The sequence below is a fragment of the Micromonospora sp. WMMD712 genome, from assembly GCF_029581295.1.
In the GTDB taxonomy this organism is placed as follows: domain Bacteria; phylum Actinomycetota; class Actinomycetes; order Mycobacteriales; family Micromonosporaceae; genus Micromonospora; species Micromonospora carbonacea.
In genome coordinates this window covers 7,505,540-7,563,210 of the sequence record NZ_CP120743.1, presented here as the reverse complement: position 1 = coordinate 7,563,210, position 57,671 = coordinate 7,505,540, and the positions used below count along the sequence as shown (strand labels likewise).

The 57,671-nt window shown below is 72.8% G+C and carries 51 protein-coding genes (2 of these 51 running past the window's edge); 30 read left to right on the top strand and 21 right to left on the bottom strand.

Going from position 1 to position 57,671, the window contains the following annotated elements; all coding sequences use genetic code 11:
* Together O7633_RS32100 and O7633_RS32095 are read right to left on the bottom strand one after the other, a co-directional pair.
* A protein-coding gene (locus tag O7633_RS32100; protein ID WP_282325075.1) for a histidine kinase crosses the window boundary here: on the bottom strand, window positions 1-296 show its 5' end (the start). 901 nt of this gene lie to the left of the window's left edge; the window shows 296 of its 1,197 coding nt (coding positions 1-296); its start codon is at window positions 294-296; its stop codon lies beyond the left edge, outside the window.
* A 157-nt stretch (window positions 297-453) separates the two neighbouring features.
* The gene (locus tag O7633_RS32095) at window positions 454-2,268 is read right to left on the bottom strand and encodes an RICIN domain-containing protein (protein ID WP_282325074.1); all 1,815 of its coding nucleotides are present in this window, start codon (window positions 2,266-2,268) and stop codon (window positions 454-456) included.
* A gap of 761 nt (window positions 2,269-3,029) precedes the next feature.
* Here O7633_RS32095 and O7633_RS32090 point away from each other — a divergent pair.
* The 9 genes from O7633_RS32090 to kduD all read left to right on the top strand — a co-directional run bounded on the left by O7633_RS32090 (window position 3,030) and on the right by kduD (window position 11,284).
* Window positions 3,030-3,167, top strand: a complete 138-nt coding sequence (locus tag O7633_RS32090) for a hypothetical protein (RefSeq protein ID WP_282325073.1) — start codon at window positions 3,030-3,032, stop codon at window positions 3,165-3,167.
* Between the two features lie 45 nt (window positions 3,168-3,212).
* Window positions 3,213-4,283 (top strand): sugar ABC transporter substrate-binding protein, encoded by a 1,071-nt coding sequence (locus tag O7633_RS32085; protein WP_282325072.1) that lies wholly within the window; start codon window positions 3,213-3,215, stop codon window positions 4,281-4,283.
* Window positions 4,280-5,821: a sugar ABC transporter ATP-binding protein gene (locus O7633_RS32080; protein ID WP_282325071.1), complete on the top strand. Its 1,542-nt coding sequence runs from the start codon at window positions 4,280-4,282 to the stop codon at window positions 5,819-5,821. Before O7633_RS32085 ends, O7633_RS32080 begins: the two co-directional genes overlap by 4 nt.
* Window positions 5,814-6,851, top strand: a complete 1,038-nt coding sequence (locus O7633_RS32075; RefSeq protein WP_282325070.1) for an ABC transporter permease — start codon at window positions 5,814-5,816, stop codon at window positions 6,849-6,851. Before O7633_RS32080 ends, O7633_RS32075 begins: the two co-directional genes overlap by 8 nt.
* 88 nt (window positions 6,852-6,939) lie before the next feature.
* Window positions 6,940-8,265: an enolase C-terminal domain-like protein gene (locus O7633_RS32070; RefSeq protein WP_282325069.1), complete on the top strand. Its 1,326-nt coding sequence runs from the start codon at window positions 6,940-6,942 to the stop codon at window positions 8,263-8,265.
* Window positions 8,262-9,167 (top strand): amidohydrolase family protein, encoded by a 906-nt coding sequence (locus O7633_RS32065; protein WP_282325068.1) that lies wholly within the window; start codon window positions 8,262-8,264, stop codon window positions 9,165-9,167. Before O7633_RS32070 ends, O7633_RS32065 begins: the two co-directional genes overlap by 4 nt.
* Window position 9,168: 1 nt before the next feature.
* Window positions 9,169-9,504, top strand: a complete 336-nt coding sequence (locus tag O7633_RS32060; protein ID WP_282325067.1) for an L-rhamnose mutarotase — start codon at window positions 9,169-9,171, stop codon at window positions 9,502-9,504.
* Window positions 9,501-10,526 carry an alcohol dehydrogenase catalytic domain-containing protein gene (locus tag O7633_RS32055; RefSeq protein ID WP_282325066.1) on the top strand — a complete coding sequence of 342 codons (1,026 nt, stop codon included), beginning with the start codon at window positions 9,501-9,503 and terminating at the stop codon, window positions 10,524-10,526. Before O7633_RS32060 ends, O7633_RS32055 begins: the two co-directional genes overlap by 4 nt.
* Window positions 10,523-11,284 (top strand): 2-dehydro-3-deoxy-D-gluconate 5-dehydrogenase KduD, encoded by a 762-nt coding sequence (kduD, locus tag O7633_RS32050; RefSeq protein ID WP_282325065.1) that lies wholly within the window; start codon window positions 10,523-10,525, stop codon window positions 11,282-11,284. Before O7633_RS32055 ends, kduD begins: the two co-directional genes overlap by 4 nt.
* A 62-nt stretch (window positions 11,285-11,346) precedes the next feature.
* Here the strand turns inward: kduD and O7633_RS32045 are convergent, their stop codons facing one another.
* The gene (locus O7633_RS32045) at window positions 11,347-13,428 is read right to left on the bottom strand and encodes a family 43 glycosylhydrolase (protein WP_282325064.1); all 2,082 of its coding nucleotides are present in this window, start codon (window positions 13,426-13,428) and stop codon (window positions 11,347-11,349) included.
* Between the two features lie 465 nt (window positions 13,429-13,893).
* On the opposite strand from O7633_RS32045, the gene O7633_RS32040 reads away from it, so the two are divergent.
* Genes O7633_RS32040 through O7633_RS32015 form a run of 6 tightly spaced genes read left to right on the top strand, consistent with a single transcriptional unit; the run spans window position 13,894 to window position 19,023 of the window.
* Window positions 13,894-15,060: a glycosyltransferase gene (locus O7633_RS32040; protein WP_282325063.1), complete on the top strand. Its 1,167-nt coding sequence runs from the start codon at window positions 13,894-13,896 to the stop codon at window positions 15,058-15,060.
* Window positions 15,057-16,376 carry an aromatic ring-hydroxylating dioxygenase subunit alpha gene (locus O7633_RS32035; RefSeq protein ID WP_282325062.1) on the top strand — a complete coding sequence of 440 codons (1,320 nt, stop codon included), beginning with the start codon at window positions 15,057-15,059 and terminating at the stop codon, window positions 16,374-16,376. The genes O7633_RS32040 and O7633_RS32035 overlap by 4 nt, the downstream gene beginning before the upstream one ends.
* Window positions 16,373-16,885, top strand: coding sequence for an aromatic-ring-hydroxylating dioxygenase subunit beta (locus tag O7633_RS32030; protein WP_282325061.1), 513 nt, complete (start codon window positions 16,373-16,375; stop codon window positions 16,883-16,885). The genes O7633_RS32035 and O7633_RS32030 overlap by 4 nt, the downstream gene beginning before the upstream one ends.
* 7 nt (window positions 16,886-16,892) lie before the next feature.
* Window positions 16,893-18,101 (top strand): MFS transporter, encoded by a 1,209-nt coding sequence (locus O7633_RS32025; RefSeq protein WP_282325060.1) that lies wholly within the window; start codon window positions 16,893-16,895, stop codon window positions 18,099-18,101.
* Between the two features lie 3 nt (window positions 18,102-18,104).
* Window positions 18,105-18,497 (top strand): carboxymuconolactone decarboxylase family protein, encoded by a 393-nt coding sequence (locus O7633_RS32020; protein WP_074475993.1) that lies wholly within the window; start codon window positions 18,105-18,107, stop codon window positions 18,495-18,497.
* Window positions 18,487-19,023, top strand: coding sequence for a hypothetical protein (locus tag O7633_RS32015; RefSeq protein WP_178064285.1), 537 nt, complete (start codon window positions 18,487-18,489; stop codon window positions 19,021-19,023). The genes O7633_RS32020 and O7633_RS32015 overlap by 11 nt, the downstream gene beginning before the upstream one ends.
* Here the strand turns inward: O7633_RS32015 and O7633_RS32010 are convergent.
* From O7633_RS32010 to O7633_RS31990, 5 genes are all read right to left on the bottom strand, one after another.
* Window positions 18,966-19,622: an NAD(P)H-dependent oxidoreductase gene (locus tag O7633_RS32010; protein WP_282325059.1), complete on the bottom strand. Its 657-nt coding sequence runs from the start codon at window positions 19,620-19,622 to the stop codon at window positions 18,966-18,968. The genes O7633_RS32015 and O7633_RS32010 overlap by 58 nt on opposite strands.
* 169 nt (window positions 19,623-19,791) lie before the next feature.
* A complete protein-coding gene (locus tag O7633_RS32005; protein WP_282325058.1) occupies window positions 19,792-20,619 on the bottom strand; it encodes an SDR family oxidoreductase in 828 nt (275 codons plus the stop codon).
* Window positions 20,616-21,458 (bottom strand): amidohydrolase family protein, encoded by an 843-nt coding sequence (locus O7633_RS32000; protein ID WP_074475989.1) that lies wholly within the window; start codon window positions 21,456-21,458, stop codon window positions 20,616-20,618. Before O7633_RS32000 ends, O7633_RS32005 begins: the two co-directional genes overlap by 4 nt.
* Window positions 21,455-22,642 (bottom strand): mandelate racemase/muconate lactonizing enzyme family protein, encoded by a 1,188-nt coding sequence (locus O7633_RS31995; RefSeq protein ID WP_278134020.1) that lies wholly within the window; start codon window positions 22,640-22,642, stop codon window positions 21,455-21,457. The genes O7633_RS32000 and O7633_RS31995 overlap by 4 nt, the downstream gene beginning before the upstream one ends.
* On the bottom strand, window positions 22,642-24,021 hold the full coding sequence (locus O7633_RS31990) for an aspartate aminotransferase family protein (RefSeq protein ID WP_282325057.1): 1,380 nt from the start codon (window positions 24,019-24,021) through the stop codon (window positions 22,642-22,644). The genes O7633_RS31995 and O7633_RS31990 overlap by 1 nt, the downstream gene beginning before the upstream one ends.
* A gap of 237 nt (window positions 24,022-24,258) precedes the next feature.
* Between O7633_RS31990 and O7633_RS31985 the strand changes: the two genes are divergently transcribed.
* The 12 genes from O7633_RS31985 (at window position 24,259) to O7633_RS31930 (ending at window position 39,079) form a co-directional block, all read left to right on the top strand.
* The gene (locus tag O7633_RS31985; RefSeq protein WP_278134018.1) at window positions 24,259-25,074 is read left to right on the top strand and encodes an IclR family transcriptional regulator; all 816 of its coding nucleotides are present in this window, start codon (window positions 24,259-24,261) and stop codon (window positions 25,072-25,074) included.
* Between the two features lie 280 nt (window positions 25,075-25,354).
* Window positions 25,355-27,454, top strand: a complete 2,100-nt coding sequence (locus O7633_RS31980) for a hypothetical protein (RefSeq protein ID WP_282325056.1) — start codon at window positions 25,355-25,357, stop codon at window positions 27,452-27,454.
* Window positions 27,455-27,479: 25 nt separating this feature from the next.
* Window positions 27,480-29,696, top strand: a complete 2,217-nt coding sequence (locus O7633_RS31975; RefSeq protein ID WP_282325055.1) for a hypothetical protein — start codon at window positions 27,480-27,482, stop codon at window positions 29,694-29,696.
* A gap of 32 nt (window positions 29,697-29,728) precedes the next feature.
* Window positions 29,729-30,991, top strand: coding sequence for a Gfo/Idh/MocA family oxidoreductase (locus O7633_RS31970; RefSeq protein ID WP_282325054.1), 1,263 nt, complete (start codon window positions 29,729-29,731; stop codon window positions 30,989-30,991).
* 23 nt (window positions 30,992-31,014) lie between these two features.
* On the top strand, window positions 31,015-32,250 hold the full coding sequence (locus O7633_RS31965) for an extracellular solute-binding protein (protein ID WP_282325053.1): 1,236 nt from the start codon (window positions 31,015-31,017) through the stop codon (window positions 32,248-32,250).
* Window positions 32,251-32,341: 91 nt separating this feature from the next.
* Window positions 32,342-33,244: a sugar ABC transporter permease gene (locus O7633_RS31960; protein WP_077937265.1), complete on the top strand. Its 903-nt coding sequence runs from the start codon at window positions 32,342-32,344 to the stop codon at window positions 33,242-33,244.
* Complete coding sequence (locus O7633_RS31955) at window positions 33,241-34,134, top strand: carbohydrate ABC transporter permease (protein ID WP_282325052.1); 894 nt, start codon at window positions 33,241-33,243, stop codon at window positions 34,132-34,134. Before O7633_RS31960 ends, O7633_RS31955 begins: the two co-directional genes overlap by 4 nt.
* Window positions 34,135-34,139: 5 nt before the next feature.
* Window positions 34,140-35,162, top strand: a complete 1,023-nt coding sequence (locus tag O7633_RS31950; RefSeq protein WP_282325051.1) for an NAD-dependent epimerase/dehydratase family protein — start codon at window positions 34,140-34,142, stop codon at window positions 35,160-35,162.
* A gap of 2 nt (window positions 35,163-35,164) precedes the next feature.
* Window positions 35,165-36,172 carry a hypothetical protein gene (locus tag O7633_RS31945; protein ID WP_282325050.1) on the top strand — a complete coding sequence of 336 codons (1,008 nt, stop codon included), beginning with the start codon at window positions 35,165-35,167 and terminating at the stop codon, window positions 36,170-36,172.
* Complete coding sequence (locus O7633_RS31940; RefSeq protein WP_282325049.1) at window positions 36,156-37,235, top strand: hydroxyacid dehydrogenase; 1,080 nt, start codon at window positions 36,156-36,158, stop codon at window positions 37,233-37,235. Before O7633_RS31945 ends, O7633_RS31940 begins: the two co-directional genes overlap by 17 nt.
* A 63-nt stretch (window positions 37,236-37,298) precedes the next feature.
* A complete protein-coding gene (locus O7633_RS31935) occupies window positions 37,299-38,138 on the top strand; it encodes a fumarylacetoacetate hydrolase family protein (RefSeq protein WP_282325048.1) in 840 nt (279 codons plus the stop codon).
* Window positions 38,135-39,079, top strand: coding sequence for a GNAT family N-acetyltransferase (locus tag O7633_RS31930; RefSeq protein WP_282325047.1), 945 nt, complete (start codon window positions 38,135-38,137; stop codon window positions 39,077-39,079). The genes O7633_RS31935 and O7633_RS31930 overlap by 4 nt, the downstream gene beginning before the upstream one ends.
* Window positions 39,080-39,146: 67 nt before the next feature.
* On the opposite strand, the gene O7633_RS31925 is transcribed toward O7633_RS31930, so the two are convergent.
* Together O7633_RS31925 and O7633_RS31920 are read right to left on the bottom strand one after the other, a co-directional pair.
* Entirely contained in the window at window positions 39,147-40,016 is an 870-nt protein-coding gene (locus O7633_RS31925) for an NAD(P)-dependent oxidoreductase (protein WP_282325046.1), read from the bottom strand.
* A gap of 82 nt (window positions 40,017-40,098) precedes the next feature.
* Window positions 40,099-43,248 (bottom strand): BTAD domain-containing putative transcriptional regulator, encoded by a 3,150-nt coding sequence (locus O7633_RS31920; protein WP_282325045.1) that lies wholly within the window; start codon window positions 43,246-43,248, stop codon window positions 40,099-40,101.
* A gap of 143 nt (window positions 43,249-43,391) precedes the next feature.
* On the opposite strand from O7633_RS31920, the gene O7633_RS31915 reads away from it, so the two are divergent.
* Window positions 43,392-44,348, top strand: a complete 957-nt coding sequence (locus O7633_RS31915) for a hypothetical protein (protein WP_278133994.1) — start codon at window positions 43,392-43,394, stop codon at window positions 44,346-44,348.
* 207 nt (window positions 44,349-44,555) lie between these two features.
* Here the strand turns inward: O7633_RS31915 and O7633_RS31910 are convergent, their stop codons facing one another.
* Entirely contained in the window at window positions 44,556-45,161 is a 606-nt protein-coding gene (locus O7633_RS31910) for a hypothetical protein (RefSeq protein WP_278133992.1), read from the bottom strand.
* Between the two features lie 189 nt (window positions 45,162-45,350).
* Window positions 45,351-46,340, bottom strand: coding sequence for a hypothetical protein (locus tag O7633_RS31905; RefSeq protein WP_282325044.1), 990 nt, complete (start codon window positions 46,338-46,340; stop codon window positions 45,351-45,353).
* A gap of 182 nt (window positions 46,341-46,522) precedes the next feature.
* On the opposite strand from O7633_RS31905, the gene O7633_RS31900 reads away from it, so the two are divergent.
* Window positions 46,523-46,864 carry a PadR family transcriptional regulator gene (locus tag O7633_RS31900; RefSeq protein ID WP_074475975.1) on the top strand — a complete coding sequence of 114 codons (342 nt, stop codon included), beginning with the start codon at window positions 46,523-46,525 and terminating at the stop codon, window positions 46,862-46,864.
* Complete coding sequence (locus O7633_RS31895) at window positions 46,861-47,814, top strand: permease prefix domain 1-containing protein (protein WP_074475974.1); 954 nt, start codon at window positions 46,861-46,863, stop codon at window positions 47,812-47,814. Before O7633_RS31900 ends, O7633_RS31895 begins: the two co-directional genes overlap by 4 nt.
* 75 nt (window positions 47,815-47,889) lie before the next feature.
* Here O7633_RS31895 and O7633_RS31890 read toward each other — a convergent pair whose 3' ends face one another.
* The 9 genes from O7633_RS31890 to O7633_RS31850 form a co-directional block, all read right to left on the bottom strand.
* Complete coding sequence (locus O7633_RS31890; protein WP_282325043.1) at window positions 47,890-48,951, bottom strand: IS110 family transposase; 1,062 nt, start codon at window positions 48,949-48,951, stop codon at window positions 47,890-47,892.
* Between the two features lie 543 nt (window positions 48,952-49,494).
* Complete coding sequence (locus O7633_RS31885; RefSeq protein WP_282325042.1) at window positions 49,495-50,322, bottom strand: IS5 family transposase; 828 nt, start codon at window positions 50,320-50,322, stop codon at window positions 49,495-49,497.
* A 477-nt stretch (window positions 50,323-50,799) separates the two neighbouring features.
* The gene (locus tag O7633_RS31880) at window positions 50,800-52,482 is read right to left on the bottom strand and encodes a recombinase family protein (protein ID WP_282325041.1); all 1,683 of its coding nucleotides are present in this window, start codon (window positions 52,480-52,482) and stop codon (window positions 50,800-50,802) included.
* 21 nt (window positions 52,483-52,503) lie between these two features.
* The gene (locus tag O7633_RS31875) at window positions 52,504-53,253 is read right to left on the bottom strand and encodes a YebC/PmpR family DNA-binding transcriptional regulator (RefSeq protein WP_074475971.1); all 750 of its coding nucleotides are present in this window, start codon (window positions 53,251-53,253) and stop codon (window positions 52,504-52,506) included.
* A 240-nt stretch (window positions 53,254-53,493) separates the two neighbouring features.
* Complete coding sequence (gene pdxT / locus O7633_RS31870; protein ID WP_178064270.1) at window positions 53,494-54,099, bottom strand: pyridoxal 5'-phosphate synthase glutaminase subunit PdxT; 606 nt, start codon at window positions 54,097-54,099, stop codon at window positions 53,494-53,496.
* An 83-nt stretch (window positions 54,100-54,182) separates the two neighbouring features.
* The gene (gene pdxS / locus O7633_RS31865; RefSeq protein ID WP_282325040.1) at window positions 54,183-55,100 is read right to left on the bottom strand and encodes a pyridoxal 5'-phosphate synthase lyase subunit PdxS; all 918 of its coding nucleotides are present in this window, start codon (window positions 55,098-55,100) and stop codon (window positions 54,183-54,185) included.
* Between the two features lie 131 nt (window positions 55,101-55,231).
* Window positions 55,232-55,732, bottom strand: coding sequence for a hypothetical protein (locus O7633_RS31860; RefSeq protein ID WP_074475969.1), 501 nt, complete (start codon window positions 55,730-55,732; stop codon window positions 55,232-55,234).
* A gap of 87 nt (window positions 55,733-55,819) precedes the next feature.
* A complete protein-coding gene (locus tag O7633_RS31855; protein WP_282325039.1) occupies window positions 55,820-56,980 on the bottom strand; it encodes a glycosyltransferase family 4 protein in 1,161 nt (386 codons plus the stop codon).
* Window positions 56,981-56,996: 16 nt separating this feature from the next.
* A protein-coding gene (locus O7633_RS31850) for a phosphatidylinositol mannoside acyltransferase (RefSeq protein WP_282325038.1) crosses the window boundary here: on the bottom strand, window positions 56,997-57,671 show its 3' portion. 276 nt of this gene lie beyond the right edge of the window; the window shows 675 of its 951 coding nt (coding positions 277-951); its start codon lies off the right edge, out of view; it ends in the stop codon at window positions 56,997-56,999.

Here is a 57,671-nt window from a genome sequence, read left to right as displayed (position 1 = left end):
GTCACCACGAGGAAGGCCGGGGGTTGCCCGCCGACGGCGACGGCGCCGGCGGCGAGCAGGGCCGAGACGGCGAGGACGGGCAGCGGCCACCGGCGGCGCACCAGCACCAGCGTGAAGGCGGCTCCGGCGACCAACGCGTCGGGCCAGGCCAACGGGCGGCCCTCGGTCTCCCCTGGCCGCCCGACGAGCGTCATGACGAGCATCAGCGCCGCGACGGCCGCGCCGAGCAGCGCGTCGGGTGCGCGCGGGTGCGTCCGCCACCAGGCCGGCGACTGGTGAGCGCCCGGTTCGTCCATGAAGATCACATTACCGGGCGGCCCGGCCCACCGGCGTCTGCCGAGCGTGGTAGGCCCGCCTACCGCAGCCGTGGTAGCGGACGGCGGGCGCGGGGTGCCCCGGCGGGGCCGGCGCGGCGGATCGGCGTCGGCCCCACCGGGGGCGGGTCTCCGGCCGTCAGGCGCGGGACCACTGCATGCTGGTCGCGGAGCCGCAGGCGCGCTGTTCCAGGGCCGCGCCCGGGGTGGTCGAGCCGCCGACCACGTTGAGGCACTTGGCGCTGTTCAGGTTGACCAGCTGGTAGTAGCCGTCACCGGTCGACCGCCAGGTGAAGGTCTGGTTGGCCCCACCGTGGCAGGTGTACTGGACGATCTGCGCGCCGTCCGCGGTCGAGGCGTTGACCACGTCGACGCACTTTCCGCTGTTGACGCTCTGGAGGGTGACGTTGCCGTTGCCGGCGTCGTTGAACCGCCACTGCTGCCAGGGGTTGCCGTTGCTGGTCCACTGGCCGATGACGGCCAGGTCGTTCAGGTTGGGCGCCTGCACGTCGATGACCTGGCCGCTGTTGCGGTTGGTGACGCGGTAGGACGTGCCGGCGCCGGTGCCGGCGGTGAACTGCCACCAGTTGAGGTTGAACAGGTTGCCGCTGCCGCCGACGAACCGTAGGTACAGGTCCTGGGTGCCGGTCGCGCCGGTCACCGGGCAGGACACCGTCTGCCACGTCTGCCACCCACCCGTGACCGGCACCGTGCACGCGGCGACCCGGGTGCCCGTCGGGCTGCCCAACCGCGCCTCGATCGTGCCTCCACTGCCGGCCGAGGCCACCCGCGCGCTCAACGACGCCGCGCCCGACCCGAACGCCACCCCCTTCACCTTGACGTAGTCACCGTTGTTGAGGAAACCCACGTTCATCCCGCCCTCACTGGCGGGCTCCGTCTCCACCCCCACCGACCAGGCGATCGTCTCCGCCTCCTGCCGCACATACGGATTCAACGTCCCGATCTGCGGCGCACCCGTGGTGGTCATGTTCATGCTCGGGATCGTCCCGTCACTACGGTAGGAGAACTTCTCCACCGCCACCGACCGGGTGTAACCACCCCCACCCGGCAACGCCCCGTTGTGATAGAAGAAATACGACCCCCCGTTGAAGTCGATCACCCCCGGGTGGTTCGTGAAGCTCCCGCCCTGCCGCGGCATCACCGTCCCCCGATACGTCCACGGCCCCGTCGGACCCGGCGCCGTCGAGTAACCGATGAACTCCGAACAACACTCCGCCGCGAACACGTTGTAGTACATGCCGTTACGCTTGTACACCCACGGCCCCTCCTCATACAGGGTCGGCCGCGACGCGTTACCCGTCCGCGTCCCGAACCCCGCCGTGGTCAACGGAATCTTCGTCGGACTCCCCGCATACGACACCATGTCCGCGTTCAACTTCACATACCACAGGTTCGGATTACCCCAGTACAGGTACGCCTGCCCGTCATCGTCGATCATCACGTTCGGATCGATCTCACCGTTACCCACCAACGGCCGACCGATCGCATCCCGGAACGGCCCCGTCGGACTGTCAGCCACCCCGACACCGATCACCATCCCACCACCACGCTGCTTCACCGGCACATACCAGTAGAACTTGTTGTTCCGCGCCACGACGTGCCCCGCCCACGCGTCCGCCTCCGCCCACGAGAACGTCGCCAGACTCATCGGCGAACCATGATCAGTCCAGTTCACCATGTCCGCCGACGAGAACACCCGCCAGTCCTTCATCGTGAAATACGTCGACCCATCCTCGTCGTGGCCGGTATAGAGATAGATCCGACCGTTGTAGACCAACGGCGCAGGATCCGCCGTATAGATCGTCTGCACGATCGGATTGTCGGCCCGCGCCGGGCTCGCCGGGAGCAGCGTGGCGATCAGGAAGAGGCTCACGAGCCAGGCGCCGGCGCGTCTGATCCGGGCCCGGGTCACGGATGGGCTTGCGACTGTCATCGTCATCTCCTGGTGGTGGCGTGCGGGGCTGTCGGCGCGGCCGGCAGCCGACCGGGCGGGTCGCGTTCCCCCTCTCGGCGACGGTGGCGGTCTCGTGGCGGGAGAGCTGGTCGCCCCGCTGGCGCAGGCGTCGGCCGGGGAACCCGTGCGCGCGCAACGGAGACCGGCCCGAGCGGGCCAGGTCGGCGACCCGGAGGACGGTCCCGTCGACGCGGCGGGCGGCGGTGTCCGTCGTCCGCCGCGAGCGTGCCGGCCGGCGTTTCCCCACTGTGAGCGATCACATAGCCGCTCGTCAAGATTTAACGGCGTGGATGCGTGGCGGAAACCTCGCCCACCTACCGGACTTCCACCCACGCCCCGAAATCGGGGCCGACAGGCAGCCCTCCATCGCCGACACCGCGATGTTATCGCTCACACGAGGCCACGGGAGGCGGCCCGCCGCGCCGGAACCTCCACGCGCGCCGCGTCGCGTGAACCCGGGGCGACCGGGGTGAAGATGAAGGCCCTCGATGTTAACGTTCATACGGCCGCCGCGCGCAGCGCGGCCGACACCCCGCCGCCCGACGGGTGCCGCGGGTATTGGTCTGATGCCTGTGGGGCGCAGGCCCGCAACCCGGCCGGGAAAGCGCCCCAGACGCGGGCCCTTGAGAGCGCCGACGCGCATTGACGTTACGCATCGGAAACCTTTAACGTCTGACGTCTTGGCCGTGAGGCACGCCACCACACCGCTGCCGCCCCACTCCGCCGCTGGAGGGAGCATCATGTCCCGCCCCTCGCTCTCCCAACGTTCGCTGCTGGCCGCCCTGGGCCGGCCCACCGGCACCGCGCCGGCCAGCGTCAACGCCGACACCGGCCACGACGGCGGCGGCAACCCGCTCTGGACCGTCACCACCGCCTGATCCCCGCGGCGCGCCGCCCACCACCGGAGAGATGGAGAGGACACGATGAACCGAAGAAACCTGCTGGGTACGGGGCTGACGTTGCTGCTCGGCGCGACGGCGGCCCTCACCGCCGGCTGCGGTGACCAGGCGGGCGACGGGGCCGGCGCGGGCGGCGGCCGGCCGCTCGTCGGGGTCGACTACCCCCGCTCGGACACCGACTTCTGGAACTCGTACATCACCTACGTGCCGAAGTCCGCCGAGGAGCTGGGCGTCGAGCTGAAGACCACCAACTCGCAGAACGACATCGCCAACCTCATCTCCAACGCGCAGACCTTCCTGAGCCAGGGCGTCAAGGGGGTGGTGATGGCCCCGCAGGACACCGCAGCCATCGCGCCGACCCTGGCCCAGTTCGAGAGCCGCAAGATCCCGGTGGTCACCATCGACACCCGGCCGGACACCGGCAGGGTGTTCATGGTGGTGCGCGCGGACAACCGCGCCTACGGCACCAAGGCGTGCCAGTTCCTCGGCGCCAAGCTGGGCGGCAAGGGCAAGGTCGTGATGCTCCAGGGCGGCCTGGACTCGATCAACGGCCGGGACCGCACCGAGGCGTTCAACGAGTGCATGCGCAAGGACTTCCCCGGCATCACCGTGTTCGGCGAGGCCACCGACTGGAAGGCCGACGTGGCGGCGTCGAAGCTACAGACCCGCTTCGCGTCGGACCCGGACGTCAAGGGCATCTACATGCAGTCCTCGTTCGCGCTGTCGGGCACGTTGCAGATCCTCAAGCAGCGCGGCCTCCAGGTGCCGCCGACCGACCCCCGGCACGTCTTCGTCGTCTCCAACGACGGCATCCCCGAGGAGCTGAAGAACATCGGCGACGGCCTGATCGACGCCACCGTCAGCCAGCCGGCCGACCTGTACGCCAGGTACGGGCTGGAGTACGTCAAGGCGGCGATCGAGGGCAGGACGTTCCAGCCGGGCCCCACCCCGCACGGCAGCACCATCATCCAGGTGCGCGACGGCCTGCTGGAGGACCAGCTCCCCGCGCCGCTGGTGACGCTGGACGGCGCGCCGGTCGCGGGGCAGCCCACCGTGAAGTTCGACGACGCGTCGCTGTGGGGCCGCAACGCATGAGTGCCGCCCCGCACCGCCCCGGCGACGGGCCGGCCGGCGACGGCCAGCCCGTCGTCGAGGCCGTGGACATCACCAAGCGCTTCGGGTCCACGCTCGCGCTGTCCGGGGCGGGCATCCTGGTCCGCCGCGGCGAGACGCACGCCCTGGTGGGGCGCAACGGCGCCGGCAAGTCGACGCTGGTGAGCATCCTCACCGGGTTGCAGGCCGCCGACTCCGGCGCGGTGGCCTTCGACGGCCGTCCGGCCCCGCTGCTGGGTGACCGCGACGCCTGGCGGCAGCGGGTGGCGTGCGTCTACCAGAAGTCGACGATCATCCCCACCCTCACCGTGGCGGAGAACCTGTTCCTCAACCGGCACGCGCGGGGCCGCAGCGGGCTGATCCGCTGGTCGGGCCTGCGGCGGGAGGCGGAGCAGCTGCTCGCGGCGTGGTCGGTCGACGTCGACGTGCGCCAGCCGGCGTCGACGCTCACCGTCGAGCAGCGGCAGTTCGTGGAGATCGCCCGGGCGCTCTCCTTCGGGGCCCGGTTCATCATCCTCGACGAGCCGACCGCCCAGCTCGACGCCGCCGGCATCAGCCGGCTGTTCGCCCGGATCCGGGACCTGCGGGCCCACGGGGTGACGTTCCTGTTCATCAGCCACCACCTCCAGGAGATCTACGAGCTCTGCGACCGGGTGACGGTCTTCCGCGACGCCCGGCACGTCGTCACCGCGGACGTGGCCGGGTTGAGCCGGCAGGCGCTGGTGGCCGCGATGACCGGCGAGGACGTGACGATGCCGGAGGCCGAACACCGGCGGCTGGCGTCCGACGCGCCGGTGCTGCTGTCGGTGCGTGACCTGGTCACCTCGTCCGGCGCGCGGCTGTCGCTTGAGGCCCGGGTGGGGGAGGTCGTCGGCATCGCCGGTGGCGGCGGCAGCGGCAAGGTGGAGGTCGCCGAGGCGATCGTCGGTCTGGCCCGCCCGGCGGGCGGGACGGTCGCCGTCGGTGGCCGGGCGCTGCGGCCGGGCAGCGTGCCCGACGCGCTCGACGCGGGCGTGGGGCTGGTGCCGCAGGACCGGCACCGGGAGGGCCTGGTGCCGGCGCTGTCCATCGCGGAGAACGTCACGATGACCGTGCCGCGCCGCGTCGGGCGGTACGGCCTCATCTCGTCGGCCCGGCGCGACGCCCTGGCCCGGGACACGATCGCCGACCTGGCGATCAAGACGGCCGGGCCGCAGGTGCCGGTCTCGGAGCTCTCCGGCGGCAACCAGCAGAAGGTCGTGATGGGCCGGGCGTTGGCCAGCGGCCCCCGGGTGCTGGTCCTCGTCACGCCGACCGCCGGGGTCGACGTGCGGTCCAAGCAGACCCTCCTCGGCGTCGTCGAGCAGGTGCGCGGCCGGGGCAGCACCGTGCTGGTGGTCTCCGACGAGCTCGACGACCTGCGGATCTGCGACCGCGTGCTGGTGATGTTCCAGGGCCGGGTCGTCGGCGAGATGGCCCACGGCTGGAGCGACAACGATCTGGTAGCCGCCATGGAAGGGGTGGACCTCCACCATGTCTGACACGCTGTCCACCGCCACGGCGTCGTCCCCGGTGCCCCCGCCGGCGCGCGCGCCGTCGCGGAGCCTGGTCGTCGCCCGGCTGCGGGACCTGGCGCTGGTGCCGGCGATCATCGCGGTCGCGGTCGTCGGGTCGATCGTCAACCCGGTCTTCCTCAGCTCCGACAACATCATCAACGTGCTGCAGAGCATGTCGGAGATCGCCATCCTGGTCCTCGCCCAGACCATCGTGCTGATCACCGGCAGGATGGACCTGTCGCTGGAGTCCACCTTCGGCCTGGCGCCCGGCATCGCCGCCTGGCTGATCGTCGACCCCGCGCTCACCCGGGGGCTCGGGCTCGGCGTGCTGCCGGACGGCTGGGCGATCCCGGTGGTCCTGCTCGTCGGCGCCCTCGTCGGCGCGTTCAACGGGCTGCTCATCGTCCGGTTCGGCCTCAACGGCTTCATCGTGACGCTGGGCATGCTCATCATCCTGCGCGGGCTGCTCACCGGCATCTCCGGCGGACAGACCTTCTTCGCGCTGCCCGGGTCGATGACGTACCTGGGCTCGGCGAGCTGGTTCGGTGCGCCGGCCTCGATCTGGGTGTCGCTGCTGCTGTTCGCCGCCGGGATCGTGGTCCTCGGGCACACCCGCGCCGGCCGGGCGCTGTACGCGATCGGCGGCAACGAGGACGCGGCGCGCGCGGCGGGCATCCGCACCGACCGGGTGCTGTGGATCGCGCTCGTCGTGGCCAGCGTGCTCGCGGCGCTCGCCGGCCTGCTGATCAGCGGACGGCTCGCGGCGGTGCCGTCGGCCCAGGGCAGCGGCGCGATCTTCCAGGTCTTCGCGGCGGCGGTGATCGGCGGCGTCAGCCTCAACGGCGGCAGGGGAACCGTGTTCGGCGCCTTCACCGGCGTGCTACTTTTATTCATGATCATCAACGTGTTGACCCTGGCGGGGGTGCCCGCGCAGTGGACGAACTTCCTCAACGGCGCCGTCATCCTGGTGGCCCTGGTGGTCTCCCGCATCACCGGGGGCAAGGCGCAGACGTGAGGCGACCCGGCCCGCCGGTCGGGCCCGTCACGAGGCAGACCCCACGAGCCGGGCGGAAACCGGCCGACGTTCTACCCCAGGAGTTGCGGTGACCGAGCGCATCACGTCCGTAGCCACCATCGACGTACGATTCCCCACCTCCCGGCACCGCGACGGGTCGGACGCGATGAACCCGTTCCCGGACTACTCCGCGGCGTACGTGATCCTGCGGACCTCGGCGGGGGCCACGGGCCACGGCCTCGTCTTCACGGTGGGCCGCGGCACCGAGATCCAGGTCGCGGCCGTCCAGTCGCTCGCCCCGATGGTGGTCGGCCAGCCGGTCGACGCGCTGGTCGCCGATCCGGGCGCGCTGGCCCGCCGGCTCGTCGGCGACAGCCAGATCCGCTGGCTGGGCCCGGAGAAGGGCGTCGTGCACATGGCGGCCGGCGGCCTGGTCAACGCGGTGTGGGACCTCGCCGCCCGGCGGGCGGGCAAGCCGCTGTGGAAGCTGCTCGCCGACCTCACCCCGGAGCAGCTCGTCGCCCAGGTCGACTTCCGCTACCTGCGCGACGCCCTCACCGAGGACGAGGCGCTCGCGCTGCTGCGGGCCGCCGCCGCCGGCCGGGCCGAACGGGAGCGCCGGCTGCTCACCGAGGGCTACCCGGCGTACACCACGACCCCGGGCTGGCTGGGCTACGACGACGAGAAGCTGGCCCGGCTCTGCGCCGAGGCGGTGCGCGACGGGTACGGGCTGATCAAGCTCAAGGTCGGCGGGAACCTGGCCGACGACGTGCGCCGGATGGGCATCGCCCGGCAGGCCGTCGGGCCGGACATCCGCATCGCGGTCGACGCCAACCAGATCTGGGGCGTGCCGGACGCGATCCGGTGGATGCGCGAGCTGGCCGCGTTCGACCCGTACTGGATCGAGGAGCCGACCTCGCCGGACGACGTGCTCGGGCACGCCGCCGTGCGCAAGGCCCTCGCGCCGGTGAAGGTGGCCACCGGCGAGCACGTGCACAACGCGGTGATGTTCAAGCAGCTCCTCCAGGCCGACGCCGTCGACGTGGTGCAGATCGACGCGTGCCGGGTCGCCGGGGTCAACGAGAACCTGGCGATCCTGCTGCTCGCCGCGAAGTTCGGGGTGCCGGTCTGCCCGCACGCGGGCGGGGTCGGGCTCTGCGAGCTGGTGCAGCACCTGGCCATGTTCGACTTCGTCGCGGTCAGCGGCAGCGCCGACGACCGGGCCATCGAGTACGTCGACCACCTGCACGAGCACTTCGTGGACCCGGTGCGGGTCACCGGCGGGCGGTACCTGGCACCGACCGCGCCGGGGATGAGCGCGGAGATCGTCGCCGCGTCCGTGACCGACTTCCGCTACCCGGACGGCCCGCAGTGGACGCGACGGCCGGCGACGGCGGAAGCGGCGACGGCATGATCATCGACGCGCACCACCACCTGTGGCGGCCGGAACGCGGCTACGCCTGGCTCGACGCGCCCGAGCTGGCGACCATCCGCCGGCCCTTCACCCCGGCCGACCTGACCGCCGAGCTCGCCGCGGCCGGCGTCGACGGCACCGTGCTGGTGGAGGGCGGCCGCTGCCACCCCGACGAGGCCGCCGAGTTCCTCGGCTACGCCGCCGACACCCCGGCCATCCTCGCGGTGGTGGCCTGGCTCGACGTCGCGTCCGGCGACGTGCCCGCCACCGTCGGGCGCTACCGGGCGCTGCGCGGCGGCGAGTACCTGGCCGGGGTGCGTTCGCAGGTGCAGGGCGAGGCCGACCCCGGCTACCTCGACCGGCCCGACGTGCGGCGCGGGCTCGCCGAGCTCGCCGCCGCCGGGCTCGTGTTCGACCTGGTGATCCGCGCCGACCAGCTGCCGGCGGCGGCCCGGGCCGCCCGGGCGGTGCCGCAGCTGCGGTTCGTCCTCGACCACCTCGGCAAGCCCCGCATCGACTCCGGCGGGGCGGGGCTGCGGCGCTGGCGCGGCCCGCTGGCCGACCTGGCCGCCTGCCCCAACGTCACCGCCAAGCTGTCCGGCCTGGTCACCGAGGCCGGGCCGGACTGGACACCGGAGCACCTGCGCCCGTTCGTCGAGGTGGCGGTCGAGGAGTTCGGGCCGCGGCGGCTGATGTTCGGCTCGGACTGGCCGGTCTGCCTGCTCCGGTCGGACTACGCCGGCGTGGGCCGGGCGTTGGCGGCGGCGCTGCCCCCGCTGTCGGCCGCGGAGCGGCAGGAGATCCTCGCCGGCACCGCCGTGCGCGCCTACGACCTGGCGCGGCGGGTCGCGCAGCTCCCCCCGGCATCCGCCGAGGGACGACACCCGACGGAAAGGGCCTGACGTGCGACGCTACGGCTGGGTGATCCGGCTGCGCCCGCATCGCCGCGAGACCTACCTGCGGCTGCACGCCGCCGTCTGGCCCGACGTCGAACGGCGGCTGCGCGAGGCGAACATCCGCAACTACAGCATCTTCCTGCACCGGGACCTGCTGTTCGGCTACTACGAGTACGTGGGCGAGGACCACGACGCCGACCAGCGCCGCATCGCCGAGGACCCGCAGACGCGGGCCTGGTGGAAGCTGACCGATCCGTGCCAGGAATCGCTCGCCGAGCCCGGCTCGGGGCACTGGTGGGCCCCGATGGACGAGGTCTGGCACCTGACCGAGGAGGCGTCGTGAACCGCAGCGCGCAGTACGTCGGCGACAACACCTTCGTCGTCGCCGACACCGACCCCGTGCCGCCCGGCCCCGGCGAGGTGCGCCTCGACGTCGCGTACACCGGGATCTGCGGCACGGACCTGCACGTCGCGCACGGCGCGATGGACCGGCGGGTCCGGGTGCCCGCGGTGATCGGCCACGAGATGTCCGGCCGCGTCGCCGAGGTCGGCGCGGGCGTCGAGGGCTACCGGGTGGGCGAGCCGGTGACCGTCATGCCGCTGGACTGGTGCGGCGAGTGCCCGGCCTGTCGCGCGGGCCACCGCCACGTCTGCCACCGGCTCAACTTCGTCGGCATCGACTCGCCCGGCTCGATGCAGCGCTCCTGGACCGTGCCCGCGCGGCTGCTGGTGCCGCTGCCCGAGGGCCTGCCCCTGGCCCACGCCGCGCTGGTCGAGCCGACCGCGGTCGCCGTCCACGACGTGCGGCGCTCCCGGCTCGCCGCCGGGGAGCACGCGGTGGTCGTCGGCGCCGGCCCGGTCGGGCTGCTCATCGGCACGGTCGCCAGGTCGGTCGGCGCCGAGGTGACGGTGCTCGAACTCGACCCGCACCGCCGGGCGCTCGCCGCCGAGCTCGGGCTGCACGCCCTGGACCCGGCGGCGGTCGACGTCGCGCGGCACGTCCACGAGGCGACCGGCGGGGCCGGCGCCGCCGTGGTGTTCGAGGTGTCCGGCTCCGCCGCCGGGGTACGCACCGCGACCGACCTGCTCGCCGTGCGCGGGCGGCTGGTGGTGGTGGCGATCCACCCCACCCCGCCGGCGGTGGACCTGCACCGCGTCTTCTGGCGCGAGCTGGAGCTGATCGGCGTGCGGGTGTACGAGCGCGACGACTACGTCGAGGCCGTCCGGCTGGTGCACGACGGGCAGGTGCCCGCCGAGCGGCTCATCACCCGGATCGTGCCGCTGACCGAGGTGGCCGAGGCGTTCCGGGCGCTCGCCGCCGGCGGCGAGGTGAAGGTCCTCGTGGACTGTGGAGGTGCGGCGTGAACCCGTTCGACCTGAGCGGCCGGCTGGCCGTGGTGACCGGCTGCCGGCGCGGGATCGGCCTGGCCATGGCGGAGGCCCTGGCCGCGGCCGGCGCGGACATCGTCGGCGTCAGCGCGGCGTTGGAGGAGTCCGGCAGCGAGGTCGGCCGGCGGGTGGCGGCCCACGGCCGGTCGTTCGAGGCGTACCGGACGGACCTGTCCGACCGCGCCGCCGTCCGCGCGCTCGCCGAGCGGCTCGGGCAGTCGCCCCGGCCGGTCGACATCCTGGTCAACAACGCCGGCACGATCCGCCGCGCCCCCGCCGCCGAGCACTCCGAGCAGGACTGGGACCACGTGCTGGAGGTCAACCTGTCCGCACCGTTCCTGCTCGCCCGGGAGGTCGGCCGGCAGATGGTCCGGCGCGGCACCGGGAAGATCATCTTCACGGCGTCGATGCTGAGCTTCCAGGGCGGCGTGACGGTGCCGGGCTACGCGGCGGCGAAGTCGGCGGTCGCCGGGCTGACCCGGGCGCTGGCCAACGAGTGGGCCCCGCACGGGGTCAACGTCAACGCGATCGCGCCGGGCTACATCGACACGGACAACACCCGGGCGCTGCGCGAGCAGCCGGAGCGCAACCGGGCGATCCTGGAGCGGATCCCGGCCGGTCGCTGGGGACGGCCCGACGACCTCGCCGGGGCCACCGTCTTCCTCGCCTCCGACGCGGCCGCGTACGTCAACGGGGCCGTCATCCCGGTCGACGGGGGCTGGCTCGCGCGCTGACCCGCCGAGGGCCGGCAGGACGTGGCACCGGGCCGGGGGCGTCGCCCCCGGCCCGGCGTCGGTCACGGGGTGGTCAGGTCGAACCGGCGGACGGTGACCGCGCCGCCGAGCGCCTGGGTGGCGTAGTTGAAGACGGCGAAGCGGTAGCCCATGAAGAACTGCCAGGCGTTGTTCAACGTCAGCGCGTTGCCCAGCGGGACGAAGTTCACCCCGTCGGTGCTGTAGGAGAAGGACGCCTGCCGCCCGCTGCCCGGCCTGATGTCGGCCTTGGCCCGCAGCCAGATCCGGCCGCCGCTGACCGCCGCGCTGGCGATCTCGGTGCCGGTGCTGGTGGTCCGCCAACTGCCGTCCATGGTCAGGCCGTTGGTCATCACCACCCGGGTCGCCCCGTTGTCCCGCCGCACGCCGATCCAGGCCGACGAGTCACGGAGCATCGCCAGCCCGGAGCGGTCGCCGTCGCGCATGGTCGAGTAGTCCAGCTCGATGGTGGCGGTGGAGGTGGGCCCCTGGATGCGCCGGGTCGCGGTGTTGCGGGCGCTGTAGAGGTCGTTGGTGACCGTGGCCGTCTGCAGGCGCAGCCCGCTGCCGGTCGACCACTTCGTGTTGTCCGGGTTGTGGTTCCACTCCCACTGCGGGCTCAGCGTCGTGCCGGTGAAGGTGTCCGCGCCGGTCATCGGCGCGACCGGCCGGGCCGGCAGCGGCGACGGGTAGCTGCTGCCCCAGGCGCCGTTGACGGTCTGGATCTGCGGCCAGCCGTCGGAGGTCCAGGTGATCGGCGCCAGCGCCGGCACCCGGCCACCGGGATACGCGTCGACGAAGGCCATGTAGTACCACTGGCCGTTCTGGGTCTGCACCAGGCCGCCCTGGTGCGGCACGCCGCCGCCGGAGATCGGGCCGGGCATGTTCAGCAGCACCTGCCGCGTCTCGTACGGACCCCAGGGGCTGGTCGAGCGCAGGATGTACTGCCCGTTGGCCGGCCTGGTGACGAAGATGTAGTAGTAGCCGTTGCGCTTGTAGAACCGCGAGCCCTCCAGCGTGCCGATGTTCGACGGCGTGGTGTAGACCTGCTGCGTGCGCACCTGGCTCAGCCCGTCCGCCGACAGCTGCGCCACGTGCAGGGTGCTGTTGCCGTAGGCGACGTACATCGTGTCGTTGTCGTCGATCAGCAGCCCCGCGTCGTAGTAGCAGTTGTTGATCTCCGAGCGCTTCTGCCAGGTGCCGCTGACGGAGGTCGACGTGTAGACGTACGACTTGTTGAAGTCGATGCAGCCGATCCAGTAGAACGTGCCGTTGCTGGCGCGGTAGTTGAGCGTCGACGCCCAGATGCCGTTGACGTAGGCGCGGGAGGTGGAGCTGGGCAGGTCGTACTTGGTGCCGAAGTCCAGCCGGGGCACGGAGTGCCCCACGAACTCCCAGTTGACCAGGTCGTACGAGCGCAGCACGGGCGCGCCCGGGGAGTAGTGCATGGTGGACGAGGAGAGGTAGTAGGCGTCACCGACGCGGATGATGTCGACGTCGGCGAAGTCCTGCCAGACGACCGGGTTGGTGTACGTGGAGCCGCCCGGGTTGCCGCCGTCGCCGACGCGGACGAGCTGCCACTGCTGGTTGTTGCCGCCCCAGTCGGCGTACTGGACGACGTTCCCGCCGTCGGCGGTGGAGGCATTCTGGATCTCCACTGCCTTGTTGGAGTGCCGGGCGATCAGCCGCACGTACCCGCCCGCGGAGTCCGCCAGGCGGAACTGCTGGTTGGTGCCGTTGGTGTCCGACCACTGCACCACCGCCGCGCCGTCGGCGGTCGACGCGCCGGAGACGTCCAGCACCTTGCCCGAGTGGCGCGACTTCAGCCGGTAGTAGCCGCCACCGGAGTCGACGAACTGCCACTGCTGCCAGGCGCCGTCGTTGCGCGTCCACTGGGTGATCCGCGCCCCGTCGTTGGTGGCCTGGTTGTACAGGTCCAGCGCCTTGCCGCTGTTGCGGTTCACCAACACGTACCACGCGGTGGTGTCCACCGTCGCGGCCACGGCCGCCGACGGCACCACCGCGACGATCCCCGCGCCGAGCAGCATCGCCAGCACGGCGGCGGCGACCCGGGACAGCCGGCCACGCCGTCGCGCGCCCGGCATGACCTGTCCGATGAGTGCCATGTCCCTCCTTCGTGGACGGTCGATGCGCGGCCGGAGCCGCCGACACCAACTCCTGTTAGCGCTCACATCGAGCACATTGACTGTGTGCGATAACACTCCGGACGTCAAGCCGTAACATCCGGCGGCCCGGGGCAGCAGCCAGCGGAACCTCCCCCACCGGCGGTCCATGGTCGACGGTCACGGCCAGTTCGCTCCGCGACACGCACAGGCATTGACATCGATTGCGCGCCCCGGCAGGCTTTGTGCACCGTCTGCGGGCAGGCGGCGAACCGGGTTGTTTCGAGTTGTGCCGAGTAACGTCAATCGACGTTTCCCTCAGCGGTGAGGGAAAACGCATAGCGCCTCGTAGTAGTACCTGGACGTCGACGGTCCCTTTTGCCTGCCGGGCGTTTCCCGCCTGTCCGGGGGTGAAGTCCTGCCGTTCGTGCGTCGCCGTCCCGGCTCTTTCGACGGATCGGAGATCTGATGCGCGTCGCCCTGCTCACCACGACTCAGCACGGCCACCTGAACCCGTACGTCCCGGTGGTCAACGCGCTCCAGGCCGCCGGCGGCGAGGTCGCGTTGTTGCTGTTGTCCGCCGACGGCGGCGCGCTCCACGAGCAGCGTCGTCAGGCCCTGGGCAAGGCACAGGTCCACGGGGTCGGTGAGGTCGAGATGGCGCCGTGGAGCGGCGACCCGGCGAGGATCGGCCCGATGCTGCGGTCGTCGCCGGTGGCGGAGCAGACAGCCGACGCGATCCGGGCGGCCGAGCCGGACTTCGTGCTCGTCGACTCGCTGCCGGTCACGGCGGCGGCCATGGTGGGCGCGCACGCCTCCGGCGTGCCGTACGGGATGATCTGGGCCAACCTGGGCGGGGTGTGCCCGGCCGAGCACCGGCGGGGCCGCTGGGCCTACGACGAGCAGGTCGGCGACTACCTGACCGGGCACGGGGTGGGGTGGTCGACCAGGACCCACTCGGCGCGGTCGCCGATCCTCAACCTGATGCCGACGATCCCCGCCCTCGTCGGGGCCGACGCGGTCACCGACGACGGCGTGCAGCTCGTCGGCCTGCCGGGCGCGGCGGGGGCCCGCGGCGACGAGGTCGCCTTCGCGGCCCTGGACCGGCTCGACCCCGACCGCCCGGTGGTCTACGTCTCCTTCGGCACGATCTTCTACCGGCGGCCGGACCTGCTGCGCACGGTGATCCTCGGTGCGGCGGCGACCGGCGCGCAGGTGATCGCCTCCGTGGGCGACCTGGCGGCGGAGCTGGCGCTGCCCGACGACGTGCTCACCGCCCCCTACCTGCCGCAACGCGAGGTGCTCGACCGGGCCGACGTGTTCGTCACCCACGGCGGCTACAACTCGGTGGCGGAGTCGATCCGGGCGGCGACGCCGATGCTGGTGGTCCCGCTGGCGGTGGACCAGCCCATCCAGGCGCACTTCGTGGCCCGCGCGGGCTTCGGCACGGCGCTGGAGCCGGCCGCGGTCACCGGGCAGGCCGTCGCCGACGCCGTCACCGACCTGCTCGATCCCGCCCGGGACCACCGGGCGCGGCTGCGCGCCGCGCAGCCGGAGTGCGGCGACTCCGCCGCCCGCACGGCCGAGCTGGTCGCCGGCACGGTCGAGAGCCTGCGACGGCAGGTGACGCGGTGACCATCGAGCTGCACCGGCCGGTGCACGACCCGATCGTGCTCGACGACCCCGAGCGCCTCTCGTTCCGGGTGGACCGGCGCGCCTACACCGACGAGGACCTGGCCGCCCGGGAGCTGACGAGGATCTTCGACCGCTGCTGGCTGTACGTCGGGCACGAGTCGGAGGTGCCCGCGCCGGGCTCGTACGTGGCCCGCGACGTCGGCGGGCGTCCGGTGGTGCTGGCGCGCGGGTCCGACGGGGTGATCCGGGTGTTCGCCAACAGCTGCCCGCACCGTGGGGCCCTCGTCTGCTCGCAGCCGGCCGGGCAGGTCCGATCGTTCCGCTGCCCCTACCACGACTGGACCTTCTCCAACCAGGGCGACCTCGTGGGTGTCCCGATCCCCGACGGGTACGGGCCGGGGTTCCGCAAGGCGGACTTCGGCCTCACGCGGCACCAGAGCGACAGCTACCGCGGTTTCGTGTTCGTCACCTTCGATCCGCAGCAGCCGCGCACCCTGACGGAATACCTGGCGGGCGCGACGGAATACCTCGACCTCGTCGACGACCAGTCCACGGCCGGAATGGAGGTGATCCGCGGCGCGCAACTGCACGGGGCCCAGGCCAACTGGAAACTCATGATGGAGAACAGCGTCGACATCTACCATTTCCGGGCCCTGCACAAGCGATACGTCGGCTACATGGAATCGCTGGGGTCGGTGCCGCCCCGGCGGCGGGGCGGCTTCGGCCGCGCCCTCGGGCTGGGGCACGGGGCCAACGAGCTGCCGCCGGCGGCGGCGCGCCCGCTCGCCTACTGGACGCCGATGTTCGGCCCGGAGGTGCGGCCCCGGATCGAGGCGACGGCCGCGCGGTTCGTCGAGCGGTTCGGCCCCGAACGCGCGCAACGGATCACCGGCACCAACCGCGCGCTGCTGATCTTCCCCAACCTGATGATCATCGACGCGATCGCGATCACGATCCGCAAGATCGACCCGGTCGGCGCCGGCCGGATGGCCATCACCTCGGTCGCCCTGGCGCCCAGGGACGAGGACCCGGACATCCGCGAGCTCCGCAAGAGCCACTACCTGACGTTCCTCGGCCCCGCCGGCTTCGCCACCCCCGACGACATCGAGATCATCGAGTCGTGCCAGCGGGGCTACCTCAACCGCGCGGTCCGCTACTCGGACCTGTCCCGGGGCATGAACAAGGAGGTCCCGGAGACGACCGACGAGCTTCCCGCCCGCGAGTTCTGGCGGCAGTGGGACCGGCTGATGCACGGCGACGACGGTCACCACGAGCCCGGCCGCCGGGCCGGGGCACAGGGGGCGGGGCCACGATGACCATCGAGTTGAGCGTCGACGGGGCGGCCCAGGTGCGGCTGTGGCACCGGGTGAGCCAGTTCCTGTTCCGCGAGGCACGGCTGCTCGACGAGTGGCGGCTGCACGAGTGGTACGACGAGATGCTGACCGACGACATCCGCTACGCGGTGCCGGCCACCGACGTCCGCGACGGCGCGGGCGACGCGCTCGGGCTCGTCGACGACGACGCCGCCCGGCTGCGCCAACGCGTCGAGCAGCTCCTCAACGGCGAGGTGTGGTGCGAGAACCCCCGGTCGCGGACGAACCGGATGATCGGCAACGTGGAGATCCTGGCCGATCGGGGCGGCCACCTCGACGTGGCGGCCAACGTCGTCGTCCACCGGTTCGGGCACGGGCGCTCCGACGCCTACGTCGGAAAGTACCGGTTCGAGCTGGTCGTCGACGGCGAGTCGTTCCGGATCCGGCGGCGGGTCGTGGTGCTCGACCACGAGACGTTGTACGAGCACGGCAAGCTCAGCATCATCCTGTGACCGGGCAGTGACGGCGGCCGGCACCGGCAACGTCCCACCCGTTGCCACCGCCCAGCCGGGCCTCCCGCGCGAGGTCCACGTCCTCAGCGTCGTCGGCGGCTGCGTCATGCTCGGCCTGGGACTGGTGCTCCCGGTGCTCCCGGTGTACGCGGCGACCTTCGGGGCCGGGCCCACCCAGATCGGGGTGCTCGTCGCCCTGTTCGCGTTGCTTCGGCTGGCCGCCAGCCCGTTCTGCGGCCGGCTCGGCGTCCGGTTCGGGGAGCGGCGGGTCCTGGTCGCCGGCCTGCTGCTGTGCGCGGTCTCCTCGGCCCTCACCGCGTTCGCCTCGTCCTACGCGCAACTCCTCGTGTTCCGTGGCCTCGGCGGCGTCGGCTCGGTGCTGTTCTCGGTGTCCGCCCTGGCGATGCTCCTGGCGATCGCGCCGGCCGACCAGCGGGGCCGGGCCAGCGCCGTGTTCGAGGCGGGCTTCCTGCTCGGCGGGATCTGCGGGCCAGCGCTGGGCGGGCTCCTCGCCCTCGTCGACCTGTCCACGCCGTTCCTGGCGTACGCCGGGCTGCTGCTGGCCGCCGCCGGGCTGGCCCTGGCGGTGCTGCGCACCGGCCCCCGCGCCGGCGCGGGGGCCGACCGGGGCGCGGTCGGGCTGCCGCTCCTGCTGCGGGACCGCCGCTACCAGGTGGCGTGCCTCGCCGCGTTGGCGCAGGGCTGGGTGCTGTTCGGGCTGCGCAGCGCGCTGGTCCCCACGGTGGTGGTGGCGTGGCGGCACGACGTGGCGTGGGTCGGCTGGGCGTTCACCACGTCCGCCGTCGTCCAGGCGCTGCTGATCGTGCCGGCCGGCAGGGTCGTCGACCGGGCCGGCCGCCGGCCGGCCATGATCGCCGGCACCGGGGTGGCGGCGGCGGCCATCGCCGCCCTGGCGTTCGTCGACAGCTACGCCTGGCTCGTCGTACTGCTCTGCGGGTACGCGGCGGGATCGGCGCTGCTCAACGCCGCGCCGGCCGCGCTGATCGGGGACGTCGTCGCCGGCCGCGCCGGCAGCGGCGTCGCCGTCTTCTCGATGTGCACCGACGTCGGCGCCGTGGTCGGGCCGGTCGTGGTCGGCCTCGTCGCCGAGCGGCTGGGGGTTCCGGCCGCCTTCGGCAGCGGCGCCGCGCTGCTGTTCGCCGCCCTCGTGGCGTCGTGGGCGTTGCCAACTGTTCGGCCCAAGCGAAGGAGTTGATCGATGAGTCAGCCGGATGCCCGGCACGAGCAGGGCGTGGCCATGTTCCACCAGGTCTTCGGCCGCGAACCACGCCCGGGTTCCCACCCGGAGTTCCTGCGGATCACCGTCGACCACCTGTTCGGCGAGATCTGGACCCGCCCCCACCTCAGCGTCGAGGAGCGGGAGCTGGTCGCGCTGACCGCGGTCGCGCTGGCCCGGACCGACTGGGAGCTGCGCGGCCACATCGGCGCCGCCCTGCACCTCGGGATGTCGCGGGAGAAGGTCGTCGAGGTCATCATCCAGCTCGCCTACTACGGTGGCTGGCCGGTGGCCAACAACGGGCTGCGCGTCGCCCAGGAGGTCTTCGCCGAGCTGGACGCCGCCGCGGGGAAGGATGCGGACCGTGACCGGTGAGCCGTCCCCCCTCGGCCCGGCCGAGAAGGTCGACCTGTGGCGTCAGCGGTTCTTCGAGGCCCAGGCCGCTGCGGAGGAGTTCGTCCTGGGCGAGCACGGCGAAGCGGGCCTGGCCGCGTGGATCCAGGCCAACTCCCGGATCACCGCGGAGCTGCTGCGGGCGCAGCGGCCCACCGGCGTGTCGGCCACCGACCACTTCATGACCCGGCTGCGCAACCAGCTCCTGCTGTACGACTCGGCGGTGACCAGCGAGGCCGGGCCCTCGGGCACCGTCCTGCGCAACGCCGACTGCGGGATCCTGCGGTACCGCAAGCGGGCCGCCCGCGCGGGCGTCGTGCTGACGTTCTCGTCGCCGTGCGCGTACTGCCAGGAGCTCAACACCGCCATCGCCGCCCGCTACGTGGAACCGGACGTCACGGTCACCTGCGAGCAGGCGGGCGACGGGTGCACCTGGCGCGCGGAGTCCCCTCAGCCCACGGAATGCGACGCGGCCGGGTCGCCGCAGCGGGGACGCGCCACCGGCTGAACCACCGGCAGCGCCGTGCGGTCCGGGGCCGGCGACCGGCTGACGTCGAGCGTCATGCCGAGTTGCCGGCCCACGGCCACGCACAGGTCGATCGCCGCGGTGCGGGTCAGGTCCTGGTGGTCGTTCTGGGTGACGCACGCCGACGCCACGTTGCGGTTCTTCAGGCGCAGGTACCAGGGGAACAGCGAGCCCAACGCGGGCTCGGTCAGCATCGTGCGCGAATGGACGATCGTGCCCACCAGCAGGTTGCCGAACGGGCGCTGCCGGGCGTTCATGAAGCTCTTCAGGCGCTCCTGGAAGATCTTCAGCACGGCCGGCACGTTCCCCGCGTACACCGGCATGGCGAGCAGCATCGCCTGCGCGCCCTCGGCCAGGTCGACGACGTGCGCGAAGTCGTCGTCGAGGGTGCACCGGCCCACCTCGGGATCGAGGCAGGTGTCCTCGCCCTCGCACATCCCGATGCGGTGGTCGATCAGCCGGATCCGTTGGATCCGCGCGTCGCCGACCTCCCGGACGACGCCGCCGATCGCCGCTTCGAGCAGCGCGTCGGTCACCGACGGCAGCCGCTTCTGCGTGCAGGACAACGCGACGATCTTCATTCGAGGGCCTCCCCTGTCCGCTCGGCGCCAACCCGGGGCCGGCCACCTCACGACGCCCCGTGGCCGTCACGCGGAGGCAGCCTCAACCTACCGACAGTGCGGCACCGCCGGAAGCGGTCGCACCGCTCGCGCTCCCGGCCCGGGACACCACGGCGGGACCGGTCGCGGGTCAGAGGCTGCTGCGGTAGGGCGGCATGAACCGCAGCCGGGGCATCTGGTCGGCGAGCACCCCGCCGTCGACGACCAGGTGGGTGCCGTTGATGTAGCGGCCGGCGGCGGAGGCCAGCAACAACAGCGCGCCGACGCAGTCGGCCGGCGTGCCGTAACCGCCGCGCAGCGGGATCCGCTCCGCCCAGGCGGCCTCGAACGCCTCGCGGTCCAGGGGGAACTCGCCGTCGATCGGGGTGGCGATCATGCCGGGGGCGATCGTGTTGGCGGTGATGCCGTGCGGCCCCAGCTCGGCGGCGAGCGACCGGGTGAGCAGCTCGACGGCGGCCTTGGAGGCGTTGTAGTGGGCCAGCCCGGCCTCGGCCACCAGCCCGTTCTTGGAGGAGACGTTGACGATCCGGCCCGGCACGCCGTCGGCGATCATGTGTTCGGCGGCGCGCTGGGCGAGGAAGAAGACGGCGTCCACGTTCACCCGCATCACGTCCCGCCAGGCGGCGACGGTGATCTCGTTGAAGTGCTCCAGCCGGGCCACGCCGGCGTTGTTGACCAGGATGTGCACCGGGCCGCGGTCGCGGCGTACCCCGTCGAACCAGGCCGCGATCGCCTCGGTGTCGGCGAGGTCGAAGGGGTACGGGTGGCAGGCGCGGCCCCGCTCGGTCACCGCGGCCACGACCGGGTCGAGGTCGACACCGGGCCGGTCCACCACCACCACGTCGGCGCCGGCCGAGGCGAGGCCGGCGGCGAACGCGGCGCCGAGCCCGCGCGCGGCGCCGGTCACCACGGCCAGCCGGCCGGACAGGTCGAACGACGGCGGGACGCGGGGGGTCATGCCAACCCCAGCAGGTCGAGGGACGGGCGGTGGATCAGCCGCTCGATCTGCTCGGCGTCGAGCGGGTCGAGGCCGGGGATGCCGGGCACCCGCCCCACCGCCCGCAGCCCCTCGATCGAGGCGTCGACGGTGGTGAAGGGGTAGTCGCTGCCGAACATCAGCTTGTGCCACACGCCGTAGTCCTGCACCAGCCGCAGGCTGTGCCAGAGCTGGAAGGGGCGGTAGTGCAGCGCGGACACGTCGGCGTAGACGTGCCGGTGCTTGCGGACGACCGCGATGCACTCCCCCTCGTACGGGTGGCCGAGGTGGGCGAGCACCATGCGCAGCTCCGGGTGGCGGATGGCCACCTCGTCGAGGTGCACCGGGAGCGCATAGCGCAGCGGCGCGGTGGAGACGAACGTGGTGCCGGTGTGCACCAGCAGCGGCAGCCCGTGCCGCTCGGCGTAGGCGTACAGGTCGTCGTGGGCGGGGTCGGCGGGGTCGAAGCCGGCGTACATCGGCATCAGCTTGATGCCGCGCAGGCCCAGGTCGCGGTGCCCGTGCTCCAGCTCGTCGCGCCACCCGGGCTGGGTGGGGTCCAGGGCGAGGTACCCGACGAGCCGGTCCGGCCGGGCGGCCACGTACGCGGCCACCGCGGCGTCGTCGACCCACAGCCCGGACCGGCGGGCCTTGCCGCCGACGACGACGGTGCGGGTGTCCGCCGGGGCGGTGGCCGCGTACTGCGACCACCGCACCGTCAGGTCGACCTCGCCGCCGTGGGCCCGCGCCGCCTCGGCGGCGAACGGGTCGCCGACGTGGTCGGGGCAGTCGAACAGGTGCGAGTGCACGTCGACGATCATCGGCGGTCCCGCTTCTCCCACCCCTCGGCGAACATGTTCCAGAAGCCGTGGCTCGGCGGGTGCTCGGCGAACACCTCGTCCACCAGCTCGACGCCGAGGCCGGGCGCGGTGGGCAGGTCGATGTGCCCGTCGACCACCGGCAGGGCGCCCCGCACTGCGTCGAAGACATAGTCCTCCAGCAGCCCGTCGAAGGTCTCCAGGATCTTGAAGTTCGGCATCCCGAGGACGGCGTGCACCGAGGCGGTGGTGCACAGCGGCGAGTTGGAGTTGTGCGGGGCGACCACCATGGCGTGCTGGTCGGCGATGGCCGCGAGCTTGCGCACCTCGGTGAAGCCGCCGGCCATGGAGAGGTCGGGCTGGATGATGTCGACGGCGTCGGTGGCGAACAGCCGGGCGTACTCGTAGCGGTTGTGGAAGTGCTCGCCGCCGGAGATCGGCATGGTGGCCCGGGCGCGCAGCTCGGCGTACCGCTCGATGTGGGTCCACGGCAGCGGCTCCTCGAACCAGCCGAGGTCGAACGGCTCCAGCTCCCGCACCAGCCGGGCGGCGGTGTGCATGGCGAAGCGGGCGTGGCCCTCGACGAACAGCTCGATCTCTGGCCCGACGGCGGCGCGCACGGCGGCGACGATGTCGATCGAGCGGCGCAGCTCGGCCCGGGACAGCTCGCCGAGGCCGGCGCCGAACGGGTCGAACTTGAGCGCCGGGTACCCCCTGGCGACGGTGGCCCGCGCCCGCTCGGCGAACGCGTCGGGCTCCCGGTCGCCGGTGTACCAGCCGTTGGCGTAGACCCGGACGCGGTCGCGGCAGGCGCCGCCGGTGAGCCGGTACGCGGGCACCCCGAGGGCCTTGCCCATGAGGTCGTAGAGGGCCTGGTCGACGCCGGAGACGACGATCCCGCCGACGTCGCCGCCGCGCAGGAAGTCGCCCTGGTACATGCGCAGCCAGATCTCCTCGACGTCGAACGGGTCGGCGCCGATCAGGTGCCGCCCGGCCATCGCCTCGGCGAGCTGGCAGGTCTCCCGGGCCCGGTACGGGTGGGTGATCTCGCCGACGCCGGTCAGCCCGGCGTCGGTGTGCACCCGCACGTAGGAGAAGTCGCGCCAGGCGGTGCCGAGGGTGAGGGTCTCCACCCGGCTGATCCGCCCGGCCGGCCCGACCGGCCGGGTCTTGTCGACGGTGAGCATCAGCGCCCCTCCGCGCTGGCGACCGCGCCGCCCATGGTGGCGGTGCCGGCCAGCTCGGTCGTCCCGCCGGAGGCGAGGGTGTCGCGCACCGCCGCCCGGGTGGCCTCGACCAGGTGGTCGATGTCGGCGTCGGTGTGCGCGTAGGAGATGTGGTTGCGCTTGAGGTTCAGCGGCAGCTCGAAGATGCCGTGCTCGGGCATCCGCCGACGGTAGCCGATGAACATGCCGGCATCGTTGCGCAGCAGGTCGTCGTAGCTGCGGGGTGCCGGGCCCGGCATGAAGTAGGTCACGAACACGGAGCCGTGCCCGGTGACCACGGCGGGGACGCCGAGGTCGGCGAGGACCTCGCGGATGCCGGCGCGGGCCCGCTCGCCGAGGCGGTGGACGTGCTCGTGCACGGGCTCGGAGCGCAGCTTGCCGAGGGTGGCGAGGGCGGCGGCGACCACCGCGGGGTGCCCGTTGTAGGTGCCGGCGAAGAAGGCGGGCGCGCCCGGACGGGTGCTGAACAGGTCCATCAGGTCGGCGCGGCCGCCCAGGGCGCCGATCGGGTAGCCGTTGGCGATGGCCTTGCCGAGGGTGGTCAGGTCGGGGGTGACGCCGCTGATCCGCTGCCAGCCGCCCAGGTCGTGCCGGAAACCGGTGATCACCTCGTCGAAGACCAGGACGCTGCCGGCCCGGGTGCACTCGTCGCGCAGCGCCCGGAGGAACTCCTGGTCGGGCAGGAGGCAGCCGACGTTGTGCGGCACCGGCTCGACGATGACGGCGGCGATGTCGTCGCCGTGCGCGGCGAAGGCGGCCCGGACGGCGGCCACGTCGTTGAAGCGCAGCACGAGGGTGGCGTCGAGGACCTCCGGCAGGATGCCCGTGGAGATCGGGTCGGGCAGGCCGACCCGGTCGGGGGCGGAGATCACGTTGAGGCTGACCGAGTCGTGCCAGCCGTGGTAGCAGCCCTGGAACTTGACCACCAGGCGTCGGCCGGTGGCGGCGCGGGCGACCCGCAGGGCGTGGAAGGTGGCTTCGCTGCCGGTGCTGGTGAGCAGCACCTTCTCGATGCTCGGGACCAGCTCGGCGAGGGTCTCGGCGAGCTGGATCTCGCCGTGGGTGACGGCCACCCCGCACAGGTCGACCCGCGTGCCGGCCTCGGCGACGGCGGCATTGACGTCCGGGTCGTTGTGGCCGAGCAGGGGCGGCCCGAAGGCCGCGTGGTAGTCGGTGTACTGGCGGCCGTCGGCGTCCCAGAAGCGCGCGCCGGAGGCGCGGGCGATCACCATCTCGGTGAGGCCCGGGATGCTGCGCTGCCCGCTGTTGACGCCGCCGGGGATGACCCGGCGGGCCCGCTCGGCGGGGGTGACGCCGGACGGGGCCGATCGTGAATTCACACCTTCTCCTCATCGGTGCGGCGCGGCGACCCAGCCCGGTCGCGGTGCCGCGGTCTTGTCCGCCGCAGGAGGAACCAGCAAAACTCTGAACAGTGTTCGGCTATACCAAACGATGTTCGGCATACTAGGCAGGTGAAATCGCGAAGGTCAACAGCGGGAGGCCCGATTTCCGAACGGGCTTGCTACGCTGTTCGGCCTTGGCGAACAGCATCAGCTTCCCTGATCGAAAGAAGGACCATGGCCACCACCGAAGACGTCGACAGCTCCCGCTACCTGGTGCGCAGCGTCAGCCGCGCGGCCGAGGTGCTGGAGGCGCTCTCCGCCGCCACGCCGGGCGAGGGGCTGAGCGTCACCGACGTCGCCCGCTCCTGCGGCCTGTCCAAGAGCGCCGCGTTCGCCACCCTGCACACGCTGTGCCATCACGGCCTGGCCGCCGACGACGGCGAGGGGATGAACCGCCGCTACCGGCTCGGCATGGCCCTGGCCCGCCTCGGCGTCCGCGCCCAGGAGCAGCTGTCGCTGCGCGACATCGCCCGGCCGGTGCTGACCGCGCTGACCCGCGACACCGGGCTCAGCTCCCGGCTGGCCGTCCCGGAGGGCGCCCACGCGGTCGTCATCGACCAGGTCAGCAACGGCGAGCGCATCCAGATCGAGCTGCGGATGGGCACCCGCGAGCTGCCGCACTGCACCGGGCTGGGCAAGGCGTTGCTGGCCGAGATGACCCCGGCGCAGGTGGCCGAGCTGATCGGCCGGGTCGGGCTGCCCCGGCGCACCGACCACACCATCACCGACCTGGACTCGCTCGTGGCCCACCTGCACGACGTCCGCAAGGCCGGGTACGCCCTGGACGACGAGGAGGACGCCGAGGGGGTGTTCTGCATCGGCAGCGCCCTGCGCGACCACAGCGGCGGGTGCTGCGGCGCGATCAGCGTGACCGGGCTGAAGCTCGGCCTGCCCAGCTGGCGCTACCAGGAGCTGGGCCGGCAGGTGCGCCAGGCCGCCGAGGCCATCTCCGTCCGGCTGGGCCACGTCCCGGCGGGCCAGACCCCTTGACAGCCGGTTCACCTGCTGTTTAACGTTCCCGCCAACGTCACGGCCCCGGTCGTGGCAGGTCGCGGCCCCCGGCCGCGGCCGTCTCGGGCGAACAGCTGACTCCCGTCGCGCCGCAGCCCCGGCGCCGGGCGTTCCGGTCAGCAGCTCCGCCGCCTGCGCGCCTCGCGCGTTTGCCCGACCTTCCCCCGCCCTGCGTACGCCCCGTGGCGCCCGCAGGCCCCCAAGCAACCGCCGTCCGGCACCCCGCCGGACGGCTGGACCGCGAAGGTTGAGGCTCTCCATGGGTCTACTTGGCACGTCCACGCCCACCCCCCACGACCAGATGCTGCGCGTCGACACCGTCGCCGACCTGGCCCGGCTCGCCCCCGCCACGCTGACCGCCCGCGCCCTGGTGCGGGTCGCCGGCTACCACCGCCCCGGCGACGGCGGCGGCATCCTGCTGCGCTGGGACCCCACCAGCACCGCCGCTGGCAACGGCGGCACCGTGCACGACCCGTACCCGGGCCGCGGCGACCGGCGCGGCCGGTGGCTGGCCGTGCACGACGGGACCGGCGACTTCCGGAGGTTCGGCATCTTCGGCCGGGACACCCCCGCCGACGCCGCGCTGGACGCCATGGTCGGCGACCCGGCGATCCGCCGGGTCGAGGCCCACACCGACCTGCGCTTCGTCAAGCGGCACACCTTCGGCCGCAGCGACATCGAGCTGGACTTCGGCGGGCACACCGTGCACACCGACGGCATCGAGCGCAACACCCACGACAACCCGTTCGGCGCGGTGCTGTACTTCCGCGGCACGGTGACCGACACGGTGATCACCCACACCCTCACCGAGACCGTCCCCGAGCTGACCGACGTCTTCCCGGTGCCGGACTCGGCGCGGTTCGCCGTCGGCCAGTGGTGGACCGCCACCAGCGACGCCCTCACCGGCGCCGACGAGCGCGAACTACAGAAGATGGTCCAGGTCACCCAGATCGTCGACGGCACCCACATCCGGGTGGGCTACCTCAACGGCTGGACCCTGGAGCCGGGCCGCCGGATCACCTGGCAGCGGGTGGAGCCGGTCCAGCGGGCCCACGTGCGCGACATGGTCTTCCTCGGCCACGTCGCCTTCACCGGCGAGTACCCCGGGTCGGGGCCGGACGACCGCGAGTACAGCGGCTCCCACCCCGTCGCCTACGAGTACGCCGTGCGCTGCGACGTCTCCGGCATCGACGCCACCGGCACCTGGTGGCCGGTGATCATGCGCCGCTGGTGCACCCACTTCACCACCGCGAACTGCACGCTGAAGAACCCGCCGGCCGTGATGTACGGCGGCGCCGGCTACCTCACCCAGCAGATCTACTGCCTGTACGGGCACGTGGTGGACTGCCGCAGCAGCAACGCCCGGCACCTCAACGACCTCACCGCCTCGGCGTACTGCACCGTGGAGAACTGCCACGGCGACGGCGACGACGCCGGCGGCAACCCGTTCACCACCCACGGGCAGTACGAGCACGACCTGGTCTTCACCGGCAACTCCGGCCTGATGGACATCGCCAACAGCGGTGGCCAGTGGGGCATCAGCGCCAAGCGGATCACCGTCCGCCGGCACGTCTGCTCCTGGTTCGTCGCCGGCACCAAGATCACCGACCTGACCCTGGAGGACGTGCGGGTCGTCCCCCGCTCGACGTTCGACCCGGCCGGCACGCTCCAGGTCAACGCCGACGGCGCGCAGCTGCGCGGCTGCTCGGCGCGGACGCTCAGCATCGCCCAGCGCTCGGCCCGGTCGGGCCGGCCCACGATCATCGCCGACTGCGACTTCGACCAGCCCGCCGGCACGGTGATCGTGCAGACCCCGGTGAGCAACCCGGTGCACTTCGTCCGCACCACCTTCCGCGGCCTCGACGGGGCGATCCTGCGCGGCTCGGGCCCGGTGCGCTTCACCGACTGCACGCTGACCGGGACGCCCGGCGCGGCCCCGCTGCTGATCGGCGCGGCCGAGGTGGTGGTGCGCGGGGGCACCCTGACCGACACCGGCATCGAGCTGTCGGCCGTGCGCGACCAGCGCCTCGTCGTCGACGGCGGCGCGGCGGTCACCGGCACCAACGCCCGCCGGGCCCTGCTGACCCGGGCCGCCGGCAGCGGGGCCGTCCGGATCGAGCTGGGCGACTACCGCAGCACCGCGGCCGACGCGCAGACCGCGCACGTGCGCGTCGACGCCGGGGTCAACCGGTACCGCGCCGTCGGCGCGCGCTTCTCCGGCGGCCGGCTGACGCTCGCCGACGCCGCCTTCGGCGTCGGCTCCACCCTGCTGCACACCGGGTGCGTCGAGGAGGGGGTCGCCCGCGAGCTGCCCGCCGAGTCCGCCCGCGTCGTCGCCCGCGACAACCTCGCCCTCTGACCGCCCCCGCAGGAGGAGACACCCCATGCACGCCGACAACGCCAACCCCGACGGGACACCCACCCACCGCCTCGCGCCGGCCTCCCGTCGGGCCGTGCTGCGCGCCTCCGGGCTCGGCGGGCTCGCCCTCGCCGGCACCGCCCTCGCCCTCTCCCCCGCCACCGCCGCCTCCGCCAAGCCGGACGGCCCGCCCGCCCCGCCGACCCCGCCGGCCCCCGGCCTCAACGGGGTGCTGCACGTGGGCACCGTCGCCGCCCTGCTCGCCGTCAAGCCCCACACCCTGCGCGCCGGGCAGGTCGTGCACGTCGACGGCTACCACGCCGCCGGCGACGGCGCCGCCCGCCTGCTCCGCTGGGACGCGGCCAGCACCGCCCCCGCCAACGGCGGCACCGTCCTCGCCCCCGACGGCAACCGGCCCGGCCGCTGGCTCCAGCTCCACGACGGCGTCGTCGAGTTCCGGCACTTCGGCATCTTCGACGCCGGCACCCCCGCCGACGCGGCCCTCGACGCGATGGTCACCGACCCCACCGTGCACCGCATCGAGGCCCACTCCGACCTGCACTTCGTGAAACGGCACCGGTTCACCCGCAGCGACCTGGTGCTCGACTTCGGCGGGCACACCATGTCCACCGACGGCATCGCCGACGCCGGCCGCGACGACCCGTTCGCCGCCGTGCTGTTCTTCCAGGGCAAGGTCACCGACGAGGTACGCACCCACACCCTCACCGAGGCCGTCCGGGAGGGCTGGGACTCGTTCCAGGTCGCCGACTCCGCGGCGTTCGCCGTCGGCCGGTGGTACGCCGTCGAGGTCGACCGGCTCGCCGGCACCTGGGAACGGGAGCTGCAGAAACTCGTCCAGGTCACCCAGATCGTCGACGGCACCCACATCCGGGTCAACTACAAGAACGGCTGGGAGCTGGCCGCCGGCCGCACCCTCACCTGGACCCGGGTCGAACCGGTCAGCCGGGTGCACGTGCGCAACCTCGTCTTCACCGGCAACGGCGCGGACCAGTACACCGGCTCCCACCCGGTCGCCTACGAGTACGCGGTGCACTGCGACGTCGCCGACATCGACGCCACCGGCACCTTCTGGCCGGTGATCATGCGGCGCTGGTGCACCTACTTCCACACCGCCCGGTGCACCCTGAAGAACCCGACCTCCGTCACCTGGGGCGGCGCCGGCTACCTCACCCAGCAGATCTACTGCCTGTACGGGCACGTCGAGGACTGCCGCACCTCCAACGCCCGGCACCTCAACGACTGGACCGCCTCCGCGTACGGGTACGTCACCAACTGCCACGGCGACGGCGACGACCAGGGCCCCTTCGTCACCCACGGCCAGTACGAGCACGACCTCGTCTACACCGGCAACTCCGGGCTGATGACGTTCGCCAACTCCGGCGCGGCCTGGGGCTCGGCGGCGAAGCGGATCACCGTCCGCAAGCACGTGTGCTCCTGGTTCGTGGCCCGGGTCAAGGTCACCGACCTGACCCTGGAGGACGTCCAGGTCATCCGCAAGGCCGGGCTGGCCGGCTCCGGGATGCTGTGGGTCAACGCCGACGGGGTGCAGCTGCGCGGCTGCTCCGCCGACGACACACTGATCATCTCCCAGCAGTCCACCCGGTCGCAGCGGCCCAACGTCATCGAGGGCTGTTCCTTCACCCTCGCCACCGCCGGCACCGACGTGGTGCAGGCCAGCGTCACCACGCCGGTGCACCTGGTCCGCACCACCATCCGCGGGGTCGACGGGCACACGTTCAGCGGCACCGGGCGGCTGCACCTGACCGACGTGACCCTCGTCGGCGCGCCCGACGCCGCGCCGGCCACCGTCAAGTCCGCCGACCTGCGCGTGACCGGCGGCACCCTCACCGACACCGGCATCCGCCTCGCGGGCACCGCCGACCAGCGGATCACCGTCGGCGGCGGCGCGGTGCTCAGCGGCACCAACTCCGCCGGGGCGCTGCTGTCGCGCGCCGCGGCCACCGGCGTCGTGCGGTGGGAGCTGGGCGGCTACCTCAGCACCACCGCCGACGCCGGCACCGCGCACGTCGCCGTCGACGCCGGCAGCAACCGGTACTCCGCCGTCGGCGTCCAGTTCACCGGCGGGAAGCTGCGGCTGGCCGACGCCGGCTTCGGCGAGGGCTCGTACCTGCACCACACCGGGTGCGTCGAGGAGGGCGTGTCCCGGGAGCTGCCCGCCGCCGGCCCGCGCGTCCGCGACGCCGGGAACCTCACGGTCTGACCACCCCACGACGAGAGAAGGCGAGGAGCCAGGTGCGACAGCAGGACCGGCCGGTGCGGGTGGCGCTGGCGGGCGCGGGCAACCGGGGCCAGACGTACGCCCGCTGGGTGGCCGCCAACCCCACGCGGGCGCGACTCGTCGCGGTCGCCGACCCGCGTCCCCACCAGCGGGGTCTGATCACCGCCGCCCACCCGGGCGCGGCGGAGTTCGCCGACTGGCGGGACCTGCTGGCGGCGGACCTGGCGGCCGACGCGGTCGTCGTCGCCACCCAGGACCGGATGCACGTCGAGCCGGCCGTCGCGTTCGCCAAGGCCGGCCGGCACCTGCTGGTGGAGAAGCCGCTCGCGCCGACGGCCGACCAGTGCCGCGAGATCGTCGACGCGGTGCGCGCCACCGGCGTGCTCTTCGCCGTCTGCCACGTGCTGCGGTACACCCCCTACACCGACCTGGTGAAGCGGGTGGTGGACAGCGGGGTGCTGGGCGAGATCGTCAGCGTCCAGCACCTCGAGCCGGTCGGCTGGTGGCACTACGCACACTCCTACGTGCGCGGCCCCTGGCGGCGGGAGGAGCTGGCCACCCCGATGCTGCTGGCCAAGTCCAGCCACGACCTGGACTGGCTCGGCTACGTCACCGGCCGGCGCATCGAGCGCGTCGCCAGCTTCGGCGGGCTGCGCCACTTCCGGCCCGACCAGGCGCCGGCCGGCGCGACCGCCCGGTGCCTGGACTGCCCGGTCGAGCCGGGCTGCCCGTACTCCGCGCCGAAGCTGTACCTGCCGGTGCTGCGGGAGCACGGGCCGGTCTGGCCGGTCAGCGTGGTCACCGACGGCACCGACGAGGCCGCGCTGGTCGAGGCGCTGCGCGCCGGCCCGTACGGGCGGTGCGTGTACTCCGGCGACAACGACGTCGTCGACCACCAGGTCGTGGCGATGGAACTGACCGGCGGCGTCACCGCCACCTTCACCATGGCCGCCTTCACCGAACAGACCCACCGGCAGACCCAGTTGTTCGGCACCCACGGCTGTCTGTCCGGCGACGGCGAGCGGGTCCGGGTGCACGACTTCCGCACCGACCGGATCGAGGTCCTCGACGCCGGCACGGTCGGCGGGTCCACCGCCGCCGACGACCACGGCGGCGGCGACACCGGGCTGATGGACGCCTTCGTCCGCGCCGTGGCCACCGGCGACCGCCACCACATCCGGTCCGGGCTGGACGAGACCCTCGCCAGCCACCTCGCGGTCTTCGCCGCCGAGACGGCCCGGCACACCGGCACGGTCGTGACCGTGCCCGCGCAGTGAACCACTTCGAGAGGAACGCACAGATGAGACTTCGCAGGTTCGCACCGGTCGCGGCCGTCGCGCTGGCGGCCGGGCTGCTCGCCGCCTGCGGCGGCGGCTCCGAGGCCGGCGGCGACAGGCAGAGCGTCACCATGTGGATCTACCCGGTGGTCCCCGACGAGGCCACCCACAAGGGCTTCTGGGACAAGCAGGTCGCCGCGTTCAAGGCCGGCCACCCGGACGTCGACGTCAAGGTCGAGATCTTCCCGTGGGCCAAGCGGGAGGAGTCGCTGACGGCGGCGATCGCCGGCGGCAAGGGCCCGGACGTCGTCTACCTGATCCCCGACCAGCTCGGCAAGTTCCAGAAGATGATCGAGCCGGTGGACGACTACCTGCCCGCCGACGCGAAGGCCGACTACCGGGAGAACGTCCGGACCGCCGTCACCCTCGACGGCAAGATGCTCGGCGCGCCGCTGCTGACCAGCAGCAACCCGCTGATGTGCAACGCGAAGGTGTTCGCCGCCGCCGGGCTCACCGAATATCCGAAGACCTGGGCCGACCTGCTGGCCCTCGCGCCGAAGCTGAAGGCGAAGGGCTTCGACGCCACCAACTACTACGCCGACCCGAGCGCCACGCTCAACCAGTCCTTCTACCCGCTGCTCTGGCAGGCCGGGGGTGACGTGTTCACCGCCGACGGCACGTCCGTGGCCTTCGCCGGGCCCGAGGGCGTCAAGGCGCTGACCTTCCTCAAGCAGCTCGTCGACGGCGGCTACGTCCAGAAGGACCTGATCACCAGCATCCCGGCGTTCGAGCAGACCAACGTGGCGAAGAACAAGGTCGCCTGCACCTGGCAGCACGTTCCCGCCGACGTCGAGCAGTTCTGGGGCAAGGAGAACATCAAGATCTTCCCGCCGCTGAGCGACGTCAGGAGCGTCGGCTACGGCACCGTGGGCAGCCTGTCGATCCTCAAGGGCAGCAAGGCCAAGAAGGCCGCGGGCGAGTGGATCACCTTCGTCACCGCGCCGGCGGTCGCCTCCGCGTACGACGTCGCCGGCGGCTACTTCTCCGCCAAGACCTCCGCCGGGTCGCTGTACCCGCAGGACCCGGTGAGCACCGAGATGGAGAAGACCCTGGGCAGCACCACGGTCGGCCCGCTCCACGAGAAGAGCCGCGAGGTGATGGGCGTGCTCGCCCCCGAGATCCAGGCCGCCCTGATCGGCAAGAAGACCCCGGAGCAGGCGCTCGCCGACGCGGCGAAGGCCGCCGACGCGCTGCTCTGAGCCCCGCCGGCCCGCCGCCGTGCGGCGGCGGGCCGGGCACCACCACACCGGCCCGACCGGCCGGTGTCGAACCTGCGAAGAGGATGGCGAGATGGCCGTACCTGCTCAGCTGCCGGCCCGCAGAGCCCGGCGGGTGATCGCCCGGCGCGAGGCACGATGGGGTCTGCTCTTCGTCCTCCCCGCGTTCCTGCTGTTCCTGGCGTTCCGCTTCGGCCCGGCTATCGCCGGCCTGGTGCTCGGCTTCATGGACTACACGATCGGCGGCGACGCCGAGTGGACCGGCCTCGACAACGCCCGGCGGCTGGCCGACGACCCCGTCTTCTGGCAGGCGCTGCGGGTCACCGCCGGCTACACCGTGCTGTACGTGCCGCTGACCGTCGCCGCGTCGGTCGGGCTGGCGCTGCTGGTCCGGCGCGGCTTCCGCGGCGTCGGCCTGTTCCGGTCGGTGTTCTTCCTGCCGGTGGTCACCAGCCTGGTGCTGGTCGCCACCATCTTCTCCTGGGTGTTCTCCTCCGACGGCCCGTGGTCGCGGATCCTCGGCTGGGTCGGCCTGCCCGACGACTCGTGGCTGGCCTCCAGCACGCTGGTGCTGCCGGCGCTCGCCCTGGTCGGCGTCTGGTCGCACTTCGGGTACGGCATGCTGATCGTGCTCGCCCGCCTCCAGGACCTGCCCCGCGAGCAGGAGGAGGCGGCGCTCACCGACGGCGCCGGCCCGTGGCAGCGGTTCCGCTGGATCGTGCTGCCCCAGCTCAAGCCGGTGCTGTTCTTCCTGCTGGTGATCGAGACGACCGCCTCGTTCCAGGTCTTCGACCTGGTGTACGCGATGACCGGCGGGGGTCCCGCCCGCGCCAGCTACACCCTCGTCATGGCCCTGTACGACCAGGGCTTCAAGTACTTCGACCTCGGCTACGCCAGCGCGATCGGGGTGGCCCTGTTCGTGATGACGCTGGTCGTCGCGCTGATCCAGCGGCTGACCCTCGGGAGGGACAAGTGACCGCCACGACCACCGCCCCCGCGCCCACCCCGGCGCCCCCGCCGCGCCGTCGGCGGCGCTCCTACCGGGCGCTGCAACCCGGGCCCGGCGGCGTCGTGCTGCGCTACGTGCTGCTCGCCGTGGCCAGCGTGGTCACGTTGTTCCCGTTCTACGCGATGGTGGTGCTGAGCCTCAAGCCCGCCGCCGCCGTCGAGTTCCCCGGCAGCCTGCTGCCCTGGCCGATCGAGTTCGACGCGTACGCGACGGTGCTCGACTCGCGGGACATCCTGCGCTGGCTGCTGAACACCACCATCTACTCGGTGGTCAGCGTCGTCGCGGTGCTGCTGCTGGCCGCCATGGCCGGGTACGCGTTCGCGAAGAAGCGCTTCCCCGGCCGGGAGACCATGTTCTGGTCGTTCCTGGCGATGGTGATGGTGCCGTACCACGTCACCCTCATCCCCACCTTCATCCTCATCGCCAAGGTCGGCGGGGTCGACACGTACTGGGGGCTGATCCTGCCCACCCTGGCGAACGCGCAGGCGGTGTTCCTGATGCGGCAGTTCATCCAGGGCCTGCCCGACGAGCTCTTCGAGGCGGCGAAGATCGACGGGGCGTCCGAGTGGCGGATGTTCGTGCGGATCGTGCTGCCGCTGTGCAAGCCGATCCTGGCCACCCTCGGCGTGTTCGTCTTCCTGTGGCACTGGAACGACCTGCTCTGGCCGCTGATCATCGGGCAGAGCGGGGACATGCGCACCCTCACCGTCGGCATCGCCTCCCTCCAGCAGGAGCAGGTGCCGCTCAACGTCATGCTCGCCGGCTCGGTCGTCGCGTTCGTGCCGATCTTCGCCGCCTACCTCGTGGGCCAGCGGTACTTCACCGAGGGCGTCACGATGTCCGGAATCAAGGGATGAGTGCAGTGTTCAACAGCGAAACCGAGTTGGAGGAGCGGCTCGCCCGGCCCTCGGCGGCGCTCGTCGCCGACCTGGCCGGCGGCGCCGGCGACCTGGTGGTCCTCGGCGCCGGGGGCAAGATGGGTCCGTCGCTGTGCCGGCTGGCCCGCCGGGGGCTCGACGCCGCCGGCCGCACCGGCGACCGGGTGTACGCCGTGTCGCGCTGGTCGGACCGGGCGGCCGCCGCAGCCCTGGCCGCCGACGGGGTGGAGCCGGTCGCGTTCGACCTGCTCGGCGACGGCGACCTGGCCGGGCTGCCCGACGCCGCCGACGTGGTGTTCATGGTGGGCGCGAAGTTCGGCACCGCCAGTGCCCCCTACCTGGCCTGGGTGGTCAACGCGGTGCTGCCCACGGCGGTGGCCCGGCGTTACCCGGCGGCCCGGATCGCCGCCTTCTCCACCGGCAACGTCTACCCGATGGTGCCGGTGGGCACCGGCGGCTGCGTGGAGACCGACCCGACCGGGCCGCTCGGCGACTACGCGATGAGCTGCCTCGGCCGCGAGCAGGTGTTCGCGCACGCCGCCGCCACCCGGGACACCCCGGTCGCGGTGCTGCGGCTCAACTACGCGGTCGACCTGCGCTACGGCGTGCTCGCCGACATCGGCCACGCGGTGCTCGCCGGAGAGCCGGTCGACGTCACCACCGGCCACGTCAACGTGGTCTGGCAGGGCTACGCCAACGAGGTGGCGCTGCGCGCGCTCGGACACGCCAGCACCGACGTGTTCACCCTGAACCTGACCGGCCCGGAGACCGCCCCGGTGCGCCGGATCGCCGCCCGGATGGGCGAGCGCCTCGGCCGCCCGGTCGGCTACACCGGCGAGGAGGCGTCGACCGCGCTCCTCAACGACGCCACCCGCTGCCACGCGCTGTTCGGCTACCCGGACGTCGCGCTGGGCACCCTGATCGACTGGCAGGCCGACTGGCTGGCCGCCGGCCTGCCCACCTCGGGCAAGCCCACCAAGTTCGCCGTCCGCGACGGGAGGTTCTGACCGTGTCCCTGGACCTGCTGCGCGCGGGGACCGTCATCCCCGCGCACCCGCTCGCGCTGACCGCCGACCGCCGCCTCGACGAGCGGCGGCAGCGCGCGCTGACCCGCTACTACCTGGCCGCCGGGGCCGGCGGCCTCGCCGTCGGCGTGCACACCACCCAGTTCACGATCCGGCAGGCCGGCCTGCTGCGGCCGGTGCTCGCCCTGGCCGCCGAGACCGTCGACGCCGAGGCCGGGCGGCCCGTGGTGAAGGTCGCCGGGGCGTGCGGTGACACCGCCCAGGCCGTCGCCGAGGCCGAACTCGCCGCCGGCCTCGGCTACCACGCCGTGCTGCTGTCCCCCGTCGTGCCGGGCGCCGACGAGGCGTACCTGCTCCGGCGGGCCCGGGCGGTCGGCGAGGTGCTGCCGGTCGTCGGCTTCTACCTCCAACCGGCCATCGGCGGGCCGCGCCTGTCCCCGGCGTTCTGGCGGGCGTTCGCCGACCTGCCGTCGGTCGTCGCGGTGAAGCTGGCCCCGTTCGACCGGTACCGCACCCTGGAGGCGGTGCGCGGGATCGCCGCCGCCGACCGGGGCGCGGAGGTGGCCCTCTACACCGGCAACGACGACCACATCGTCGGGGACCTGCTCGGCGAGTTCGCCGGCCGCCGGTTCGTCGGCGGGCTGCTCGGCCAGTGGGCGGTGTGGACCCGCGCCGCCGTCGGGCTGTTCGCGCGGGCCCGCGCGGCCCGGGACGGCGACGCGGCGGCGCTGGCCGAGCTGACCCGCCGGAGCGCGGCGGTCACCGACGCGAACGCGGCCGTGTTCGACGCCGCGAACGGCTTCCACGGCTGCATCGCCGGGGTGCACGAGGTGCTGCGCCGGCAGGGGCTGCTCGACGGGGTGTGGTGCCTCGACCCGGCCGAGGGGCTGTCGCCCGGCCAGGCGGAGGAGCTGACCCGGGTGCGCGCCGCCTACCCGTGGCTGACCGACGACGACTTCGTCGCGGAGCACCGCGATGGCTGGCTCCGGTGAGCAGCGGGCAGCCGCCGGGCCGGCGGGCGGCCCGGCGGTGACCCCGACCACCGGCGCGCGCCGCCCGGTCACCGTGGTCAGCGTGTCCGCCGCGCTGCGGGCCCAGTTCTTCCCCGACCGGGTCGGCGACCGGCTGGCCGCGGCCACCGACGCCACCCTCGTCGACGACCACGCGGCGCTCACCGGCGTCGACCTGGCGTCGGTGCTGGCCCGGGCCGAGGTGCTGGTCACCTCCTGGGGTGTGCCACGGCTCGACGCGGCCCTGCTCGACCGGGCCCCGGCGCTGCGGCTGGTCGCGCACACCGGCGCGTCGGTCAAGCCGTTCGTGACCGCCGAGCTGTTCGCCCGCGGCGTCACGGTCACCCAGGCCGGGCAGGGCATGGCCCGGTCGGTGGCCGAGGTCGCCCTCACGTTCACCCTGGCCCTGCTGCACCAGACGCCCCGCTTCGACCACGCCCTGCACGCCGGCGCCGGGTGGCACCGGGCGGAGCAGGCGCCGCCCCGGCACGAGATCCTCGGCTGCCCGGTCGGCGTCGTCGGCGCGTCCCGCACCGGGCGGGCGTACCTGGAACTGGTCCGTGCCCTCGGCGCGGAGGTCAGCGTCTGCGACCCGACCCTGAACCCGGCGGACGCCGCCCGGCTCGGCGTCCGGCTGGTCGGCCTGGACGAGCTGCTCGCCGGCAGCCGCATCGTCGCGCTGCACGCGCCGACCCTGCCGGAGACCCGGCACCTGCTCGGCGCCCGCGAGCTGGCGCTGCTGCCCGACGGCGCCGGTCTGGTCAACACCGCCCGGTCCTGGCTGGTCGACGAGGCGGCGCTCGTCGCGGAGCTGGCCCGCGGCCGGATCGACGCCGCGCTGGACGTCTTCGACGAGGAGCCGCTGCCCACCGGCCATCCCCTGCGAGGGCTGCCCAACGTGCTGCTCACCCCGCACCAGGCCGCCGGCACCGTGCAGGGCCGCCGGCGTCAGGGCGAGATCGTCGTCGACGAGATCGTCCGGTACGCCAGCGGGCGGCCCCTCGCCCACGCGGTCACGCCCGAGCTGCTCGCCCGGACCGGCTGACCGGCGCGGCCACCCCCACCGGGGCCCGTCGAGGGGCCCGCCGCACCATCTGGAGAGGACACCATGAAGTTCATGCGGATCGGCCCGGTCGGCGCCGAACGGCCGGTGCTGTTCGACGGCACCGACCACTTCGACCTGAGCGGGGTCACCGCCGACATCGACGCGGCGTTCCTCGCCGGGGACCCCGTGGCGCGGGTGCGGGCGGCCGGCCCGCTGCCGCGTCTCGACGTGACCGGGGAACGGGTCGGCGCGCCGATCGCCCGCCCCGGCGCGGTGCTCTGCATCGGGCAGAACTACGCCGCGCACGCCGCCGAGTCCGGCGTCGCCCCGCCCGAGCTGCCGATCCTGTTCCACAAGCCACCCAACACCGTCGTCGGCCCGTACGACACGGTGCTCATCCCGCGCGGCTCGACGAGGACCGACTGGGAGGTCGAGCTGGCCGTGGTGATCGGCAGGCGCGCCCGCTACCTCGACTCCCCCGCCGAAGCCCTCGACCACGTGGCCGGATACGCGGTCGCCAACGACGTCTCCGAGCGGGACTACCAGTTCGCCGACCCGGGCGGCCAGTGGGCCAAGGGCAAGTCGTGCGAGACCTTCAACCCGCTCGGCCCCTGGCTGGTCACCCCCGACGAGGTGGGCGACCCGCAGGCGCTGCGGCTGCGCTCGTGGGTCAACGGCGCGCCACGGCAGGACTCCCGCACCACCGACATGATCTTCGACGTGGCGTACCTGATCTGGCACCTGTCCCAGTTCACCGTGCTCGAACCCGGCGACCTGGTCAACACCGGCACCCCGCAGGGGGTGGCGCTCTCCGGCCGGTTCCCCTACCTCGCCGCCGGCGACGTGCTGGAGATGGAGATCGACGGACTGGGCCGGCAGCGCAACCCGGTCGCGCCGGCGTGACCGCCCCGGTCGCGTACCGTCCGGCCACCGCGGCGGACGTGCCGTCGCTGCACGCCACCTGGGCGGAGGCGTTCGACGACGCGCACGTCGTCCGGCTGTGGTCCGGCGACCCCGGCCGCCTTCCGCGTACCTTCGTGGCGGTGCAGGCCGGGACGGTCGTCGCCGCCGTCTACTACCTGCCCCGCCGGATCCGGGACGCCGCCGGCGGCGTCGACCTGGTCGGCGGCGTCGCCAACGTGGCCACCCGGCTCCGGGCGCGGGGGCGCGGGCACGTCCGCCGCCTGCTCGACCTGGCCGTCACGGCGATGGCCGCGGACGGCTGCGCCTGGTCGCTGCTGTTCACCGGCACGCCCGGCGTGTACGCGTCCAGCGGCTACCGGCCCTTCGCCCTGCGCTACCCGGCCGGGCGGCCGGCGGCGGCCACCGCCACGGCCCCACCTGCGGGCTGGACCGTGCGGGCGGAACCCGGGGTGGACTGGGCGGGGCTGGCCCCGGTGCACGCGGTGTTCAACGCCGACCGGCCGCTGAGCACCGTGCGGAACGCCGACGACTGGCGGCTCCGGGTGCCGGTCTGGTATTCCCCGCCCACCGAACTGCTGGTGGCCCGCCACCGGGGCCGGGTGGCGGGCTACCTGGCCGCGCACTGGGCTCCCGGGCGCGTCCGGGTGGTCGAGACCGCCGCCCTGCCCGACCGGCCGGACGCCCTGCCCGCCCTGTTCCGCGCCGTCGCCCGCGCCGCCGCCGCGCGCGACGTGCGGCACTGCGTGGCCCGGCTGCCCGCCGACCCGGCGATCGACGCCGCGCTGCCGTTCCTGCTGGCCGCCCCGACGGCGGAGGCCGACACCACCGGGATGGTCCGGCCGGTCCACGCGACGCCCGACCACGTCGCCGCGATCACGGCGGCGCCCGGGGCGTTCCACTGGCCCGCCGACTACCTGTGACGGCACGCCACACCCGGCCCCGCCGCCGTCGACCTCGTCCGTGCCGCCGCGCGGGGCGGTCGCCGGGTCACGGGGTGAAGCTGGCGTAGTAGGACGCCCCCATGTCCTGCTCGCCGTGCCCCTGGGCCGCCGCGCGCCGGAACCGTTCCGCGCCGGCGGCCACGACGTCGAGGCGTACGCCGTGGTCCTCGCCCGCCGCGACGATCAGCCGGGCATCCTTCTCGGCGGTCTCCACCGCGAAGCTCGCCGGCGACAGCCGGCCCTGCCGCACGAGGTCGGCCTTGGCGTGCAGGTAGCCCATGTCGAGCGGGCCGCCCCCGATCACCTCGAAGAAGCGGTCCGGGTCGACGCCGAGCGCCCCGGCCAGCGCGAGCATCTCCGCCGCGCCGTGCGTCACCGTGAGCACCCAACTGTTGGCCACCAGCTTCAACCGGGTGCCGTCGCCCCGCGCGCCGTCCTCGCCCAGCCACACCACCCGGGCCGCGATCGCGTCGAGCACCGGGGCGAGCCGCTCCCGGCCGGCGTGCGGCCCGGCGGCGAGCACGGTCAACTGGCCGGCCTCGGCCGGCTGCCGGGTGCCGAGCACCGGCGCGTCGTAGAAGGCCACCGAGTGCTCGGCGGCGGTCGCGGCGAGCCCGGCCACGTCGCCCAGGCTCGCGGTGGTCGTCTGCAACCAGAGCGCGCCCGCCCTCAGCCCCGGCGCGGCCTGCCCGATCACGTCGCGCACCGTGCCGCCGTCGTACAGCATCGTGATGATCACGTCGGCGTCGCGGACGGCGTCGGCCGGCGAGTCCGCGACGGTCGCGCCGGTCCCCGCCGCCTTCTCCGCAGACCGGTTCCACACGCGCACGGCGTGCCCCGATCGGACGAGATTGCGGGCCATCGCGGCACCCATGATGCCCGTGCCCAGGACGCTGACGGTCAACTCTTCGGTCATGGACCCATCCTTGCCTACGGCCGGTCCCCGTCGGTCGCGCCCGACGCGACCCGCAGGGTGGCGCCGGGCCCTCCCGGTGCGGCTAGCCGGGCGAGGTGACCGTCGGGAGCACGGCGAGCAGCTTCTCGATCCGCTCGGCGCCCGGCCGGTGGCCGGTCGCGGCGTGGCACTGCGCGGCGAGCCGCGCGCTGTGCCAGGCGGTGTCCGGGTCGCCGGCCCGGTACGCGGCGGCGGCGCGGGCGGCGAGCGCCCGGCCTTCGAGGAGCCGGTAGCCGCACTGCCGCGCGACGGAGAGCGCCGCGTGGCACCAGGACAGCGCCGCGGGCTCGTCGAGTTCGGCGAGGCTGACGATGATGTCGGCCTCGATGTAGCGGTCCGCTGACGCGCGCGCGTGCGTCAGCGCCTCCAGCAGGAGACCGACGTGCCCGCCGACGAGGCCCAGGACGTGGAGCGCGACCGCTTCGAGCCGGGGCTCGGCCGGTTCGCGTGCCATGTCGAGCGCCTGACGCGCGAGCGCCGCCGCCCGCGCGTCGTCGCCGCGGTCGTGGTGGACCCGCGCCAGCGCGCACAGCGCGGTGGCGCGGCCCCGGCTGCCCGTCTGCTCGTGCAGCTCCACCGCGGTGGTCAACGTCCGCGACGCCTCGTCGAAGCGGCCGAGGAGGTGGTAGACCGCGCCCAGGTTGTTCAGGATGAGCGCGCGGCTGAACACCGACCGGTTCTGGTCGGCCAGGGCGAGCGCCGCGTGGTGGTGGTTCGCGGCCTCGTCGAGCCGCCCGAGGTCGGCGCAGACCAGTCCGAGGTTGTTGTGGTTGACGGCGACGCCGGCGGTGCGGCGGATCCGCCGGTTGAGCTCCAGCGCCTGCTCCATGACCCGCAGGGCCTCGCGCGGCTGGCCGGTCATCCGGAAGACTGGCCCCAGGTTGCCCAGCGCCGCCGCCTGCCCGTCGTGCCAGCCCGACCGGTTCGCCGACCGCAGCGCCAGCCGGTAGTCGTCGGTCGCCTCGGGGAACCGTTCGAGCCGCCAGTTCAGGGCGGCGAGGCTCAGCCGGGCCGCCGCCTCGGCCTGCTCGTGGCGCGCGGCCTGGGCCGCGGCGAGGCCGAGCCGGGCGACCTCGGACCACTCCGCGGTGTGCATGCCCAGCCAGAGGTATCCCCGCAGCGCGTCCGCCAGCGCCCAGGCGTACGCGTGCAGTCCCTGGCGCGTCGCGTGCCGGGTCGCGGCGACGAGGTTGTGCCGTTCCGCGTCGAGCCAGGCGAGAGCGTCGACGTGGCTGGCGAACCGCATGGGGCGGGCGGGGACCGGCAGTTGCAGGGGCACGCGCAGCACCTGCGGGCACAGCCGGTCGGCCGCGGAGTGCACGCTGAACAGGTACCAGGAGAGCAGGTCGCCCAGCGTCCGCCGGTTGTCGTCCTGCGCCGCGAGCTCGGCGACGTAACGGCCGAGCAGGTCGTGGGTGCCGAAGCGGCCCGGCGTCCGCTCGTGCACCAGGTGCGCGTCGGCGAGGCTGGCGAGCATCCCGGCCGCCTCCCCGGTCGCACAGCCCATCCGCGCGGCGGCCGACTCCGCGGTCACGTCGGCGCCGGGCAGCAGGCCGAACAGGCGGAAGAGCCGCTGGAGCCGCGGCGGCAGGGTGCGGTAGGAGGCGGTGAACGCCGACCGCACCGCGATCTGCTCGTCCTCGCCCACGGCCAGCATGGTCAGCGGGTCGCCGGCGCGCAGCCGGGTCAGGTAGTCGCCGATCGTCTCGTGCCGACGGGTCTGCAGGTCGGCCGCGGCGATGCGCAGCGCCAGCGGCAGGTGGGCGCAGTCCCGGGCCAGGTCCGCGAGCGCGGCCTCCTGACCGGCGACCCGGTCCGCGCCGATGACGCGGGCCAGGAGCGCGGTCGCCTCCGGGGGCGCGAGCACGTCCAGCGACAACCGCTGCGCGTCGTGCCGGGCGGCCAGCCCGCCGAGGCGGCCCCGGCTGGTCACGATGACCAGGCAGCCGGCGCCGCCGGGCAACAGCGGCCGGACGTGCGCCGTGTCCCGGGCGTTGTCGAGCACGAACAGCACCCGCCGGTCGGCGACCACGCTCCGGTAGAGGTTCGCCGCCTCGTCGACGTCGTCGGGCACCTGCGCCGGCGGCACACCGAGCGCGCGCAGGCAACGCGACAACGCGTCCAGCGGCGCGAGCGGCGCGCCGGGCGAGTATCCGGCCAGGTCGAGAAAGAGCTGCCCGTCACCGAACAGGGGCCGCACCCGGTGCGCCCACCGGACGGCGAGCGCCGTCTTGCCGACCCCGGCGGTGCCGACGATCGCGACGACCGCGAGGGCGTCGCTGCGCCGGGCCCGGTCCAGCATCGCGTCCAGGTCGGCGAGCGCGTCGGCGCGGCCGGTGAAGGTCGACAGTCCGGCGGGGAGCTGGGCCGGGCGCGGGGCCGGCCCGGTGTGCCGGCCGACGGGCTGCGGGGCCGGCCCGCCGTCCCGGGCGGCGGGCGCGGGCCGGGCCGACGGGAACTGCTGCCGCAACACCCGCAGGTGGGTCTCCGCGAGCCGGGCTCCCGGCTCGACGCCCAGCTCGTCGGCGAGCCGGCGGCGGGTCCGCTCGAACACCCGCAGCGCCTCGGCCTGGTGCCCCGCCCCCGTCAGCGCCGTCATCAGCCGCACGACGAGGCCCTCGTGGCAGGGGTTCGCGGCCACCAGCCGGCGCAACGGCGCCACCGCCTCGGCGTGCCGGCCGAGCGCGAACTCGGCGTCGAACAGTTCCTCGGACGCGGCGAGCCGCCGGTCGTGCAGGCTGGCGGCGGCCCCCGGCACGAAGACGGCCGACGCGCCCGCGAGCGCCGGGCCGCGCCACAGCGCCAACGCCCGGCGCAGCAGGGTCGCGGCCGGCTCGTGCTCGCCGGCGTCGGCGTGCCGGCGGGCGTCCGCGGCGAGGCCGGCGAAGACCCGCGCGTCCAGGTCGTCGTCGTCGAGGTCGAGCCGGTACCCGCCGGACTCCGAGAAGATCGTCTCCGGCAGCTCGGCCGCGCGGGTCAGGTGGCGCAGCCGGGAGACGCACACCTGCACCTGCGCGCGCGCCCGGGCGGGCAGCGCCCCGCCCCACAGCGCCTCGGCCACCTGGTCCGCCGACACCAGCACGTTCGCGTTCAGCAGCAGATAGGCCAGCACGGCGCGCTGCTGGGGCCGGCCCAACGGCACCCGCTCGCCCCGCGCCACGGCCTCGACCGGGCCGAGCAGGCGCCATCTCATGCAACCCCCAGTGATAGATCGATCACATTTTATTCGTCCACACCTGGGTGGCTATCGGACGGCTAGCCGATGGCAAGGCCGCCCTCGCAGCCTCGTGGGAGGGGCCGGGCAGACGACCCGGGCCAATCTGCAGAGGAGCTTCAATGGGAGGAAGAATCCGCGCCGCCCTGGTCGCCGCCGCGACACTCGGCCTGGTCCTCGCCGCAGCCGGCGTCGCGCAGGCCGACCCGTCGGCGCAGCCGTCGATGCGGGACGCTCGGGCCGCCGCGACGGCCTCGGGTGAGCTGGGCGCCGCCGCGAAGGGCGGGTTCGGCACCGCCGCGACGTGGTACACCGGGACGGTCGCGGCCGGCGGCACGCAGGGCTGGACCTGGACCAACGCCCCGGCCGACGCCGCCTACGTGGTCGGCTACAACCCGGTCGGCGCCACCACCTCGTCCATGTGCCAGTTCGAGACGATCAGCAGCCAGTACGTCCAGCTCTGGGGTGGGCAACGGCAGTTCCAGTTCACCCTGAAGAACGTCGGCACGATCGCCTGCGGCGCGACGGTTCAGCTCGCGGCGGTGAGCAGCTCGGTCGCCACCTCCACCGGCGGGGTCAGCCCGGGTGGCACCCAGACGCACCTGTGGAACATCCCCTGGAACACCAACTGGGTGGTGGGGCTCAACCCGAGCGGCGCCACGAGCTCGGCGGCCTGCCAGTTCCGGGTGACCCGCACCTGGTTCGTGCAGCCGGCCGCGGCGGGCGCGCTCCGCCAGTTCTACGTGGAGGTCAAGAACGTCGGGACCATCGCCTGCCAGACCGACATCCGGCTCGGCTCCACCGCCGTCTCCTACAACTTCACCATCGCGACCATCGCCTCCGGCACCACCTGGTCCACGATCTGGTTCAACGCGAACCCCGTCACCTCGGTCTACCTGGTCGGCGCGTCGCCCCAGGGCAGCGCGCCCATCACCTGCCAGTTCGAGGTCACCCGCATGGTCTACCGGCAGAGCATCAACAGCGACGGATCGTCCCAGCGGCAGATCCTGATCTCGTTCAAGAACCTCGGCGGCACCACCTGCGGAGGACTCGCCCAGTTGCAGACGATCGCGGCCTGACCCCGTACACCCGGCCGTCGCGCGGCGACCACCACGGTCGTCGCGCGACGGCCGCGACCGGCCCGGCCCCGACGCGGGGCGGGCGGACCGGCCGCGCGCCTGCGCGGCTCTCCCGGTCGCCGCAGGCGGCGCAGCTGCCCATCGTGCTCCCTCCGCGCCGGCGGCCGACGTCGGGCGGCGGCGCAGTCCGCGCCTGTCGGCGACAGCTCAGGGCACGAGCCGCGAAGGCTGCCCGTGGGCCGGAGTCGCGTGGACCCCCGTGCCGTACTCGTACCGCAGGCCGGCGTCTGCGATGAGCCGGCCGGCGTGCGGCAGCACGGGGTGCGCGCCGATCCTGCTCACGGCCATCCGGCGGATCACCCGGTTCAGCCTGCCTGAGGCGCGGCTGACCGCCGGCCAGTCCCACGCGGCGGGATCGCCCAGTCGGGGCACGGTCGCCGCCCACGCCGCGGCCCGCTTCTCCGAGTTGTGGTTGGTGTGGCTCCAGCGCAGCTCCTGCGCGCCGAACGGCCCGCCGTAGTGGAGCTGGACGAGCCCCCAGCCCTCGCAGCAGTGCCGGAACGTCGGGTCGCCCGGCGCCTCCGCGAGCAGGTCGATCCGGCTGACCGTCGGCTCCGGCCCGGAGTCGACGACGAACAACTCCAGGTGTCGTCCCCGGGGCGCGGCGGCGGCCTCGACGGCGGCTCGGAACTCGCGCAGCTCGCCGCCGGGCTCGGAGTCGGACTCGAAGACACGGAACAGGCCAAGCTCGAAGACGGCCTCGACGACCGCCGACCAGTCGGCCTCTGCGGCGTAGAAGTCCAGGTTGGGCACAAGCTGATTGTCCCAGTCGGCAGGATCTCCGGTCACCGCCCAGCCGCGGTCCCGGCCTGCGGTCCCGCGCGGTGACGGGTCGGGTCGGGGACCGCATCGGGCCACCCGGACGCGGAGTGGGACCCGGCGTAGGCCGGGTCCCACTCCGCGCCGCCTCAGCGGCGACAGCCGGTCAGCACGCCCCGGTCGTCACGCCCCGGTCATCCGACGGGAGCGACGGACGGCCAGTACGGCGCCCGCGCCGAGGGTGACCATCCCGGTGCCCAGGCCCAGCGTCCACCACAGCCCCGTTCCGCTGTCGCCGGTCACCGGCAGGTGCGGGTGGTGCGTCGGGTACGGCGACGCGGTCGGCGACTGCGTCGGCTGGGTGGGCGACGCCGTGGGCGTCACGGTGGGCGACGCCGTCGGCTGCGTCGGCGACGCCGTCGGCGTCACGGTGGGCGAGGCCGTCGGCTGCGTCGGGGTGGCCGTCGGCGACGTCGGGGCCAACGGCCGCTCGCAGTTGGCCTCGGCGAGGATGACGGTGCCGACCGGGATGTCGACGACCTGGCCGCCGTCGACCGAGCCCGTCAACTGGACGGTGGCCAGCACCGCGACCGCGGCGGCGGTGTCGGCGGTGGTCTCCTCCACCGCGGTGAGGGTGACGGTGAGGCTGGCCTCGGTCAGGCCGGGCACCACGACGGCGGCGCTGGCGGTCACCCCGGGGGTGTTCGGCACCAGCACGGCGGGCGCGCCGAACAGGGTCAGCCCGACGACGTTGGTGTCGGCGGTGAGCGCGCCGCTCTGCGGGCAGTTCACCTCGGCGGTGATCAGGTCGGCGGCGACGACCGGAACGCCCAGGATCCCGAGCGCCAGTTCGGCGATGTCGGCGTTCGCCGACGACGCCGTCGGCCCACGGGTGGCGCTGACCTCCAGCACGGTGCCGCTGGCGGTGACCCCCACCGCACCGGGGATCGTCACGGCGAGCCCGGTGGTGGTGTCGGTGCCGCCGCCGGGCGGCGCGGTCGCGCTGCCGATGGTGGCGTTGGCGGTGATGACCGGCACCCCCAGGACGCTGGCGGAGAGATCCACCACCACACCACGGGCGCTGGCGTCACCGGGTGCCGCGACGGCGGGACCACCGGTCGTCAGGGCGACGAGCCCCGCCATCCCCGCTCCGGCGACGGCAACGGTCGCCACTGATGCCATTCGTCTTACCAGTTTCACGCTCTGCCTCTTGTCCGTCTGCCCTCCCGCCCTCGGAAGGAGTACGCCACATGAGGAAAACAGATCTATGCCCCAATGATGCGCTAAACGGACAAAACGGCAACGGTGGCCCCGGTGGCTAGCAATATTGTGTGCCACACACTATCGTGTGAGCCGTGGTAAGCGACGACATCCTGCGCACCCATCTCCAGGAGCTGCGCCGGGGCACGGTGGTGGTGGCGAGCCTGGTCGCGCTGCGCCGACCCGACTACGGCTACGCCCTGCTCCAGCGGCTCACCGACCACGGCTTCCCCGTGGACGCCAACACGCTCTACCCTCTGCTGCGCCGACTGGAGGAGCAGGGCCTGCTGACCAGCGAGTGGAACACCGAGGAGAGCCGGCCCCGGAAGTTCTACCGGACCAGCGACGAGGGGGAATCGGTGCTGCGCCTGCTGCTCGCCGACTTCTCCGCCGTGCAGAGATCCCTCACCGGCCTGATCGAAGGAGTGGCCCGATGAGTTCCCTGACCGACCGCTACCTCGCCGCCACGCTGCGGGCGGTGCCCGCCCCGCGCCGGGCGGAGATCGCCGACGAGCTGCGGGCCTCCATCGCCGACATGATCGACGGCCGCACCGACGCCGGCCAGGACCGCGAGACCGCCGAACGCGAGGTGCTCACCGAGCTGGGCAACCCCGAACGGCTGGCCGCCCGGTACGCCGACCATCGCCTCCAGCTCATCGGCCCCACCTACTACCTGGCCTGGCGGCGGCTGCTGCGGCTGCTGCTCGCCACCGTGCCGATCGCCATCGGCGCCCTGGTGGCCGTGCTCGACGCCGTCGACGGCGGCAGCGTGGGCTCGGCCATCGGCGTCGGCGTCACCACCGGCATCGAGGTGGTCGTCCAGGTCGCCTTCTGGGTCACGCTCACCTTCGCGGTCGTCGAGCGGCTGAGCCTGCCGGTCCACCTGCCCCGGTGGACCGTCGACCAGCTCCCCGAGGACCGGCCGGCCGGGCGCGCCGCCCCACTCGCCGACACGGCCGTGTCGATCGCGGCCCTGGTGCTCCTGATCGCGTTCCTGCCCTGGCAGCACTTCCGGTCCTGGGTACGCGACGACGCGGGCGACCACATCCCGGTGCTCGACCCCGCGCTGTGGCGGTTCTGGCTGCCGGCGCTCATCGCCCTGCTGGTCGCCGAGATCGCCCTCCAGGTGGCCAGGCACCGGGCCGGCCGCTGGACCTGGCCGCTGGTCGCCACGAAGGTCACCCTCGACCTGGCGTTCGCGGTGCCGGTGGCCTGGCTCGTCCTCACCGACCGGCTGCTCAACCCCGAGTTCGTGCAGCGCGTCGACTGGCTGCGCGACGGCGCCAACCTCGACGTCGTCTACACGATCGCCCTGGTCGCGGTGGTGGCGTCGCTGGTGCGCAACACGGTGGCCATCGCCGGGCAGGCCCGCCGCCGGGCCGCCTGAGGCCCCGCGCCCGGGCCGGTCCGCCACCTGCGGGCCGGCCCGGGCGGCGCGCCGCCCGGGCGCGAAGGGACGCTCCTATGGCGTGTCAAGTGGGTGGGGTGGGTTTTCGAGGCGTCGGTAGAGGTCTCGGGCGATGTAGCGCTTGAGGCAGCGTTTGATCTCTCGGTCGGTTTTGCCTTGGGCTCGGCGGCGGTCGGCGTAGGCGCGGGTGCGTTCGTCGTAGCGCAGTCGGGATAGTGCGACGGTGTGCAGGGCTCGGTTGAGTTGCCGGTCGCCTGAGCGGTTGAGGCGGTAGCGGACGGTCTTGCCGGAGGAGGCGGGGATCGGGGCGGTGCCGGCGAGCATGGCGAACGCGGCGTCGTTGCGGCAGCGTCCGGGGTGGGACCAGGCGGTGAGTACGGTGGCGGCGACGATCGGTCCGACGCCGGTGAGGTCGAGCAGGTCGGGCCGCCAGGAACGCACGATCGTGCGGATCGCCGTTTCGTGGCCGGCGGCTTCTGCTTCCAGTGTCCGGATGCGTCGAGCGAGGTCACGCAGCACTGTCAGCGCGGTGGTGGCCTCGATGTCACTGCTTGCGGTGGTGGGTCGCAGCCGGCTGGCGGTGGTGATCATCGCGCGGGTGTTCTGCCCGCGGAAGCGGGTGCGTACTGCCTCCGGGGCGGTGATGACCATCGCGTGTAGCTGCCGTTGTGCGGCGGTGGCGGCTTCGACAGCCGCTCTGCGGGCGGTCAGTCGCATCTGCAACGCGGCCCGTTCGGGGCCGGTCTTGGGCTGTGCCAGCCTGGTACGGGCCAACGCGTCGCGGGCGGCGCGTTCGGCGTCGATCGGGTCGGACTTCGCCCCGGCCCGGCGGACGGGCCGCTTCGGGCGGTCCAGCTCGACGACCAGCTCACCGGCATCGGCCAGGTGGCGGTGAAGGCCGGCGCCGTAGCCGCCGGTGCCTTCGAGTGCCCAGGCCCGCAACCCCGACTGCCCATCGGCCAGGGCCACCAGCTCGGCGTAGCCGTCCGGATCGGTGCTCACCGTGAGCCTGGCGAGGACCCCGCCGGTGCGGGTGTCGAGCACGGCGGCGGTGTGGGTGTCTTTGTGGGTGTCGACGCCGATGACGACTTCGACCAGATCTGCCAGCATGGACATGCGTTCTCTCCTCACCGTGGGGACGCAAGGGTCCGGTCCGGTGCGGAGATGGCAGGACTGTGATGAGACACGCCAGCCGCTAACTGGCGGTCAAGCTCCTGATCAGGCCAAAGGTCTCCCGCCGGGCCGGCGCCGGCAGCAGCAGACGGACAAGTCCCGCGAAAGGCACGAAGCCAGTCAGACGAAGAGTCACGTCCACTGCTGCCGACATCAGCCCATCACCAACGGACCGACCAGGCCAGCTTCACAGTCAGCCGACCGCCGCTCTGGTGTAATGGGGAGGCGCGCAGAGGAGTAGCGCGCCTCAACCCAATCTTCCCACCATTCCAACCTAACGCCGCTTTCATATGCGCGCGTTCACTTTTCTCCTCTACCTATTACTTACCCTGGAATGGAGCTGAATCCGGGCCAATATTGCCGTTTATAACCAAGATCACTTATGGTTTGTGTAGGCCCTTTAGTCGATTAGTTATATAAGGCCGACTAAAGGAGTAAGCATGAACTGCGAATGGGCCAATCCTTAGAGAGCGTTTCGCATGTCTGTCAGTCGGGTGTGTTGAAGGTGCGGCGTTGTTGGCGGGTGGCGGGTCCGCCTCGGGTGAGACGGGCGAGCATGCCGGCGATCGCGGCCCAGCGGATCATGGCCTCGGAGGTGGCGGGGCGTGTTTCGTAGTCGCGGGCCAGGCGGCGGTGGGCGGTGAGCCAGGCCAGGGTCCTCTCCACCACCCAGCGGCGGCGGTGCACGACGAATCCTTGCTGGTCGGCGGGTTTGCGGACGATCTCCAGGGTGGTGCGCAGGATGTCGCGGGCCCAGTCGACCAGACGCCCGGCGAACCCGGAGTCGGCGAACACGTGCCGGATCGGCGTCGCCGCATAGGTGGCGAGCAGGGCGCCCTTCGCGCCGTCGCGGTCCTGCCACGAAGCGGCCAGGACCCAGACGGTCACCAGCAGCCCGAGGGTGTCGGTCACGATGAACCGTTTACGGCCGTTGACCTTCTTCCCACTGTCATAGCCACGGGTGTCGGAGTGCACGGTGTCCGCGGCCCTGACCGACTGGGAGTCGATGATCCCGGCGGTGGGCTGCGGCTGCCGGTCGTGGGCCAGGCGGACCTGCTCCCGCAGCTCGGTGAGGATCCGCTCGGTCACACCCCGCCGGTTCCAGCGTTGGAAGTGGGAGTACACCGTCTGCCAGGGCGGGAAGTCCACCGGCAGGTACCGCCACGCGCAGCCGGTACGCACCACGTACAGGATGCCGTCGACGATCGCCCGACGAGGATGCTTCTCCGGTCTACCCATCCACTGAGGCGACGGCAGCATCGGCTCGACGATCTCCCACTCGGCATCGGTCAGGTCAGACGGGTACCGCCGCACTCGATCAATACCCGTCTACCGACCGAACCCGGCCCATCGATCGCACCCACTGTGCGAAACACCCGACGAGCACACATCCCAAACGCTCTCTGAGGCCTGAAAAGCCGCTTCTCCCCCTTGCTCAGCACTGCAAGCCTCTGACCTGCTGATACCCACTGGTGATGCATCAGAGACTCTTGCATGGTGTAGAGCGCTTCGCGCATCCGGCACCGCAGGCGCTTCGCTCCTGCGAAATTGATCTGAAGTATCAGAGGTGCCCTAGAAAAGCTTTAAATCCTTTGGGTGGATCATTTGTATGGTTAGTGCATCACCCATGAAGCATCTAGATGCTTCACCCGTGGGTATCAGCAACTCAGAGACATGTATGCAGCCACTCAGCCCACATATGGAATAACAGCAGGTCAGAAACTCAAAGGGCCGGCAACCCCTGAGGATCACCGGCCCTACAACCATGGGGATTCCATGGGTGTGCTGACGCTAGTTCAGCTTCAGCGAGGGAGTCTCCCAATCGGAATCAGGTCCCCAATGCGCGACAGCATCAGGGTTACCGCTCAACCGACTCTCAATATCGTCACCCACAGTGATCATGAGGGCGATGCCGTTACGTGTACCGATAAGCCCCTGCGGAGGATCAGGCAACTTCTGAAGCTGACTCAGGATCTCTGAGGCGTCATCACCCTCGCACTTGCCTGCCCAGACCTTTACACCAACCTCATTGAGGGTCTTCCTACGGCCGACAGTGTCAGTGCCGTCCCACTGCTGCCGGTAGGTGCGGCCCGTGGGGATGTACTTCCAACCCTCAGGACGCGACGGCATAGCCTCCAACTCTTCGCGCTGCTGCTCAAGTGAGGCGTACATTTCTCGGAATTCCGCAGTGCCCTGCTCGCCCCGGAACAGTCCGGCCTTACGATCCTCCCTCAGCTCACTCAAGCGTTCCTCAACCTCAGCAAGACGAGTCGCGACATCATCGCCAGGAACGTACGCCTTCTTCATGATCTCCAGATCACCGAAAGCGCTGAGGACGAAATCTGTCACAGCCTGCTCAAGCTCCTCAGCACGCAGTGCTGCTGCCGTACAACCGTTGCCCTTACGAGTCCTGCCAGCGCAGCGGTAATATTTGTATTCCTGCTTCCTCTCAGGCTTCACCAAGTAGTGGTAGTGAAGAACCGATCCACACTCGGGGCAGTTCGCCTCACCAGACAGCAGCGCGTCAGGGGCTTTACGAGTCTTCGGCCTCTTCGCGCCGTTGATGGCGTCTTGCAGCGCATCCCAATCGTTCTTTGTGATCAGCGGCTCACCGCGCAACACAGGGGAGCCGTCGATGTCCCTGATGATCTTCCTGTCTTCCGTGAGGTAACCCAACAGGACAGGATTGGTCAGCATCCGGCGGGCAGTCTCGTCAGTCCACGCCTGGCGAGGAAGAGGCTCCCCTGTTTCCTTGTCCCTGCGAGGCTGGCCGGTGTCACGCATCGCGGCGTGATCCCGAGGTGAGAGCACTCCCCTGGCGTTGAGGTCCCTGGCGACGCTGCCGACGCTCGCTCCGTCGATGACGCGACGAACCATGTCTTGCAGGATGGGTGCGCTGACCGGATCGTGTTCCAACTCCAGCGGCCCTCGCGTGGCGCGCTGATACCCGTACGGCGTGAGGCCACCGATAGAGCGCTTCTCCTTGCGCATGCGCCGTACCCGCGCCTGAGCGCGTGACTTCATCCGAGACAGCTCAGCGCGAGCAAGCTCAGCCTTGATGAGGAAGTTCAGGCGGAAGCCGTCCCCATCGGCAGAGTCAAGCCGGTCATCGAAGCCGATCAGCCGTACCGGCGGGCGGACCACCTTGCCTGTCTCAGGGTCTTTGCCCTCGATGACGTCCAGGATCACCGCAGCGACGTTCAGGCCTTCACGGGACAGGCGGTCTACGTGCCACGCCACCAGGACGTCAGCGCGCCCCTCACTGGCGTCAGCGAGCCACGACTTGAAGGCTGGCCGGTTGCGGATGCCACCGGACGCGCCGTCATCGACGTGTAGGGCCACCTCGGCGAAGCCGTGAGTAGTACAAAGCCGCCGAAGATCATCAACCATGCCTTGCTTGGACAGGTTGCGATCATCAGCGGCTTTGGACAGACGGACGTACAGGCTGGCGCGCAGGGGTCTTCTGCCGGTCATGAGACGGCAGGCTAGACACCATCAGGCCAGTTGTGCAACTATCTCGTCGGAGACGTCGAAGTTCGCGTAGACGTTCTGCACGTCGTCGCAGTCCTCCAGGACGTCGATCAGCTTGAAGACCTTGCGCGCGCCGTCCTCGTCCAGCTGCACGTTGACGCTGGGGACGAGGGACGACTCGGCCGACTCGTACTCGATGCCGGCGTCCTCCAGGGCGGTGCGGACCGCGATCAGGTCGCCCGGCTCGGAGACCACCTCGTACGCCTCGCCGAGGTCGTTGACCTCCTCCGCGCCCGCGTCGAGGACGGCCAGCATCACGTCGTCCTCGCTGGTGCCGGCCTTGGGGACGATCACCACGCCCTTGCGGGAGAACATGTACGACACCGAGCCGGCGTCGGCGAGCGAGCCGCCGTTGCGGGTCAGCGCGGTGCGCACCTCGGTCGCCGCCCGGTTGCGGTTGTCGGTGAGGCACTCGATGAGCATCGCGACGCCGTTCGGGCCGTACCCCTCGTACATGATCGTCTGCCAGTCGGCGCCGCCGGCCTCCAGGCCGGAGCCGCGCTTGACCGCCCGGTCGATGTTGTCGTTCGGTACGGAGTTCTTCTTCGCCTTCTGGATGGCGTCGTAGAGCGTCGGGTTGCCGGCCGGGTCACCGCCGCCGGTGCGGGCCGCGACCTCGACGTTCTTGATCAGCTTGGCGAACATCTTGCCGCGCTTGGCGTCGATCACGGCCTTCTTGTGCTTGGTGGTCGCCCACTTTGAGTGGCCGGACATCTGCTACCTCCGTCTGTTGATCACGCCGGCGTCGACTGCCCGCGCCAACTCCACTTCTCCACCGGCGCACGACGGGCCGGTCGGCTCTGCGTGGATGGCCGCGGCGGGCGCGGAGCCCTGCCGAACCGCGGCAATCCTACCGAGGTGGCACGCGGCGGTGTCACACCCGGCACCGGCACGCCCGGCCGCGGACGCGCCGAGGGCCCGCCCGGACGTTCCGGGCGGGCCCTCGGCCACGGCTCAGGCGGCGCGCACCAGGTCCACGAAGTAGCGGTGCAGCCGCAGGTCGCCGGTCAGCTCGGGGTGGAAGGAGGTGGCCAGCAGGTTGCCCTGCCGGACCGCGACGATCCGCCCGGCGGCCGGCCCCTCGGTCACCTCGCCGAGCACGTCGACCCCGACGCCGACCCGCTCGACCCAGGGCGCCCGGATGAACACCGCGTGGAACGGCTCCCCCGCGACCCCGGCGATCGCCACCGGGGCCTCGAACGAGTCGACCTGCCGGCCGAACGCGTTGCGCCGCACCGTCATCTCGATGCCGGCGAAGCCCCGCTGGTCGGGACGGCCGTCGAGCACCTCGGTGGCCAGCATGATCATGCCGGCGCAGGAGCCGTAGACCGGCATGCCGGCGGCGATCCGCTTGTCGATCGGCTCGCGCATGTCGAAGATGTCGGCGAGTTTGCTGATCGTGGTGGACTCCCCGCCCGGGATGACCAGGCCGTCGACCGCGTCCAGCTCCCGCGGCCGGCGTACGGGACGGGCGTGCGCGCCCGCGCCGGTCAGGGCCGCCACGTGCTCCCGGACGTCGCCCTGGAGCGCGAGCACACCGATGGCGGGTGCTGCCGTCACGTTCGCTCCTCTCCTTGGCCGGTTGGTTGGGAAGGGGCCCTTCCTATGCAGAATGCGTTAACAGGGGGCCCCTCCTTGCACCGTCACCAGCCGCGTTCGGCCAGGCGGTGCGGCTGCGGGATCTCGTCGACGTTGATGCCGACCATCGCCTCGCCGAGGCCCCTGGAGACCTTGGCCAGCACGTCCGGGTCGTCGTGGAAGGTGGTGGCCTTCACGATCGCGGCGGCGCGCTGCGCCGGGTTGCCGGACTTGAAGATGCCGGAGCCGACGAAGACGCCCTCCGCGCCGAGCTGCATCATCATCGCCGCGTCGGCCGGGGTGGCGATGCCGCCGGCGGTGAACAGCACCACCGGGAGCTTGCCGGTCTCGGCGACCTCCCGGACCAGCTCGTACGGCGCCTGGAGCTCCTTGGCCGCGACGAACAGCTCGTCGGCCGGCAGGGAGCCGAGCCGGGCGATCTCCTGGCGGATCCTGCGCATGTGCATGGTGGCGTTGGAGACGTCGCCGGTGCCGGCCTCGCCCTTGGAGCGGATCATGGCCGCGCCCTCGGTGATCCGGCGCAGCGCCTCGCCCAGGTTGGTCGCCCCGCACACGAAGGGGACGGTGAACGCCCACTTGTCGATGTGGTTGGCGTAGTCGGCGGGGGTCAGCACCTCGGACTCGTCGACGTAGTCCACGCCGAGGGCCTGGAGGACCTGGGCCTCGACGAAGTGGCCGATGCGGGCCTTGGCCATGACCGGGATCGACACGGCGTCGATGATGCCGTCGATCATGTCGGGGTCGCTCATTCGGGACACCCCGCCCTGGGCGCGGATGTCGGCGGGGACCCGCTCCAGGGCCATCACCGCGACGGCGCCGGCGTCCTCAGCGATCTTGGCCTGCTCGGGGGTGACCACATCCATGATCACGCCGCCCTTGAGCATCTCGGCCATGCCGCGCTTGACGCGGGCGGTCCCGACGACGGGGGTGGCGCTGGCGTTCGGGGAGGTGGTTTCGGGCACGGGTCATCGCTCCTCGGCGTGCTCGGGGGGTGACGGCTAGCTGAATGCTACGTCGGGCGCAACGCCGCTCCGACAGCCAATCAGACCCACGGTGGCCTGCCCTGTGGCCGTCGTCACCCGGCCGGCGCGGCTCAGGCGGGCACGTCGGCCGGGAGCTCCAGGGTCGGGTCGTCGATGTCGAAGTAGCGCGGCCAGGGGTGCCGCCGCCCCATCCGCAACAGCCGCACCAGGGGGCGGCCGCGCGCCGAGCGGGCGTCGCGGACCAGGTCGGTGTGCACCTGGCGGGCCAGGGCGAGCCGCCGGCTCGCGGCGATCACCGCCTCGCAGTCCGGGTCGGCCGGGTCCAGCCGCACCGCCCGCAACTGCCGGGTGAGGTCGTTCTCGGCGGCCTCCCGCTCCTGCGGCTCGGCGTCGAGCGCGATCCGGGCCGCCGCGTACAGCTCGACGCCGTAGCGCCGCTCGGCCAGCACGGCCGCCGCCGCCGCGCGGCGCAGCAGGTGCGCGTCGAGGGCCCGGGCGGCGGACTCCGCGCGGACGCGCAGCCGCTCGACCCGGCCGGCGGTCCAGATCAGGTACGCCGCGACGAGTCCGACGACCAGGCTCGCGCCCACCACCCACCACATGCCCGGCATCGTAGTGCTGCTCCGTTCGCCTCGTCCGGGGTGCGGCCGACGCGGCCGGCGTCACTCCCGTCACGGAAGCCACCCCGGTCACACCACTCAGCCGGGCCCCGCCCATTCCTGGTCGATGACCCGCCCGTCGGTCGCCTCGATCGCCGCCGCGTAGACCTCCAGGACCCGGCGGGCGACCACGGGCCAGTCGAAGTGCGCCACCACCTGGTCGCCGCAGGCGGTCAGCTCGGCCCGCCGCGCCGGATCGTCGAGCAGGCCCGTGAGGGCCGCCCGCAGCGCCCCGGCGTCGCCGGTGGGGAAGAGCTGCCCGGCCCGGCCGCCGTCGAGGACCCGGCGGAACGCGTCGAGGTCGCTGGCGACGACGGTCGTGCCGGCGGCCAGGGCCTCGGTGAGGATCATCCCGAACGACTCGCCGCCGGTGTTCGGGGCCACGTAGAGGTGGACGCTGCGCAGCATCCGCGCCTTGTCGGCCTCGGAGACCAGGCCGAGGAACGTGACCCGGTCGCGCAGCGGGGCGGGAAACCGGTCGAACAGGTCGTCCGGGTCGCCCGGCCCGGCGACCAGCAGCCGCAGCCCGGGCCGGACGGCGGCCAGCTCGACGAACGCGTCGCGCAGGATCGGGAAGCCCTTGCGGGCCTCGGTGAACCGGCCGAGGAAGCCCAGCGTGCCGCCCTCGCCGGGCCCGCACCCCCCGGGCCAGCCGGGCAGCGGGGCCGCGTGGCTGAACTTGGCGACGGTGACGCCGTTGGGGATCTCCACCGCGCCGCCGTCCATGTGCTCGACCTGGACCTTGCGGGCCAGCGCGCTGACCGCGATGCGGGCGGTGATCCGCTCCAGCACGATCTGGAGCACGCCCTGGGCGGCGGCGAGCACCCGGGAGCGGGTCATCGCGGTGTGGAAGGTGGCCACCACCGGCCCCTTGGCCGACAGCACGGCCAGCATCGACAGGCTCAGGGTCAGCGGCTCGTGCACGTGCAGCACGTCGAAGTCGCCCCGGGCGATCCAGCGCCGGACGCGGGCGGAGGAGACCGGGCCGAACGCGATCCGGGCCACCGACCCGTTGTACGGCAGCGGCACGGCCCGGCCCGCCGGCACCACGTACGGCGGCAGCGGGGAGTCCTCGTCGGCGGGCGCGAGGACGCTCACCTCGTGCCCGAGCCCGAGCAGCGCCTCCGCCAGGTCCATCACGTGGTTCTGCACCCCGCCGGGCACGTCGAAGGAGTATGGGCACACGATGCCGATCCGCATTCCGCGCCCCTTCGCCTCAGGCCGTCCCGGTGGCGGCCGGCGGGCCGGCGGCGGGCCGGGACCCGTCGTCGCCGGTGCCGCGCTGATCCAGCCACATCCGCTGCAACATGTGCCAGTCTTCCGGATGCCGGGCGATGCCCGCCGACAGACCGTCGGCAATGTGCTGGGTCAGCACCCGGACCCGCTGGTCCAGCGGCCCGCTGTCGGCGTCGGGCAGGGGCAGCGGGCCGGCGATCGAGGCGCACGCGGCGTCCGGCTCGTACCACATCGAGGCGACGTAGAGCGGGGCGCCGGTGCGGATGGCCAGCAGCGCCGGGCCGGCGGGCATCCGGGTGCGCGCGCCGAAGAAGTCGACCTCGATCCCCCGGGCCGAGAGGTCCCGGTCGGCCAGCAGCGGCACCACCGCGCCGCTGCGCAGCCGGTCGACCAGCACGTCGAAGGCGGGGCGGTCCCCGCCGTGGGTGGGCAGGATCTCCATGCCGAGGCCCCGGCGGAAGGCGAGGAAGCGCTGGTAGACGCCCTCGGGCTTGAGCCGCTCGGCGACCGTGGTGATCGGCCAGCCGGTGGCGGCCACCCAGGCCCCGGCGGCGTCCCAGTTGCCGGCGTGCGGCAGCGCCACCACCGCGCCCCGGCCGGCGGCCACGTCGGCGGCGAGCCGGTCGACGCCGTCGGGGGCGAGCCGGAACCCGGT

Excerpts from the sequence above, each read along its gene's own strand:
- O7633_RS32095 (WP_282325074.1), bottom strand. The coding sequence starts at position 2,268 with ATGACAGTCGCAAGCCCATCCGTGACCCGGGCCCGGATCAGACGCGCC.
- O7633_RS32090 (WP_282325073.1), top strand. The coding sequence starts at position 3,030 with ATGTCCCGCCCCTCGCTCTCCCAACGTTCGCTGCTGGCCGCCCTGGGC.
- O7633_RS32085 (WP_282325072.1), top strand. The coding sequence starts at position 3,213 with ATGAACCGAAGAAACCTGCTGGGTACGGGGCTGACGTTGCTGCTCGGC.
- O7633_RS32080 (WP_282325071.1), top strand. The coding sequence starts at position 4,280 with ATGAGTGCCGCCCCGCACCGCCCCGGCGACGGGCCGGCCGGCGACGGC.
- O7633_RS32075 (WP_282325070.1), top strand. The coding sequence starts at position 5,814 with ATGTCTGACACGCTGTCCACCGCCACGGCGTCGTCCCCGGTGCCCCCG.
- O7633_RS32065 (WP_282325068.1), top strand. The coding sequence starts at position 8,262 with ATGATCATCGACGCGCACCACCACCTGTGGCGGCCGGAACGCGGCTAC.
- O7633_RS32045 (WP_282325064.1), bottom strand. The coding sequence starts at position 13,428 with ATGGCACTCATCGGACAGGTCATGCCGGGCGCGCGACGGCGTGGCCGG.
- O7633_RS32040 (WP_282325063.1), top strand. The coding sequence starts at position 13,894 with ATGCGCGTCGCCCTGCTCACCACGACTCAGCACGGCCACCTGAACCCG.
- O7633_RS32030 (WP_282325061.1), top strand. The coding sequence starts at position 16,373 with ATGACCATCGAGTTGAGCGTCGACGGGGCGGCCCAGGTGCGGCTGTGG.
- O7633_RS32020 (WP_074475993.1), top strand. The coding sequence starts at position 18,105 with ATGAGTCAGCCGGATGCCCGGCACGAGCAGGGCGTGGCCATGTTCCAC.
- O7633_RS32010 (WP_282325059.1), bottom strand. The coding sequence starts at position 19,622 with ATGAAGATCGTCGCGTTGTCCTGCACGCAGAAGCGGCTGCCGTCGGTG.
- O7633_RS32005 (WP_282325058.1), bottom strand. The coding sequence starts at position 20,619 with ATGACCCCCCGCGTCCCGCCGTCGTTCGACCTGTCCGGCCGGCTGGCC.
- O7633_RS32000 (WP_074475989.1), bottom strand. The coding sequence starts at position 21,458 with ATGATCGTCGACGTGCACTCGCACCTGTTCGACTGCCCCGACCACGTC.
- O7633_RS31995 (WP_278134020.1), bottom strand. The coding sequence starts at position 22,642 with ATGCTCACCGTCGACAAGACCCGGCCGGTCGGGCCGGCCGGGCGGATC.
- O7633_RS31985 (WP_278134018.1), top strand. The coding sequence starts at position 24,259 with ATGGCCACCACCGAAGACGTCGACAGCTCCCGCTACCTGGTGCGCAGC.
- O7633_RS31980 (WP_282325056.1), top strand. The coding sequence starts at position 25,355 with ATGGGTCTACTTGGCACGTCCACGCCCACCCCCCACGACCAGATGCTG.
- O7633_RS31975 (WP_282325055.1), top strand. The coding sequence starts at position 27,480 with ATGCACGCCGACAACGCCAACCCCGACGGGACACCCACCCACCGCCTC.
- O7633_RS31965 (WP_282325053.1), top strand. The coding sequence starts at position 31,015 with ATGAGACTTCGCAGGTTCGCACCGGTCGCGGCCGTCGCGCTGGCGGCC.
- O7633_RS31960 (WP_077937265.1), top strand. The coding sequence starts at position 32,342 with ATGGCCGTACCTGCTCAGCTGCCGGCCCGCAGAGCCCGGCGGGTGATC.
- O7633_RS31940 (WP_282325049.1), top strand. The coding sequence starts at position 36,156 with ATGGCTGGCTCCGGTGAGCAGCGGGCAGCCGCCGGGCCGGCGGGCGGC.
- O7633_RS31935 (WP_282325048.1), top strand. The coding sequence starts at position 37,299 with ATGAAGTTCATGCGGATCGGCCCGGTCGGCGCCGAACGGCCGGTGCTG.
- O7633_RS31925 (WP_282325046.1), bottom strand. The coding sequence starts at position 40,016 with ATGACCGAAGAGTTGACCGTCAGCGTCCTGGGCACGGGCATCATGGGT.
- O7633_RS31920 (WP_282325045.1), bottom strand. The coding sequence starts at position 43,248 with ATGAGATGGCGCCTGCTCGGCCCGGTCGAGGCCGTGGCGCGGGGCGAG.
- O7633_RS31915 (WP_278133994.1), top strand. The coding sequence starts at position 43,392 with ATGGGAGGAAGAATCCGCGCCGCCCTGGTCGCCGCCGCGACACTCGGC.
- O7633_RS31895 (WP_074475974.1), top strand. The coding sequence starts at position 46,861 with ATGAGTTCCCTGACCGACCGCTACCTCGCCGCCACGCTGCGGGCGGTG.
- O7633_RS31890 (WP_282325043.1), bottom strand. The coding sequence starts at position 48,951 with ATGTCCATGCTGGCAGATCTGGTCGAAGTCGTCATCGGCGTCGACACC.
- O7633_RS31880 (WP_282325041.1), bottom strand. The coding sequence starts at position 52,482 with ATGACCGGCAGAAGACCCCTGCGCGCCAGCCTGTACGTCCGTCTGTCC.
- O7633_RS31875 (WP_074475971.1), bottom strand. The coding sequence starts at position 53,253 with ATGTCCGGCCACTCAAAGTGGGCGACCACCAAGCACAAGAAGGCCGTG.
- O7633_RS31860 (WP_074475969.1), bottom strand. The coding sequence starts at position 55,732 with ATGCCGGGCATGTGGTGGGTGGTGGGCGCGAGCCTGGTCGTCGGACTC.
- O7633_RS31855 (WP_282325039.1), bottom strand. The coding sequence starts at position 56,980 with ATGCGGATCGGCATCGTGTGCCCATACTCCTTCGACGTGCCCGGCGGG.